Consider the following 55311-nt stretch of genomic DNA (forward strand, 5'->3'; position numbering starts at 1 on the left):
CACCAGGCGCTGCGGGGCTGAGGCCCTTGTCTTCTTCACTTCGCGCCCCAATGAAAAATGCCCCGCTGTTGCGGGGCATCTTGATCTAAGCGGCCGGCTGACTATTTACACAGCCTGCGAAGCGGGTTTTTTCATGGGCGCCGAAGCAGGCTGTTCAGGCTTATTGCTTCTTGGCGGCTGCGTTCTCGGCCGTGCCGGGGATCTTCTCGCCGATGGCGGCGCCGGTGCTGCGCATGCCGTCGGCGGCCTTGTGGCCGGTGTTTTCAACCGCGTCACCGGTCTTCACGGCGGCATTCTTGGTAGCCGTGGTGGCCTTCTTGGTGGTGCGCTTGGTGGCGTTCCAGGCCTTCTTGCTGCCGTTTTCGGTGGCGTTGGCGGCCTTCTTGGTCGTGCGCTTGGTGGCGTCCCAGGCCTTTTCGGCGCCGTTCTCGGTGGCGTTCACGGCCTTCTTGGTCGTGCGCTTGGTGGCGTCGACAGCGTTGCTGCCGGCTTCCTTCACCTTTTCGCCGGTGGTGGGCTCGGCCGTGGCCGGGGTCGCCGCCGCGGGAGCGGTGGTCTGCGCCACGGCCGACACGCCGATGGAGGCGAGCGCCAGTGCGAGGACGACGGGCATGGTGCGAATGAAAGACGTGGTCATGTAAAGGCTCCTGTTTGGATGAAGTTTTTGAAGTGACTGACTTGCCACTGGTCTAAGCAACGAACTTCCGAACCTCGAGGATGACAGCAAATCTGCAGCATCTGCACACACCCGCGCAGGTCGGGGCATTGGCCTACGCGCGGTGCGGCGGGCGTTCCGACAGCGGCGTGAGATTTTTCAGACGCGGCAATGTGTCGAACGCATTCCGGGTGGTGGCTTCGGCCAGTTCGGCGATGCCGATGCCCCGCAGCCCGGCCACCACGGCCGCGATGCGCGGCAACTCGCCAGGGTCGTTACGGCCCTGCGGCTCGCCGGCGTCGCGCTGCGCCTGCGTGCGGTAGAGCCAGTGCGGCTGGATGTCGGGCGCGTCGGTCTCCATCACGATCGATTCGAGCGGCAAGGTGACGGCCAGGCGCCGCAGTTGCAGCGCGCGCTCGAAGGTCACGGCGCCGCCGAAGCCCAGCCTCAGCCCGAGCGCGATGCAGGCCCTGGCCTGCTGCTCGCTGCCGTTGAAGGCATGGGCGATGCCCTGCCATGGCTCGCCGCCCGATGTCTGCCGCAAATGCTTGAGCACCTTGTCGACCGAGCGCCGCACATGGATCAGCACGGGTAACCCATGCTTGCGTGCCAGTTGCAACTGAGTGTGAAAGAAACGCTCCTGCCTGGGGCCGTCGAGGCCTTCCACGAAGTAGTCGAGCCCGATCTCGCCCACGGCCACCAGGTGCGGGTCGCCGCGACGGGCGCCCAGTTCGGCGTCGAGCGCGTCGAGGTCTTCGTCCTTCGCCTCGCCGGTGCACAGCGGGTGGATGCCCAGCGCATAAGCATCGCCCTGCGCGTGGGCCAGCTCGCGCACGGTGGCGAAATTGAAGGCGGCCACCGCCGGAATGACGCACAGGGCCACGCCCCTTTCGGCTGCCCGGGCGCGGATCGCGGGCATCTCCGCACCGAATTCGGGCGCGTCCAGATGGCAGTGGGTATCGACGAAGGTAGCCATCGGGCGATGATGCCCGAAGGGATGCACAGCCACGGAAAGCGTGCTACCGTGAACTCCTTCACGCGATTTTTTTTGCCGGAGGTGCTCCGATGCGCAGGCCCGCTTTCTACAGCCGTTCGCCACGCACGCCGCCACCGGCCGCAGACGAGGCGGCCGATCGGGTGGATGCGCCAGCATCGCCTGTCGCCGCTGGCGCGGCCGATCCCGGCAACGCCGCGCAGGCCGTGCCGGTCAAGAAAACGGCCTGGCAACCCGGACGCCGCAGCTTCGCATTGCTCATCGTGCTGTCGGCCGCGCTGGTCGGCGGTGCCATCTGGGCACCTCGCCCCGGCGCCAAGGCCCTCACCCAGAAAGACATCGACGCGGCCGTGCTGCGCACGCTGCAGACCAACACCCTGCCCTCGCCCGCGGCCAAGGCGGCCGACATCATCCGGCCCTCGGTGGTGCGCGTGGTGAGCTACGGCGAAGAGAAGAACACCCCCGAGGCCAAGACGCAGAAGCGCGGGCGCAACCTGGCCAAGGGCAAGGCACCCGAGGCGCCCAACGACGGCGGTCCGACCGGCGAGGTCGAGCGCGGCGTGGGCACGGGCGTGGTGATCGTCGACAAGGGCGTGATCCTCACCAACCTGCACGTGGTCGCGGGCGCCGACAAGATCAAGGTCACCTTCTTCGACGGCCTCGAAGCCATCGCCACCATCACCGGCGTGCAGCCCGAGAACGACCTGGCGGTGCTGCAGGCGCAGAAGGTGCCCGACGACCTCATTCCCGCCACCATGCGCTCCACCGCCGACCTGCGCCCCGGCGACCAGGTGGCAGCGGTGGGCTTTCCGTTCGGCATCGGGCCGTCGGTGTCGGCCGGCGTGGTGTCGGGCCTGAAGCGCTCGTTCCGCTCGCCCGAGGGCAAGCAGGAGCTGGGCAACCTGATCCAGTTCGACGCGGCCGCCAACCCCGGAAACTCGGGCGGCCCGCTCATCAACATGGACGGCGAGGTGCTGGGCATCGTCACCGCCATCCTCAACCCGACGCAGCAGCGCACCTTCATCGGCATCGCTTTCGCCGTGCCCATCGAGAACGCGGCCTCCGCCGCCGGGTCGCCGCCGTTCTGATTCTTCCGTCACCTCTACGAAAGCCTTTCGCATGAGCACAGAGACTCCCAACCCCACCGCTGCGGGAACCGCCGAACTGATGGAGCAGATCCTCTACGAGGTCAAGCGCGTGGTCGTGGGCCAGGACCGCTTTCTCGAGCGCGTGATGGTCGCCATGCTCGCGGGCGGGCACCTCTTGGTCGAAGGCGTGCCGGGGCTGGCGAAGACGCTCACCATCAAGACGCTGGCCGACACGGTGCGCGGCCATTTCAAGCGCATCCAGTTCACGCCCGACCTGGTGCCGGCCGACCTGGTCGGCACGCGCATCTACAACCAGAAGACGGGCGAGTTCAGCACTTCGCTGGGCCCGGTGTTCGCCAACCTGCTGCTGGCCGACGAAATCAACCGCGCGCCGGCCAAGGTGCAGAGCGCGCTGCTCGAGGTGATGCAGGAGCGCCAGGTCACCATTGCGGGCGAAACGCACAAGGTGCCGCGCCCCTTCCTGGTCATGGCCACGCAGAACCCCATCGAGACCGAAGGCACCTACCCGCTGCCCGAGGCGCAGGTGGACCGCTTCATGATGAAGGTGCTGGTCGACTATCCGACGGACGAAGAAGAGTTCGTGATCGTGCAGCGCGTGATCGGCCCGCCGGTCGAGGTCTCGGCGGTCGCCACCACCGAACAGCTGGCGGCGCTGCAGGCCGAGGCGCGGCGCGTGTACGTCGACCCCTCGCTGATCCAGTACGCCGTGAAGCTGGTGTCGGCCACCCGCACCCCCGAGAAGCACGGCCTGAAGGACCTGCGCCGCTTCATCACCTTCGGGGCCAGCCCGCGCGCCAGCATCAGCCTGACCGAAGGCGCGCGCGCGCTGGCCATGCTGCGCGGGCGCAGCTATGCGCTGCCCGAGGACATGACCGCGCTGGTGCCCGACGTGCTGCGCCACCGCGTGACGCTTTCCTACGAAGGCCTGTCCGAAGGCCTGACGCCCGACAGCCTGATCGAAAAGATTATGCGCGCCGTGCCCGCCCCTGCAAAACCGCTCGAACATGAAAAGCTGGTGGCGTAAGGCCCCCGCGGCCGCGAACGACGAACGACTCGCCGCCGAGGCAGTCGTGGCCGGCGGCGCCGAGCGCGCGCTGCGCCGGCTCGAATGGACCGTGATCCGAAGGCTCGACGGCCTGCTGCAGGGCGACTACCGCACGCTCATGCGCGGTGCCGGCCTCGACCTGGCCGACCTGCGCGAATACCAGCACCACGACGACGTGCGCCACATCGACTGGAACGTCACCGCGCGGCTGCAGACGCCCTACGTGCGCGTGTTCACCGAAGACCGCGAGATGGCCGCCTGGTTCGTGCTGGACCTGAGCCGCTCGGTCGATTTCGGCTCGGGCCTGAAGGCCAAGCGCGAGATGTCCGCCGGCTTCGTCGGCGTGATGGCGCGGCTGCTCACGCGGCACGGCAACCGGGTCGGTGCGCTGGTGTACGGCAACGACCTCGAAGCGGTGATTCCGCCGCGCAGCGGACGCCGCCATGTGCTGCATCTGCTGCATTCGATGGAACGGCGCGCCGACAAGGCCCACGCCATGCCCACGCAAAAAGGCATGACGCGGCTCGACACCCTGCTCAAGTCCGCTGCCAACCTGATGCCGCGCCGCTCTACGGTGTTCGTGGTGTCCGACTTCTTGAGCGAGCCCGGCTGGGAAAAGCCGCTGGGGCAGCTCGTGCAGCGCCATGAGGTGATTGCCGTGCGCCTGTTCGACCCGCTCGAGCTCGAGCTGCCCGACCTCGGCCTGGTGCCGCTGAGCGACGCCGAGACCGGCGAGCAGCTCTGGGTCGACACGCACGACAGCGGCTTTCGCAAGCGCTTCGCGCGCCTGGCGGCCGAGCGCGAGAGCGCCCTGCGCGCCGCGCTGGCCAGGGCCGGCGTCGATGCACTCGAGCTCTCGACCAGCGACGACCTGGTCGAGGCCATCGTTCGTTTTGCCGATCTGCGCAAGCGCCGCACGCGCATCGGCTCCGCAGGCGCGAAGGCGGTGGCAGCATGAACTTTCTCTGGCCTCAATTCCTCTGGCTGCTGGCGGCGTTGCCGCTGCTGGTGCTGCTGTACCTGTGGCTGATCCGCCGCAAGAAGAAGATGGCGCTGCGCTACGCCAGCCTGTCGATCGTGCGCGAGGCGATGGGCCCGGGGCAGAGCCTGCGCCGGCACCTGCCGCCGCTGTTGTTCCTGCTGGCCATGGCCGCGATGTTGATCGCCGCGTCTCGGCCCATGGCGGTGGTGGTGCTGCCGTCGAACCAGCAGACCATCATCCTGGCGATGGACGTGTCCGGCAGCATGCGAGCGGCCGACGTGCTGCCCAACCGGCTGGTGGCGGCGCAAGAGGCGGCCAAGAGCTTCATCAAGGACCTGCCGCGCAGCGTGAAGGTGGGCATCGTCGCCTTCGCCGGCAGCGCGCAGGTGGCGCAGTTGCCCACCACCAACCACGAAGACCTGGTGACGGCCATCGACAGCTTTCAATTGCAGCGCGCCACCGCCACAGGAAACGCCATCGTGGTGTCGCTGGCCACGCTGTTCCCGGACGCTGGCCTCGACGTGGAGCAGTTCAACGCACCGAGCCGCCAGCGCGGCGCGGCCATCGACTCGTCGGAGAAAAAGCTCAAGGACTTCACGCCCGTGGCGCCCGGCTCGTTCACCTCGGCCGCGATCATCATGCTGACCGACGGCCAGCGCACCACCGGCGTCGACCCGCTCGACGCCGCCAAGGCCGCGGCCGACCGCGGCGTGCGCATCTACACGGTGGGCGTGGGCACGGTCGACGGCGAGACCATCGGCTTCGAAGGCTGGTCGATGCGCGTGAGGCTCGACGAAGACACGCTCAAGGCCATCGCCAACAAGACCAATGCCGAATACTTCTACGCGGGCACCGCGAGCGACCTGAAGAAGGTCTACAACACGCTGAGCTCCAAGCTCACCGTGGAGAAGAAGGAAACCGAAATCTCGGCGCTGTTCGCGCTGGGTGCGGCGGTGCTCACGCTGCTGTCGGCGGGGCTGTCGCTGCTGTGGTTCAACCGGATTCTGTAGCCGCGCGCACCGCCTCGGCATTGGCTGCGATGGCCGCATAGTCAGGCAGCTTCACCGCGCCGATGCCGCCCAGGAACAGGTCGGCCACGATCGGCGCAATGGCCGCATGGTCTAGCCGCCCGTTCGGCTTCATCCAGGTGAACATCCAGTTGATCATGCCGAACAGCAGCATGGTCAGCGGCTTGGCGAGGTCGTCGCTCGGCGTGCCGGGGCGCAGGGCCGCCACCGCGCGCGCAAAGCCTGCGACCACCTTGCGCTCCTGGTCGAGCACGCGCTCGCGGTCGGCTTCTTCCAGAAAGCGCACGTCGTCGGTCAGCACGCGGTGCGCGTCCTGCGCGCCGGCATATTCCTCCACGATGCGGTAGATGAAGCGGCGCAGGCGCTCTTCGTCGGTCTGCGTCGACGCTTCTTCCTCGGCCACCAGCGCCGCCAGCTTGGACACGTGCGTCTCGGCGATGCTGATCAGCAGGCTGCTCTTGTCCTTGTAGTAGTGATAGAGCGTGGCCTTCGAGAGCCCGCAGGCTTCGGCCACCTGGTTCATTGACGTGGCCGGATAGCCGCTGCGCGCGAACAGCTGGGCGGCCTGCGCAAGGATCAGTTCACGCTGGTCGTCGTAGGTGGCGGATCTTCCACGCGGCATCGGGTCGGGTTCCTGGGTTGGAAGGTTGAGGGCAACGCGCGATCTTGCACGAAGCGCCGTCGGCCTCAGCCGCCCTCGCCCCGCTTGGTGGCGATGAGCGAGCGCACGTCGGCCTGCGGCAGGCGCGGCCGGCCGGCCTCCACCTGCGCGAGCGGCGCCACCTCGTGCAGGCTCGCGAGGCTGCGCACCGTGAGCGCCTGGTAGGTGAGCGTGCCTTCCAGCTTCCAGGCGATTTCCTCGTCGCTCAGTTCGCGCTTCACCTTGGCCGGAATGCCCGCGACCAGCGAGCGCGGCGGCACTTTCATGCCGGCCGGCACGAAGGCGCAGGCCGCGACGATGGCCTTCTCGCCGATCTCGGCCTCGTCCATCACCACCGCGTTCATGCCCACCAGCGCGTCGCGCCGCACGATGCAGCTGTGCAGGATGGCACCGTGGCCGATGTGGCCGTTGACCTCCACCACCGTGTCGTTCTCCGGAAAGCCGTGGATGCAGCAGTGGTCCTGCACATTGGCGCCTTCCTCCAGCACGATGCGCCCGAAGTCGCCGCGCAGGCTGGCGCAGGGGCCGACATAGCAGCGCGGGCCGACGATGACGTCGCCGATCAGCACGGCCGTGGGGTGCACGTAGGCGCTGGGGTCGACCACGGGAATCACGCCGTCGATGGAATAGCTGGGCATCCGGTCTCCTTGTTTCGTGGGGATGGCACAGGCTTGTGACGCGAGGCCTAGGGTTTGCCCTGAATACCTCGCGCTTGTGCAGTCATCGAGGTCGATCCTAAAATCAACCGAACGGTCGGTCAATAGTGTTTGCACGTCGATCGGCCTCCCACGAAGGATGAAAGAGACACGCATGACCGAGCCTTTGGTACTCATCAGCAACGCCGGCGCGGTGCGCACGCTGCGCCTGAACCGCCCTGCGGCGCTCAACAGCTTTACTACGGAACTGCACGCCGAGTTGCTCGCCGCGCTGGCGTCGGCCGCAGGCGACGCGGGCGTGCGCTGCGTGGTGCTCACCGGCGCCGGCCGCGCCTTCTGCGCCGGGCAGGACCTGGCCGACCCCTCGGTCGCCCCCGACCCCACGCCCGGCGCCGCCCCCAAGGACCTGGGCCATGTCATTTCCACCTACTACGCCCCGCTGGTCGCGCGCCTGCGCTCGATGCCGGTGCCGGTCGTCGCGGCGGTGAACGGCGTGGCCGCGGGCGCGGGCGCCAACCTGGCGCTGTGCTGCGACCTGGTGGTGGCCGGCCGCTCGGCGAGCTTCATCCAGGCCTTCACCAAGATCGGCCTCGTGCCCGACACCGGCGGCACCTGGCTGCTGCCGCGCCTCGTGGGCTCGGCGCGCGCGCTGGGCATCGCGATGCTGGGCGACAAGCTGCCGGCGGAAGAAGCCGCGCGCATCGGCCTGATCTGGCAGTGCGTGGACGACGCGGCACTTTCCGACACCGCGGCAGCGCTCGCGCTGAAGCTGTCCGGCATGCCCACGCGTGCCCTCGTCGCCACGCGCCAGGCCATGGCCGCCGCGCAAGGCATGGACCTGGACACCGCGCTCGCCGAAGAAGCCCGCCTGCAGCGCGACATGGGCAGCGCCGACGACTACCGCGAAGGCGTCGAGGCCTTCCGCGCCAAGCGCGCCCCCGTGTTCAAGGACCGCTGAGCCATGACCGACACGACGCCCGACATCACGCCCGCCACCCGCACGCCGCAGCAGACGGCCGAATACGTCCGCGACGGCATGTTCGCCAACGACAACGCCACCCAGGGCCTGGGCATGCGCATCGTCGAGGTCGGCCCCGGCCAGGCCACCATCGAAATGAAGGTGCGCCCCGACATGCTCAACGGCCACGCCACCTGCCACGGCGGCTTCATGGCCACGCTGGCGGACTCGACCTTCGCCTTTGCGTGCAACTCGTACAACGAGCTGACCGTGGCCTCGGGCTTCTCCATCGACTTCATCGCCCCCGCGCGCGAGGGGGACCTGCTCATCGCGCGCTGCCACGAAGTGTCCAAGGCCGGGCGCACCGGCGTGTACGACACCGAAATCACCAACCAGCGCGGCGAGCGCATCGCGATGTTTCGCGGACGCTCCTACACGGCCAAGGGCCGCCCCGCTGTCGCAGCCTGAGGAAAGCAAAACCCCATGACCGTCAAACGCCCCGCCCCCGGCGACCTCGACCCCATCGAAACCGCCAGCCGCGACGAAATCACCGCGCTGCAGCTCACGCGCCTGCGCGCCACGCTGCAGAACGCCTACGACCATGTGGCGCACTACCGCCAGGCCTTCGACGCCAAGGGCGTGCACCCGAACGACCTGAAGTCGCTGGCCGACCTGTCGAAGTTTCCCTTCACCGTGAAGAGCGACCTGCGCGACAACTACCCCTTCGGCATGTTCGCCGTGCCGCGCGAAAAAGTGGCACGCATCCATGCGTCCTCAGGCACCACCGGCAAGCCGACCGTGGTCGGCTACACGCTGAAGGACATCGACACCTGGGCCGACTTGGTCGCGCGCTCCATCCGCGCGGCGGGCGGGCGGGCCGGCGACATGATTCATGTGTCTTACGGCTACGGCCTGTTCACCGGCGGCCTGGGCGCGCACTACGGCGCGGAGCGCGCGGGCTGCACCGTCATCCCGATGTCGGGCGGGCAGACCGAGAAGCAGGTGCAGCTCATCCAGGACTTCAAACCGAACATCATCATGGTCACGCCCAGCTACATGCAGGTGATCATCGAGCAGTTCGAGCGCCAGGGCCTGAGCGCCAAAGACAGTTCGCTGCAGGTCGGCATTTTCGGCGCCGAGCCGTGGACCGAGGCCATGCGCCGCGACATCGAGGCCAAGGCCGGGCTGGACGCGGTCGACATCTACGGCCTGTCGGAAGTGATGGGCCCGGGCGTGGCCAGCGAATGCGTGGAGAGCAAGGACGGCCCCGTCATCTGGGAAGACCACTTCTACCCCGAGATCATCGACCCCGAGACCGGCGAGCTGAAGGCCGACGGCGAAGAGGGCGAGCTCGTGTTCACGTCGCTGAGCAAGGAGGCCATGCCCATCGTTCGCTACCGCACGCGCGACCTCACGCGCCTCTTGCCGCCCACTTCGCGCGCGTTCCGCCGCATGGGCAAGATCGTCGGGCGCAGCGACGACATGATGATCATCCGCGGCGTGAACGTGTTCCCCACGCAGGTGGAAGAAATCGTGCTCGCGCACCAGGCGCTGTCGGGCCTGTACCAGGTGCACGTGAGCCGCGCTGACAAGCTCGACCAGGTCGAGGTGCACTGCGAGCTCAACCCCGCGGACGCCGCATCGGCCGACCGCGCCGCCATCGGCGAATGGGTGCAGCACCGCGTGAAGACGCTCATCGGCATCTCCACGCGCGTGGTGGTGCATGCGCCCGACGAGATGGAACGCACCCAGACCGGCAAGGCACGCCGCGTGATCGACACGCGCGCGCGCTGAGCTGCCAGAGCCTACGCAAACACCCCAACGAAAGGACACCCGCATGTACACCCAAGCGATGGACACCATGGGCAAGGACGCCGGCAACGACGCCGATGAGGGCAGCAAGAAGAAGGCCTTGCGCTCCGCTGAAGAAATGCAGCTCGAAGCGCGCTTCGATGCGCACATCGATGCAGGAGACTTCATCGAGGCGAAGGACTGGATGCCCGAGCACTACCGCAAGACGCTGGTGCGACAGATCAGCCAGCACGCGCACTCCGAAATCGTCGGCATGCTGCCCGAGGGCAACTGGATCAGCCGCGCGCCCACGTTGAAGCGCAAGGCGATCCTGCTGGCCAAGGTGCAGGACGAAGGCGGCCACGGCCTCTACCTGTACGCCGCGGCCGAAACGCTGGGCACCTCGCGCGACCAGATGTTCGACGCGCTGCACAGCGGCCGCGCCAAGTACAGCTCGATCTTCAACTACCCGACGCTGAGCTGGGCCGACATGGGCACCATCGGCTGGCTGGTGGACGGCGCGGCCATCATGAACCAGGTGCCGATCTGCCGTTGCTCGTATGCGCCGTATGCGCGCGCCATGATCCGCATCTGCCGCGAGGAAAGCTTTCACCAGCGCCAGGGCTACGAGGCCCTGCTGACGATGATGACCCACGGCACCGGCGCGCAGAAGGCGATGGTGCAGGACGCGGTCGACCGCTGGTGGTGGCCGTCGATCATGATGTTCGGCCCGCCGGACGACCAGTCGCCCAACTCGGCGCAGTCGATGCGCTGGGGCATCAAGCGCTTCAGCAACGACGAGCTGCGCCAGAAGTTCATCGACGCCGCCGTCGAGCAGGCCGCCATCCTCGGCGTGACCCTGCCCGACCCCGACCTGAAGTGGAACGAAGAGCGCCAGGCGCACGACTTCGGCACCATCGACTGGAGCGAGTTCTGGCGCGTGATCGGCGGCGACGGGCCCTGCAACCGCGAGCGCCTGCAAGCCCGCGTGGACGCCTGGGAAGACGGCGAATGGGTCCGCGAAGCCGCCATGGCGCATGCCAACAAACAACCGATGAAGGAGGCGGCATGACCGTCGAACAAAAGCAAGAGTGGCCCTTGTGGGAAGTGTTCGTGCGCAGCAAGGCCGGCCTGGACCACAAGCACTGCGGCAGCCTGCATGCGGCGGATTCGAAGATGGCCATCCAGATGGCGCGCGACGTGTACACGCGCCGCCAGGAAGGCAGCAGCATCTGGGTGGTGCGCTCCGAGCAGATCGTGGCGAGCGATCCGGCGGACAAGGACATGTTCTTCGACCCCGCGGAGGACAAGGTGTACCGGCATCCGACCTTCTATGCGCTGCCCAAGTCCGTGGACCACATGTGAGCGGCACGCCATGCAAGCATCGATCGAACTGAACCGAACGCCCGCCGTGCAGTACCTGCTGCGCATCGGCGACACCTGCCTCGTGCTCGCGCAGCGCCTGGGTGAATGGTGTGGCCATGCGCCCGTGCTGGAAGAAGACATCGCGATGGCCAACATCGCACTCGACCTTGTCGGGCAGGCCCGCGCGCTGTTGACGCACGCCGGCAAGCTCGAAGGCGAAGGCCGTGTGCACGACGAAGACCAGCTCGCCTACCTGCGCGATGAACGTGACTACTTCAACCTCACCATCGCCGAACTGCCGCGCGGCGACTTCGCCTTCGCCGTGGTGCGCAACACGATGGTCTCGACCCTGCTCAAGCTGCTGTGGCAGCGCCTGGCCACGTCCAGCGACGCCGAAGTGGCCGCCATCGCCGGCAAGGCCGTGAAAGAAGCGCGCTACCACCAGCAGCACTCCGCCGACTGGGTCGTGCGCCTGGGCGACGGCACCGAGGAATCGCGCCGCCGCACCGAGAAGGCGCTCAAGCAGCTGTGGCTCTACATGCCCGAGCTGTTCGAAAGCGACGCGGTCGATGCGCAAGCCAGCGCCAGCGGCTTCGGCCCGGCCTGGAGCGAACTGCGCGAACCGTGGCTCGCCGAAATGCAGCAGGTGCTCGACGCCGCCGGCCTCGCCTGCCCCAAGGAGGCCGCCTTCCGCAGCACCGGCAAGCAGGGCGTGCACAGCGAGCACATGGGTTTCATCCTGGCCGAGATGCAGCACCTGCAACGCAGCTTCCCCGGGGGCGTGTGGTGACTGCCGGCGCCGTGGCCACGCTCGCGGCCTCGCGCGTCGATGCCGCGTGGGCCGTGCTGCACACCGTGCTCGACCCCGAGGTGCCGGCCGTGTCGGTCTGCGACCTGGGCATCGTGCGCGAGGTGATCGACCACGGCGACGGCCTGGAGATCGTGCTCACGCCCACCTACTCCGGCTGCCCCGCGACCGAGGCCATCGAGCACGACGTGCTGGCCGCCATCGAACAGGCCGGCCTCGGCCACGCCCGCGCCACGCTGCGCCGCGCGCCCGCATGGAGCACCGACTGGATCAGCGACGAAGGCCGCGCCAAGCTCAAGGCCTACGGCATCGCGCCGCCGGCGCACCTCACGCCCGAAGCGGCCGCAAGTACAGCCATGCCGATCAAGCTCTTCGGCCGCATCTCGGGCGAGCGCATCGCGTGCCCGCGCTGCGCCAGCGAGCGCACCGAGCGGCTCTCGGCCTTCGGCTCGACAGCGTGCAAGGCCCTATATCGCTGCATGGCCTGCCGCGAACCCTTCGAACACTTCAAGCCCATATGAAGACCCACCCCCAGGCTTCGCGCACTTCGTGTCGCTTCTCCTTCCCCCTCAAGGGGGCGCTGCCAGTGGCCCGGCAAAGCCGGTTCCACGGCAGCCCTGGAAAAATCCCCGGCAACCTCGAGCATCTCGCATGAGCACCCTTTTCCATCCCCTGCGCGTGAAGGCCGTGGAGCCCGACACGGCCGAGGCCGTCATCGTCTCCTTCGACGTGCCCGGCGACCTGCAGCAGGTCTTCGGCTTCACCCAGGGCCAGTACCTCACGCTGCGCAAGGACATCGACGGCCAGGACCTGCGCCGCTCCTATTCGATCTGCGCCGGCCTGGACGACGGCGAGCTGCGCGTGGGCGTGCGCAAGGTGCGCGGCGGCGTGTTCTCCAACTGGATCAACGCCCACCTGAAGCCCGGCGACGAGGTGCAGGTGATGGCCCCGCAAGGCCGCTTCTTCGTGCCGATCGAACCGCAGGCCGCGCGCCACCACGTCGGCATTGCCGGCGGCAGCGGCATCACACCGATCCTGTCGATCATGAAGACGGTGCTGGCGCGCGAGCCCGCGAGCCGCTTCACGCTGATCTACGGCAACCGGCAGCTGCAGTCCACGATGTTCAAGGAAGAAATCGAGGACCTGAAGAACCGCTACATGACGCGCCTGGTGCTGCAGCATGTGTTCTCCGACGAGCACACCGATTCGCCCCTGGGCTACGGCGTGATGAACCGCGAGAAGATCGGCGAGTTCCTGAAGAGCGTGGTGCCCGCGTCGCGCATCGACCACGTGTACGTGTGCGGCCCATTCCAGATGAACGACGAGGCCGAGGCCGCGTTGCTCGCGGCCGGCGTGCCCGAGGAACGCATTCACATCGAACGCTTCGGCGTCGCGCTGCCCTCGACCACGTCCACCGAGCAGGTGGGCGCGGTGGTGCACGAAGCGCTGCCCGGCGACGCGAAGCAGGCGCGCATCACCATCATTCGCGACGGCCTGCAGCGCGAAATCACCTTCACCGAAGGCCAGCCCAGCATCCTCGACGCGGCGTCGGCGGCCGGGCTCGAAGTGCCGTTCTCTTGTACCTCGGGCGTGTGCGGAACCTGCCGCGCCAAATGCGTGGACGGGGAAGTCCGCATGGAAAGAAACTTCGCGCTCGACAAGAATGAAGTGGCCGCGGGTTTCGTACTGACCTGCCAGGCACACCCACTGACCGAACGCGTCACGCTTTCGTTCGACGAGCGCTGAGATACTTCAGGCCTCAACATTCATTCAACCCGGAGACAAACCACCCATGAAATTCTTCAAGCCCCTGCTGATCGCCGCACTGTGCGCCACCGCCGCCGCGGCCTGGGCCGACGTCAATGTCGGCGTGACGGTCTCGGCCACCGGCCCTGCCGCCTCGCTCGGCATTCCCGAGAAGAACACCATCGCGCTGATGCCCAAGACCATCGGCGGCCAGAAGATCAACTACATCGTGCTGGACGACGCGTCGGACACCACGGCCGCCGTGGCCAACACGCGCAAGCTCATCGCCGAGAACAAGGTCGACATCATCCTGGGCTCCACCACAACGCCCAACTCGCTGGCCATGATCGACGTGGCGAGCGAAGCGAAGACGCCGATGATTTCCATCGCCGCCTCGGCCCGCATCATCGAGCCGATGGACGCCAAGAAGAAGTGGGTGTTCAAGACGCCGCAGAACGACATCATGATGTCGCTGGCCATCGCCGAGCACATGGCCGCCAACGGCGTGAAGACGGTCGCCTTCATCGGCTTCTCCGACGCGTACGGCGAAGGCTGGTCCGAAGAATTCGCCAAGGCCGCCGCGCTGAAGAAGATCACCGTGGTCGCCAACGAGCGCTACTCGCGCACCGACACGTCGGTGACCGGCCAGGCGCTGAAGATCATGTCCGCCAAGCCCGACGCCGTGCTGGTCGCGGGCTCGGGCACCCCGGCCGCGCTGCCGCAGAAGACGCTCAAGGAGCGCGGCTACACCGGCAAGATGTACCAGACGCACGGCGTGGCGAACGCCGACTTCCTGCGCGTGGGCGGCAAGGACGTGGAAGGCACCTTCCTGCCCGCGGGCCCCGTGCTCGTCGCCGCCCAGTTGCCTGCCGACAACCCGGTGAAGAAGTCCGCGCTGGCCTACGTGGCAGCCTATGAAGCGGCCAACGGCAAGGGCACGGTGTCGACCTTCGGCGCGCACGCCTGGGACGCCGGCCTGCTGATGACCGCCGCCGTGCCTGTCGCGCTCAAGAAGGCCCAGCCCGGCACGCCCGAATTCCGTGCGGCGCTGCGCGATGCGCTGGAGCAGACCAAGGACGTGTCGGGCGCGCACGGCGTGTTCAACATGACCGAGAAAGACCACCTCGGGTTGGACCAACGCGCACGCGTGATGGTGAAGGTAGAGAACGGCGCCTGGAAATACCAGCCCTGAGTTTTCCCGCCTTGCGCCCTCCCCCGCTGGGGGAGAGCCGGGGTGGGGGCAAGCGGCTTGTGATGAGGCACTGCGCCGAAAGGGCAACGCCCCCATCCCAGCCTTCCCCCGGAGGGGGAAGGAGCAATGCAATGCAAGGCAGCGCCACCGACGGCGCTTGTGCCTGACACCGATTCGACACACGGGCCGAGCCCGAAGGTTTTCTTATGGATTTGCAGATCGCCCTGCTCCTGGGGCAGGACGGCATCGTGAACGGCGCGGTCTACGGACTGATGGCGCTCGCGCTGGTGCTGGTGTTTTCGGTCACGCGCGTGATCTTCATTCCGCAGGGCGAGTTCGTCGCCTTCGGCGCCCTCTCGATGGCGATGCTGCAGGCCGGCCGCGTGCCGGCCACGCTGTGGCTGCTGCTGGTGCTGGCCGTCGCGGTGCTGGTGGTCGAGCTCTGGCGCTGGAAGCGCGGCGCGGTGGTCGACTGGGCCTCCGCGCTCGCGTGGTGCGTGGTGCTGCCGGCGGCCGCCGCCGCGCTGGTGCTGCTGCTCAAGCCCACCTCCATGGCGGGCCAGACGCTCACCACGCTCGTGCTCATCATGCCGCTCGGTCCCCTGCTCTACCGGCTGGCCTACCGGCCGCTGGCGGACGCCAACGTGCTGATGCTGCTGATCGTGTCGGTCGCGCTGCACGGCGTGCTGGTCGGCCTGGGCCTGCTGTTCTTCGGTGCCGAAGGTTCGCGCACCACGGCGTTCTCGGACGCGCGTTTCGACATCGGCGGCATCCCGGTCAGCGGGCAGTCGCTGGTGGTGGTGGGCGTCACGCTGCTGCTGGTGATTGCGATGTTCCTGTTCTTCGGCCGCTCGATGGTCGGCAAGGCGCTGCGCGCCACCGCCATCAACCGCGTGGGCGCGCGGCTCTCGGGCATTCCGACGGAACTGTCGGGTGACCTGAGCTTTGCGCTCGCGGCGCTCATCGGCGCGGTGTCGGGCTTGCTGATCGCGCCGATCACCACCGTGTACTACGACACCGGCTTCCTGATCGGCCTGAAGGGCTTCGTCGCGGCCATCGTCGGCGGGCTGGCAAGTTATCCGCTGGCGCTCGTGGGTGCGCTGCTCGTCGGGCAGCTCGAAGCCTTCGCCTCTTTCTGGGCCAGCCCGTTCAAGGAAGTGCTGGTCTTCACCCTGATCATTCCCGTGCTGTGGTGGCGGTCGCTGCGCAGCCATCATGTGGAGGACGAGGAATGAGCGCGTCTTCGAACCACCTCGCCGCATCCGCACCGCCCGAAGGCAAGCCGCTGGTCACGCCGCGCCAGCTCACGCTGGTGCTCGTCGTCGCGCTCGCGCTCGCCTGGGGCTTCCTGCCCGAGTTCACCGTGTCCGTGCTCAGCAACATCGGCCTGTACGCGCTGGTCGCGGCCGGCCTGGTCATGCTGACCGGCGTGGGTGGCATGACCTCCTTCGGCCAGGCCGCCTTCGTCGGCATGGGCGCGTATGCCACCGCGTGGATCTGCACCTCGCCCGCGGCCGCAGCGTGGCTGGGCGGCGCGGTGAGCCCGGCGCTGATGCCCTGGGCCGGCCTGTTGCTGGGCCTGCTGTTCACCTTCGCGCTGGCCTGGGCGCTGGGCGCGGTCACGCTCAAGCTGCAGGGCCACTACCTGCCGCTGTGCACCATCGCGTGGGGCCTGAGCCTGTACTACCTGCTGGGCAACATGGACTTCCTGGGCGGGCAGACCGGCATCACCGGCGTGCCGCCGCTGGTCGTCGCGGGCGTGTCGCTCGCCACGCCGCGCGCTCTGGGCGTGGTGATCTGGGCGGTGCTGCTGCTGGCGCTGTGGGCGCTGCACAACCTGCTCGATTCGCGCGAAGGCCGCGCCATTCGCGCGCTCAAGGGCGGGCGGCTCATGGCCGAGTCGATGGGTGTCGACACGGCGCGCCACCGCATCAAGCTCTTCGTGCTGGCCGCGCTGCTGGCGGCGGTGTCGGGCTGGCTCTATGCGCACCTGCAGCGCTTCGTGAACCCGACGCCCTTCAACCTGAACATCGGCATCGAGCTGCTGTTCATGGCGGTGGTCGGCGGCGCGGGCCACCTGTGGGGCGCGGTGCTGGGCGCCACGCTCATCACGCTGCTGAAGGAAAAGCTGCAGGACGTGCTGCCCGCCCTGCTGGGCACCAGCGGCAACTTCGAGGTGATCGTGTTCGGCCTGCTGATGCTCTTCGTGCTGCAGCGCTTCTCCGACGGGTTGTGGCCCACGCTGGCGCGCCTGGTGCGCCGCTGGGTGCGCGAGGACAAGACGGGCAGGGCACCTGCCGCCGCGTCGAAGGCGCCCACGGTACAGCTCGCGCAGCGCACCCTGCCCGCCAGCGGCGAGATGCTGCTGGAGGCCAGCGACGTGAGCAAGCGTTTCGGCGGCCTGGTCGCCAACAACGCGATCTCCATGACGTTGAAGGCCGGCGAGATCCATGCGCTGATCGGCCCCAACGGCGCTGGCAAGAGCACCTTCTTCAACATGATCTCGGGTGTGGACGATCCCAGCTCGGGCGAGGTCAGGCTCTCCGGCCAGTCGATGGCCACGAAGCCCTCGCGTGCCTTCGCCGCGCTGGGCCTGGGCCGCACCTTCCAGCACGTGCGCCTGCTGGGTCAGCGCAGCGTGGTCGAGAACGTCGCGCTGGGCGCCCACTTGCGCGCCAGGCGCGGCTGGCTCGCGGCCATGCTGCGGCTGGACCGCGCCGAAGAAGCCGCGCTGATGGCAGAGGCCCGCCGGCAGATCGAACGCTGCGGCCTCGGCGCGCATGCCGACACGCCCGCCGCATCGCTGTCGCTGGGCCAGCAACGCGTGGTCGAGATTGCACGCGCGTTGGCCGGCCAGCCCTCGGTGCTGCTGCTGGACGAGCCCGCCGCCGGCCTGCGTCACCTGGAAAAGCGCGCCCTGTCGGTGCTGCTGAGCCAGCTGCGCGCCGAAGGCCTGGGCATCCTCGTGGTGGAACACGACATGGAGTTCGTGATGAACCTGGCCGACCGCATCACGGTGCTCGAATTCGGCACCGTCATCGCCACCGGCACGCCCGCCGAAGTGCAGGCCAACCCGCGCGTGCTTGAAGCCTATCTGGGCGGCGCGGACGACGAACTGCTCGAGGACGCACGATGAGCCACCCCCTGCTTCGACTCGACGACTTCTGCGTCGCCTACCGCACCGTGGAAGCGGTGCACAACGTGCGCCTGCAGGTGAACGAGGGCGAGATCGTCACCGTCATCGGCCCCAACGGCGCGGGCAAGACCACGCTGCTGTGCGCGGCCATGGGCCTGCTGCCCTCCACCGGACAGCTTGCGCTGGACGGCGAGCGCATCGCGCGCCCCGGCGTGGAGACCATGGTGGCGCGCGGCGTGGCGCTGGTGCCCGAGCGGCGCGAGCTGTTCGGCGAGATGTCGGTGGAAGACAACCTGCTGCTCGGCGGCTTCTACCAGTGGCGCAAGGGCAAGCGCGACCAGCGTGCGCGCATGGAAGAAGTCTTCGAGATTTTTCCGCGCCTGCGCGAGCGCAAGCCGCAGATGGCCTCCACGCTGTCGGGCGGCGAACGCCAGATGCTGGCCATCGGCCGCGCGCTGATGGCGCGCCCGCGCCTGCTGATGCTCGACGAACCCTCGCTGGGCCTGGCCCCGCTGGTGGTGCGCGAGGTGCTGCGCGTGGTGTCGCAATTGCGCAGCCATGGCGTGTCGGTGCTGCTGGTGGAACAGAACGCCCGCGCCGCGCTGCAGGTGGCCGACCGCGCCTATGTGCTGGAGATGGGCGCCGTGGCGCTCGAAGGCCAGGCGCGCGACCTGCTGCACGACCAGCGGATCATCGATACGTACCTGGGCATCGGCAAGAAGGATTGACCCGGTTTTTCTCCCCTGCCTTGCTCCCTCCCCTCCCGGGGGAGGGCTGGGGTGGGGCACGACGGCACGCGACAAAGCACTGCGCCGAACCCACGCCGCTTGCCCCCATCCCAGCCTTCCCCCGGAAGGGGAAGGAACCATACGAAGCCAAAGGACACGCACCATGACCACCACCCTCCAAAGCTACATCGCCGGCCGCTGGATCGGCAACGAAGCCTCTCAACAGTTGCGCAGCGCCGTCAACGGCCAGCCCGTGGCCGCCACGCATGCCGAGGCCATCGACTTCGCGGAAGCACTGGCCTATGCGCGCCGCACCGGCATTCCAGCGCTGATGGCGCTCGACTTCCAGCAGCGTGCCGAGCGCCTGAAGGCACTGGCCAAGTACATCGCCGCGAACAAGGAAACGCTGTACGCCGTCTCGGCCCACACCGGCGCCACGCGCGCCGACAGCTGGATCGACATCGAAGGCGGCGCGGGCACGCTGAGCGCCTATGCCGGCATCGGCACCAACGAGCTGCCCTCGGGCAACCTGGTGCACGAAGGCCCGGCCTTCCCGCTCGGCAAGAAGGGCGGCTTCGCGGGCACGCACATCCTGGTGCCGCGCGGCGGCGTGGCAGTGCACATCGACGCGTTCAACTTTCCGGTGTGGGGCCTGCTCGAGAAATTCGCGCCCAGCTTCCTCGCGGGCATGCCGTGCATCGGCAAGCCGGCCACGGCCACCAGCTACCTCACCGAAGCCTTGATGCGCCTCATCGTGCAGTCGGGCATCCTGCCCGCGGGCAGCCTGCAACTGGTGATCGGCAGCACGGGCGACCTGCTCGACCGGCTCGAAGGCCCCGACGTGGTCACCTTCACCGGCTCGGCCGACACCGCCGCCAAGCTGCGCGTGAACGCCAACCTCGTGCGCCAGTCGATTCCGTTCAACGCCGAGGCCGACTCGCTCAACTGCGCCATCCTCGCGCCCGACGTCACGCCCGACGACGAGGAGTTCGACCTCTTCGTGAAAGAGGTCGCGCGCGAGATGACCATCAAGGCCGGCCAGAAGTGCACGGCCATCCGCCGCGCGATCGTGCCGCGCCAGCACCTGGACGCGGTGGCCGAACGGCTGCGCGCGCGGCTCGCAAAAATCGTCGTCGGCGACCCCTCGCGCGAAGACGTGCGCATGGGCGCCCTCGCCTCGCGAGACCAGCAGGCCGACGTGGCCGAACGCGTGGCCACGCTGCTGCAGGGCGCCGAGCTGGTGTACGGCGAGCGCGACGGCTTCTCGCCCGTGGGCGACGGCGTGAGCGAAGGCGCCTTCTTCGCGCCCACGCTGCTGCTGAGCCGCAAGCCGCTCGAGCACGACGCCGCGCACGACGTCGAGGCCTTCGGCCCCGTCAGCACGCTGATGCCCTATGACGGCATCGACGAGGCGCTGGCACTCGCTGCCCGCGGCCGCGGCAGCCTCGTGGGCACGCTGGTCACGCGCGACCCGGCCATCGCTGCCAAGGCCATTCCGGTGGCTGCCGCGTGGCACGGCCGCCTGCTGGTGCTGGAGCGCGAAGCCGCCGCCGAATCGACCGGCCACGGCTCGCCGCTGCCGCAGCTCAAGCACGGCGGCCCGGGGCGCGCCGGCGGCGGCGAAGAGCTGGGCGGCCTGCGCGCCGTGAAGCACTACCTGCAACGCGCCGCGCTGCAGGGCTCGCCCACCATGCTGGCCGCCATCACCGGCGAACACGTGCGCGGCGCGGCCGTGCGCGAGAGCGAGGTGCACCCCTTCCGCCGCTACTTCGAAGACCTGCGCGTGGGCGACTCGCTGCTCACGCACCGCCGCACCGTGGGCGAGGCCGACATCGTGGCCTTCGGCGGCATCTCGGGCGACTACTTCTACATGCACTTCGACGAGGTGGCCGCCCAACAGAGTCCGTTCGGCAAGCGCATTGCGCACGGCTACTTCGTGCTGTCGGCGGCGGCCGGCCTGTTCGTGTCGCCCGCGCCCGGCCCGGTGCTGGCCAACTACGGCCTGGACACGCTGCGCTTCACCAAGCCCGTGGGCATCGGCGACACCATCCGCGCGCGCCTGACCTGCAAGCGCAAGACCGACCGCAACAAGAAGGACGCCAGCGGCCAGGGCCAGGGTGTGGTGGCCTGGGACGTGGAGGTGACCAACCAGGACGGCGAGCTGGTGGCCAGCTACGACATCCTGACGCTGGTGTCCAAGAAGCCCGACGCACCGGACGCCTGATGGGCCGCAGGGCGGGCAAGGCCGTGTAGATTCGCCCGTCATGCTCTTCGGGTTCCAGCTCTTCCTTCTCGTCGCCGGCACGGCCGCGCTGCTGTACGTGTCGCGCAGCCCGCTGAGCCAGCCCGGCTCGCACGGCTTCTACCGCTTCTTTGCGTGGGAATGCATGCTGGTGCTGATCGTGGTGAACCTGCCCACCTGGCACGACGACCCGTTCTCGCCGAAGCACATCGTCTCCTCGGTCTTCTTCGTGCTGTCGATCTGGCTGCCCATTCACGCGGTGCGGCTGCTGCGGGCCGTGGGCAAGCCCACCGAGGCGCGCAATGACGACCCCGCGCTCTACGGCTTCGAGAAGACATCGTCCATCGTGAAGACCGGCGCCTTCCGCTACATCCGCCATCCGATGTACACCGCGCTGCTGCTGCTCGCGTGGGGCGCCTTTCTCAAGCAGTTCACCTGGCTCACGCTGGGGCTGGTGCTCGCGGCCACGGTGCTGCTGTTTATTACGGCACTGCGCGACGAGCAGGAGTGCATTGCGCACTTCGGCGACGACTACCGTGCCTACATGCGCGGCACGCGGCGCTTCATTCCCTTCCTGCTGTAACCCGCGCGCCGCGCGACGCGCCGGCAACCTTGCGGGACGCTGACCCGCACGATCAGGTTGCGTTCACACGGGGCTCTTAGCATCCGCGCATGCTGCTCGCACGTGTCCGCCGTTTCGCCGAAGCCCACCGCAAGGCGTGGTGCGTGCTCGGCATGCTGCTGGTTCTGCTGCAGCCTTTCATCGCGGTTCACTTCCGCTGCGACGGCCTGGAAGACGAGCCGATGCTGCGCGTGCGCAGCCTGAGCGACACCGCGCAGTTCGAGGCCGACGACCGCGCCGACCATCCGGCGGACCGCGAGACCACCGTGTTCGCGCAGGCGCCGGCGAGCCTCGACCACCCCGACGCATTCAGCTTCGCGCTCGGCGCCCTGATGGCGCTGGTGCTGGCGATGCTACCGCTGGTGTTGTCGATGGCGCGGCTGGTCGTGCCCATCGTGCGCAAGGTGCCCGAGCACGTACCGCCGCACGGCGGCGCGCCGCCCACCGCGGCGCCCTGGCGGCGCCTGCCGCCCACCACCGCCCCACCTTCCCCGATCTGAGAAGCGATTCGGCGCCGCGTGCGTCGCAACGCCTCGCTGCGCCTCGTCACGCCACAAGGCGTGAAGCCGGAGCCGAGGGCTCTCTTCCTCCTCGAAAGGTCTGACCATGTCCCGCTCTTTCTGGCGTGCGTGCCGCGCCGGGTGCCCTTGCACGCCTGTCTTCCTGTTCCGCATGCGGGGGGTCGCGCCATGAACGCGCTGAACCTCGCCGTCTTCCAATGGCTTTCGGCCGGCAGCCAGCCCACGCCATGGGTGCTTTCCGCGGCCACGGCCTTGGCGCTGTGGGGCAGCTGGCTGAGCGCGGGCATCGTTGCGCTGGCGCTGTGGCGCCACCCTGCCGACCGGGCCTGGCTGTTCGTCGTCGCCGCCGCGGCAGGCCTGACGTCGTTGCTGGCCCATGGCATCGCGATGACGCTCAACGTTCCCAGGCCCTTCGTGCTGGGGCTGGCACCGGCCTACATCGAGCATGCGGGCCGCGGCTCGCTGCCGAGCACGCACGCCGCCGTCATGTTCATGGTGGCGGTGGCCTTCATGCTGCGCCCCAACCTGCGCAGGCTCGGCCTGCCGTTGCTGGCGCTGGCCGCCGCCACCGGATGGGCGCGCGTGTACGTCGGCGTTCACTTTCCGCTCGACATCGTCGCGGGCCTGTTGCTCGGCGCGGTGGTTGCCGGCGCGATCGCCATCGGAAGCTGGTTCGTTCATTTTTTCGTCTTGCGCGCCACGCGCGGTTCGGACAACCCTCAGGCGGCCTCGTCGCCTTGGAGACCTTCATGATTTCGTCGACGACTGCCAGGCATTCACGCGCCGGCGCCGGCATCGATGCCACCGAAACGATGGTCGAGATGCGCGCCGGGACCGATCGCTCGCGTGTGCCGTCGATGCCGCAAGCGCAGGCCCGCAGCATCTCCTGCGTCATCCCCTGCTTCAACGAGGGCGCCAACCTGCGCCACTTGCTGCCGCGGCTCGAGGACATCCTCTGGGCCACGAAGCTGCGCTGGGAAATCATCGTGGTGGACGACGGCAGCACCGACGACACCGCCGCCGTCGCGCAGGCGTGGTGCGAGCTGTCGGGCTTTCGCTGCATCTCGCTGTCGCGCAACTTCGGCAAGGAGGCCGCGATCACCGCGGGCCTGGCCGCAGCCGCCGGCGACGCCGTGGTGCTGCTCGACGGCGACCTGCAGCACTCGCCCGACCTCATCCACCAGATGATCGCGCAGTGGACGGCCGGCGCGGAGGTGGTGTACGCCGTGCGTGAGGAGCGCAGCGACGAAAGCCGCTTCAAGCAGCTCGGCAGCAAGCTCTTCTACCGCCTGGTCAACACGTCGGACCGCTTCGCCGTGCCCAAGGACGCGGGCGACTTCCGCCTGATGGACCGCAGGGTGGTCGACGCGCTCATGAGCCTGCCCGAGCGCAGCCGCTTCATGAAGGGCCTGTACGCCTGGGTGGGCTTTCGCGCGGTGGCCATGCCGTACACGCCCGCGCCGCGCGCGGAAGGCGTGAGCAGCTTCAACGCACGGCGGCTGGTGCGCCTGGCGCTCGACGGCCTCACCGCCTTCACGACCTGGCCGCTGCGCATGGTGAGCGTGGTCGGGCTGCTGTTCGCGGTGCCGGCCTTTGCCTACGGCATCTACGTCGCCATCGACCACTTGCTGTTCGGCAACGCGGTCTCCGGCTGGACCACCATCGTGGTGAGCCTGATGTTCTTCATCGGCGTGCAGATGATCTCCACAGGCATCGTCGGCGAGTACATCGCGCGCATCTACGAAGAAGTGAAGGGCCGCCCGTTGTACGTGGTGCGCCGCGAGGACGGCGCCGGCCTGGAAGCCGGAAAACCATGAGGCAGCCGGGCTCCCGATGGTGGACCGCGCCCCAGCCCCTGTGGCTCATCGCGGCGATCTTCGCCTGGTTGCTGGCCACCGCCTGGGTGCGTCCCCTGATGGCGCCCGACGAGGGCCGCTACGGCGGCGTTGCGCTGGCCATGCTGCGTTCGGGCGACTGGCTGGTGCCGCGGCTCGACGGCCTGCCCTTCTTCCACAAGCCGCCGCTGTTCTACTGGATCGGCGCGGCCGCGATGGCGGTGACCGGCCCGGTGGAATGGGCGGCGCGGCTGCCCTCCGTGCTGGGCGCGGGCGCGGCGGCGGCAGGGCTGTTCCTGTTCCTGCGCCGCTGGTCGACCGTGCGCTTGGCGCTGCTGTCGACCGTGGTGCTGGTGACCACCCCCTTCTTCTTCCTGGGCGCGCAGTTCGCCAACCTCGACATGCTGGTGGCCGGCTGCATCGCGTGCACGGTGCTGCTGGCGGCGGGCGCGGCCCTGGCGAAGGAGCGCGAGGAGCCGTGGCGCGCGCTGCTCGCGGGTGCCTACCTGTTCGCCGCGGGCGGGCTGCTGGCCAAGGGGCTCATCGGGCTGGTGCTGCCCGCGATGGTGATCGCCTTCTGGTGCGCGGCGACGCGCAGGCTCGCGGCGCTGAAGCTCGCGCTGTGGCTGCCCGGCTGGGCCGTGTTGCTGGCCGTGGCCGGCCCGTGGTTCGTGGCCATGCAGATGAAGTACCCCGAGTTCTTCGACTACTTCGTCGTCACGCAGCACTTCAGGCGCTTCGCCTCGTCGGGCTTCAACAACCAGCACGGCTTCTGGTTCTACCTGCCGGTGCTGGCCGGCCTCACGCTGCCGTGGTTCGCCTGGTTCGCCTGGTCGTTGGTGCCGCGCGGCAAGGACGGCGTCACCCGGCCCAGGCGTTCCGACGTGGACGTGCTCATGTGGATCTGGCTCGCGGTGATCGTGGCGTTCTTCTCGATGCCGCGCTCCAAGCTCGTGGGCTATGTGCTGCCGGCGCTGCCGCCGCTGGCGTACCTGATCGCGCAGCGCGTGCTCGCGGGCCGCACGCCGGAGTCGCTGCTGCCCAAGGTGCGCGCCACCACGCTGGCGTCCGCGGCGCTGTGCATGGCCTGCGTGGCGGCCATCACGGTGTATGCGACGCCGCCGGGCGCGCGCCTGCGCCTGCCGGCCGGCCAGTCGGTCGCGCCCGGCGAGCGGGTGCTGATGCTCGACAGCTACTCCTACGAGATTCCGTTCTACTGGAACCTGCGCGAGCCGGTGCTGGTGTCGGACGACTGGCAGGCGGCGGCGCGCGACACGCGCGACAACTGGCGCAAGGAGATCTCCGACGCCGGCCGCTTCGATCCGGCGCGTGCGGCCGCCACGCTGCTCGAGCGCACGCAGCTGGCTTCCACGCTCTGCGTGCCGCGCGCCACCTGGATCGTGGGCGCGAACACCGTGCATCAGGCGAACCCCTGGCTGGCTCGCGCGCAGCTGGTGGCGGTCAACCACGCCCTGGCCGCGTGGCGCTTCGCGGGCAGCGCCACCAGCGACCCGCATTGCCTGGACGCCCCACCCTCCCTGACCCCCATATCCCCCATATCCCCCATATCCCGCGCACCCCCCGTGCTCACCGTCCCCGCCGCATCGCCCGCGGGAGCCAGCGGCGATGACTGACGAGGCCGCCCTGCACCCTTCCACCGCGCGCCGCATCTGCTTCTGCGCGGACGACTTCGGCCTGAGCACGGGCGTGAACGCGGCCGTCGTCGACCTGGCCGAGCGGGGCAAGATCTCCGCCACCGGCGGCATGGTCCGGCGCAGCGCCTGGCTGGCCGGTGCGCAGGCGCTGCGGCGCTTCGCTCCCGCGCGGCTCGATGTCGGGCTGCACCTGGACCTCACGCGGCCGTCGCATGTCGACGGGCCCGAGCCCGGCCTGGCCGGCCTGCTGGCGCAGACCTGCACGCGCACGGTGTTCGCGGCGGGGCTGAAGGCCGACATCCGCGACCAGATGACACGCTTCGAGGACGCCATGGGCCGCGCGCCGGCCTTCATCGACGGGCACCGCCACGTGCACCAGTTCGCGGTGGTGCGCGAGCTGCTGGTGGAGGAGATCGCGCGGCGCTACGCGGCGTCGCCGCCCTGGCTGCGCTGTACCGCGCCGGGCTGGCTGCAGGGGCCCGACCGCTGGAAGGCCAGGCTCATCCATGCGCTGGGCGGTGCACGGCTGGCCGCGCTCGCGGCGCGCCACGGCATTCCCACGAGCCGGCACCTGCTGGGCGTGTACGACTTCTCGGGCGATGCCGGCGACTATGCGCGCCGGCTGGCCGAATGGCTCTCGGCCAGCGGCAGCGGCGATGTGCTCATGTGCCATCCCGCCGCCGGCATCATGCCCAGCGACCCGCACGGACCGGCGCGGCTGCGCGAGTACGCGGTGCTGCGCGAACTGGTGCTGCCGCTGCCCGGCCAGCCGGGGGGCATCTGGCTGTCGCCGCTCTCGCAGCTGTTGCGCATGGGGAAACCGGCGCACCCCTGATCCGCCCGGGCGGTCGCGTAACATCCGCGCCACCGTCCCCCCAGCGCCCGTTCACCGGCGCCCTCCTCATGCCCTCCCCGAAAAGCGCGGCCTTCCCTTCGCCGGCGCAAGCCGCCCTGCTGTTCGTGGCCCTGTTCCTCTGCGAATTCGTCGTGGGTGCCGCACTGCGCGACGCCAACGGCTGGCTCGGCCTGAACCCGATGCAGATCGGCGTGCTCGCGGCCGTGCTGGGCAACGGCTGCGTGTTCGCGGTGGTCATGCACTTCCAGAAGCTCACCTACCGCGAGCTCTTCCATCATTCGCCTTCATCGCCCGGCGCCATGCTGATGCTGGTGGTGCCGCCGGTGCTGCTGCTGGTGCCGGCGCTGCTGCTCGCCATCACCTCCACGCTGCAGTTGCTGATGGCGATCGTGCCGCTGTCGCGCTGGGAGGAGTCGTTCTTCAGCCGCATGGCCGACGGCAGCGTGGCGGCCGTGCTGGCGGTGTGCGTGATGGCGCCGCTGCTGGAGGAGATGCTGTTCCGCGGCATCGTGCTGCGCGGCTTCCTGCAGCGCTATCCGCGCTGGCAGGCCATCTTCATGTCGGCGCTGCTGTTCGGCGCGGCGCACATGAACATCTACCAGTTCGTGGTCGGCTTCGTGATGGGCACCGTGCTCGCCTGGCTGTACGAGCGCACGCGCTCGCTCATTCCATGCATTGCGCTGCACGCCACCTACAACACCACCACCTTGCTGCTGGCCGACCGGCTGGAGGCCGCGTCGCCCTCGCGCCTGCTGTGGGCCGTGCTGCTGGCATTGGCCGCGGCCGTGTGCGGCGTGGTGGTCTTGCGCGCGATGCTGGTACCGCGCGCGGCGCGGGGCAATTCGGCCTGAGCCGATGCCCTGAGAACTAGGCCTTGGGCGGCAGCGGCCGCGCATCGACCGCATCGCCGTCGACGATGAAATGCCCGCCCGCCACGTGGTGCAGCGTGCGCAGGTCGTCGTGGCCGTCGAAGTTCCAGCGCCCGTTGGCGAACACACGCGAATCGGCCTGCGCCACGATCACCTCGCCCAGGAACAGGTCGTAGCGCTCCTGGATGTGCGGCTCGGGCAGCAGCCGGCATTCGAGCCAGGCCGCGCAGCCTTCGAGCAGCGGCGCGCCCGTGGCGGCGCCCGCGAAGGTCTCCAGGCCGTAGGCGGCGAACTTGTCGTGCCCCGACTTCTCGACGATCTCGCGGCCCGAGCTGCTGCCCAGCGCCTCGGTCAGGTCGAGTTGCGCGCGCGTGGGCACCTGCAGCGCGAAGGTGCCCGCGCCTTCGAGCAGCACGCGTGTCCAGGTGCTCTTGTCGAGCACCACGGCCACCTTGGGCGGCGCGAAATCGAGCGGCATGGCCCAGGCCGCGGCCATGATGTTGCGCTGGCCGCCGTGCGCGGCGCTCACGAGCACGGTGGGGCCGTGGTTCATCAGGCGGTAGGCCTTGTCGAGCGGAACGCTCTGGCGGTGCTTTGCGTTGTTCATGGTGCGCAGGTTGGGGTGTCGGGTGCGTCCGCCGGCACCCGGCGCACGGCGACCGGGCGGATGCGCTGGGCATCGACCTCGGTCACGGTGAAATCGTACCCGCCGTCGGAAAGGGCACCTGCAGCGCGCTCCTTGCAAGCAGCGCGAACCAGGGGCTTTTCCGCGCCGGGATTCGGCAAGCTGCGCAGCGATGTGTCGGCGGCGGGCGAGTCCTTCCTGTCGGTCTTCGATCCCGCGACGTTGCAGGCATTGCTGCTCGACACCGGCCTGCGGCTGAAGGAAGATCTGGACGGGCACCGGGCCATCGAGCGCTACGACCCCGCGGGGCTCAACAGCCTGCGGTCCGCAGGGGCCGCGCACATGGCGCATGCCGTCAGCTTCCGGTCCGCCGGCGCCTGATAGCTTGCGGCGGCAACCACCCACTCCTTCATGACCGCAACCACGCCGCCCACGCCGCCCATCCCGCCGACAAGCGCCGCCTCCCGCCGTCCCGGTCTCGCCGACCTCGTGGCGGGCGTGTCCATTGCGGGCCTGCTGCTGCCCGAGGCCGTGGCGTACGCCAGCATCGCGGGCCTGCCGCCCCAAGCCGGCGTGATCGCGCTCTTCGCGGGCCTGCTGGTCTACGGCCTGTTCGGCAGCAGCCGCTTCGCGATCGTCTCGGCCACCTCGTCGTCCGCCGCGGTGCTGTTCGCGGCCACGATGTCGGTGACGGGGGTGGACGCCGTCACGCGGCTCGCGATGGGCGCGGGCATCGTGCTGCTGGCAGGCCTGTTCTTCGTCGTGGCGGGTATCGCGAAGCTCGGCGCGGTGTCCAGCCTGATCGCCAAGCCGGTGCTGCGCGGCTTCGCGCTCGGGCTGGCGTTGACCATCGTGGTGAAGCAGTTGCCCAAGGTGCTGGCGGTGCAACCGGTGCACAGCGACTTCTTCCGGCTCGCCGGCGGGCTCGTGGGCGAATGGCGGCACTGGAACCTGGCCGGCGCGGCCATGGCGCTGGTCGCGCTCGCCTTGCTGCGGGGTCTCGCGCGCTGGCGCGCGGTGCCGGCCGCGCTGCTGGTGATCGCCGGCGGCATCCTGCTCGACGTGAGCGGCCTGTGCCAGGCCTGGGGCGTGGCGGCGGTGGGGCCGATCTCGCTGGACTTCTCGCACCCCGGCGTGCCGCAGCTCGACCGCGCGCAGTGGCAGAACCTGGGCGGACTGGCCTTCGCGATGGCGCTGATCCTCTATGCCGAGTCGTACGGGTCGATCCGCACCTTCGCATTGCGCCATGGCGACAACGTGTCGGCCAACCGCGACCTGCTGGCGCTGGGCGGCGCCAACCTGCTCTCGGCGCTGTTCCAGGGCATGCCGGTGGGCGCGGGTTATTCGGCCACCTCGGCCAACGAGTCCGCCGGGGCGCAGAGCCGCGCGGCGGGCATCGTCGCGGGGCTGGTGGTGCTGGTGGCGGTGCTCACGCTGCTGCCGTGGATCGCGCACACGCCGGAACCGCTGCTGGCCGCCATCGTGATCCATGCGGTGAGCCACACGCTGAACCCGGCCGCGCTGCGGCCCTATTTCCAGTGGCGGCGCGACCGGCTGGTGGCGCTGGTGGCGGTGGCCGCCGTGCTGCTGCTGGGCGTGCTCGACGGGCTGCTGGCCGCCATCGGCGTGAGCCTCTTGCTGCTGCTGCGCGGGTTCTCGCGCACCACGGTGAGCTGGCTCGGCCGGCTGGGCCAGAGCCACGACTACGTCGACACGGCCCGCCACCCCGAGGCCGTGGTGCCGCCGCACACGCTGATCGCGCGGCCCGAGGTGCCGCTGTTCTTCGGCAACGCGGACGCGGTGTTCGCGTCGATCCGCGCGCGTGTCGACGCGGTGCCGGGCCTGCAGCGCATGGTGCTGAGCCTGGAGGAGTCGCCCGACCTCGACGCCACCAGCATCGAGGCGCTGTGCGACTTCGCGGCCTACGTGCGCGTGCGCGGCGCGCGCCTGTCGCTGGCGCGTGTGAAGGACGACGTGCGGGACCTGCTGGCCAAGGTCAATTCGCCCGACCTGCACGCGGACGTGTATGCGCCGTGGAGCGTGGACGACGCGGTGCAGTGAGCGAAAACGAACGGCGCGGCGTTTACCAGAGCTTCCACCAGGGCTTCGGCTTGGCGTCGCCCTTTGTCCGATGCGCACCTTGCGGCATGGAAGCCCGCTGGACGGAAGCCGCTATGGCGGCCGTATCGAAAGAAACGGATGCAGGCGCATGTGTCATCACGATCGACGGCACGGACGTGCGGGTGAAATCGGGTCGAGCTGCCACCGGCATCGGCATCGGCATCGGCATCTGCGCAGCATCGACCGGGGCTTCAGGTTCGACGGCGAAGCCGCCGAGCAGCGCTGCGGAGTTGCGCCGTCGAGCCGCATGGTCCAGCACGCCTCCCGACATGAACTCCTCGTACGCATACGGTGCCTGGTCCTTTTCATAGAACGACAGCAACCTGATGGCCTCGAATGCCGCTTCGCCACCTTCAAAGGCTTTCACGAAAGCAAGCGCCTCTTCATCGGGATCATTGAGCAGAAAAATTTCTGTCGGGTCCATGGCGAGATACGGCAGGGCGAGCCCGCGCAGCGTATCGACGGCAGCTTGCCAATAGTCCTCGACCAGCGCCCGGTCTCCGACGAACGCATCCAGCAGCGCGCGGGCCGCGACCAGGTTGCGCACCGCGTGCTCGACGGGTGCGCATGGCAGAAGAATCTGTCGGTGAACGACGCCAGCCCCATGCCCGAAGCTGAGGGTGGCGGGAATCAGGTCTTCCTTGCGGAAGCAGAAGAACCAGATTGCCGGAATCTGATTGGCACCTTGGGCCACTTCCGCACAAGGCGATCCGTCGCGCGCAGATGCCTCATGCAGGTGGATGCGATTGCAGACAGGTACAGAGGTGTTGAACAGGTATGCGCGGTTGGCCATGTCCAAGAATGCCACACCGGCCGTCGCCGCAACCCCGCCCGCCGCCCTCAGCGCACCGCCGCCTGCCGCCTGAACTCGCTCGGGCTGCCGCCCGTGTGCTCGCGGAACACGCGGCTGAAATGCGAGAGGTTGCCGAAGCCCGCGGCCAGCGCGATGTCGGTGATGGAACGCCCCGCGTTCGCCGGGTCGATCAGGTCGCGAATGCTCGCGGCCAGCCGCTGGTGCTGGATGTAGCCGTTCAGCGTTTCGTCATCGTCCGCAAAGGCGCTGTGCAGCAGCCGCTTGCTGCAGCGCAAGGCCAGCGCCGTGCTGTCGATCGACAGCGCCGGGTCGCGCAGGTGCTGGGCCACGTGGCGGCGGATGCGGTCTTTCAGGGCCTCGCGCTGGGTCTGCGGTGTTTCCTGCCCGGCCAGTTCCATCAGCGACAGCCGCACCAGCTGGATCAGCAGTTCGCCCGCGCCGCGCGCCGCCGCCTCGCTCATGAAGGGCAGCTCCAGGTAGGTGCTGCGCATGGCCTCCAGCGCCACGCGCGAGATGCCGCTGGCCCCGCCGATGCGCCGCGCCACCAGGTCGTTGAGCGGCAGCGCGGGCGAGGCGAGCTGGTCCTTCGGCAGCATCACGATGAGGTGGTCGCTGCGCTCGGGGTTGGCCACGGTGTAGTCGGCCGTGGTGTCGTAGAGCGTCCAGCCACCCGAGCGCACGGCGGCCGCGCGCCCGCGCTGCGTGACCTCGGCCGAGCCCTGCCAGGGCGCGACGATCTTCAGGTACGGCACGTCGCTCAGGCGCGCCATCTGCGTGGTCTTGAGCACGCGGTGGCGGTTGGCCTCCAGCCGCGTGAGGATCACGTCGCCCGCGTGCGAGGCCGCCAGGTGGCCGTCGAACTCGGTGTCGTCGTACAGGTCGGAGCCCAGGCCGCCGAAGTGGCGCCACACCCACTCGCACCACAGCGGCCCGCGCTCCTTCGGCGGAATCTCGTCGGTGGACAGGCGCAGGGACGTGGTCATGCAGTGAAAGGGTTGAAGGCCGAGAAGCGAACGCGAAAGGTAGCAGGCCGGGCCCGGAACGCCGCGCATTGTGGGGCGATTCGAATGGCCTTTTCATCGCGGGTTAACCACTAGTCGCGTGCACGCTGCGTCAAGTGCTTTGTGCGCGGCGTGCACAGCGCGCGAGGGCTCCCGTTTCTACGATTGCAGGGAGCGGGCGCACTCCGACGCCCGGCAGGAGACCTCATGCAACACCACCCCAATCGCCGCCGCTGGATCCAGGGCACCGCCACCGCGCTGGGCGCGGCCGCCGTCGCACCGCGCCTATTCGCGCAAAGCGGCCCCGTGAAGATCGGCTACGCCATTTCGCGCACCGGCCCCTGGGCCGCGGGCGCGCAGGTGAGCCAGGAACCCAACTACCTGCTGTGGGCCGAACAGGTGAACGCGGCGGGCGGGCTGTCGGTGAAGGGTGCGAAGCGCCCCATCGAGCTCATCGGCTACGACGACCGCAGCGAGACCGAGACCTGCGTGCGCACCTTCGAGAAGCTCATGGGCAGCGACAAGGTCGACCTGGTGCTGCCGCCCTGGGGGTCGGGCGCCAACTTCGCGGTGGCCCCGCTGGCCAACCGCTTCGGCTACCCGCTGCTGGCGCCCACGGCCCTGTCGCGCAAGCTGATCGACATGCGCCTGCCCTTCTTCTTTTCGCTGCTGCAGCAGCCCGACAAGATGATGGGCGCGCTGGTCGACATGCTGGTGGCGAACAACGTGAAGACCATCGCCATCGTCTACATGGACGACCTGTTCGGGCTGGAGAACTTCGCCGCGCTGAATGCCGCGCTGAAGAAGACCAGCATCCAGGTGGTGGAGCGCAAGAGCTACCCGCTGGGCGTGAAAGACCTGGCCCCGGTGCTGCGCGCCATGAAGGACCTGAACCCCGACGCCTTCATCGGCATCACCTACCCGCCCGACACCATCCTGGCGAGCCGGCAGGCGCGCGAGGTGGGCTTCAACCCGAAGTACTTCTACGCGTCGGTGGGCACGGCCTTCCAGCTGTACAAGAACGTGATGGCGGCCGACACCGAAGGCGTGATCGGCATGGGCTCGTGGAACGGCAAGACCAGCCCCGAGGCCAGGGCCTACTTCGACGCGCACACCAAGAAGTTCGGCAAGGAGCCCGACCGCTGGGCCAGCGGCCACGCATGGGCCGGCCTGCAGATCCTGCAACAGGCGGTGGAGAAGGTGGGCCTGGACCGCAAGGCGCTGCGCGAGCAGATCGCCAGGAACGAGTTCAAGACCATCCTGGGGCCGATCCGCTTCGAGGGCAGCGAGAACGCGTCCATTCCGGGCACGGTGTCGCAATGGCAGGGCAACGATTTCGAAGTGGTCTGGCCCAAAGACCGCGCCACGGCGCAACTCAGCCCCAAGCCGGCCTGGAAGTAAGCACGTGTCTTTTTCTGGATGGGCCGAGCTCCTGGCCGGCGGACTGATCACGGGCGGCATCTACGCACTGGTGGCCATCGGGCTGAACCTGCAGTACGGGCTGATGCGCATCATGAACATCTCGCACGGCGAGTTCCTGATGCTGGGCGCCTTCGTCACGTGGTGGGCGCACACCGCCTGGGGCATTTCGCCGCTGGTGTTCATGCCGGTGGCGTTCGCGCTGCTGATGGCGCTGGGCATGGCGGTGCACTGGCTGTGCTTCCGGCAGGTGGCCGCGCGCGCGCCCAACGTCGACGTGTTCGAGGCGCGCAGCCTGATGGTGGGCTTCGGCCTGATGTTCCTGGTGCAGAACACCGCCCTGCTGGTGTGGGGCGGCGACCTGCGCGGCTACGACTACCTGGCCGACCCGGTGCAGGTGGGCGAGATGCGCTTCACCGCCAACAAGCTGGTGCTGTTCGGCGTGGCGCTGGCGCTGAGCCTGGCGCTCATCGCGCTGCTCAAGCTCACGCTGCTGGGCAAGGCGGTGCGCGCGCTGATGCAGTCGCCCACCGGCGCGCAGCTGGTGGGCATCAACACGAAGCGGCTGCATCCGCTGATGTTCGGCATCGGCCTGGGCCTGTCGGGCGTGGCCGGTGCGCTGCTGTCGATGACCTACGAAATTTCACCTTCCATGGGCGAGCCCTACACCGTGACCGCGCTGATCGTCATCACCCTCGGCGGCTTCGGCAGCATCGCGGGCAGCCTGGTCGGCGGCCTGCTGCTGGGCGTGGTGGAAGCGCTGGGCATGTACTACACGAGCCCCTCGCTCAAGATGCTGCTGTCGTACGCCGTGTTCATCGGCGTGCTGATCTGGCGGCCCAACGGACTGTTCTCCAGAAGATGATTTCCCTTTTTCATAACAAGCCGTGGTGGGTGCTGTGCATCGGCCTCGCGCTGGCGGCCGCCGTGCCGTGGGTGGCGTCGGAGTTCGCGGCCTCGGTCGCGCTCGGCTGCCTGATGTACATCGCGCTGGCCACGAGCTGGTCGTTGTTCTGCGGCGCCACGCGCTACCTGTCGCTCGCCACCTCGGCCTTCTTCGGCCTGGGTGCGTATGCGAGCGCGACGCTGCTCGACGTGCTGCCGTGGCCGCTGGTCATCTTGAGCGGCGCGGCCATTGCGAGCGCGGTGGCGGTGCTGATGGGCGCGGCCGTGCTGCACCTGCGCGGCACCTACTTCGCGGTGCTGACCTTCGGCATGACGGAGCTCATCCGCCATGCCGTGACCTTCGTCGAGAAGCAGGTGTCGGGCACGGTCGGGCGCGTGCTCACGGTGGTGCCGTCGAACGAGACGGTGTACCTCACGGTGCTGGCGATCGCAGGTGCTGCCATTGCAACCGCGCTGCTGGTCAAGCGCAGCCGCTTCGGGCTGGCGCTGGCCGGCATCGGCGCGGACGAGCAGCGCGCGCAGACGCTGGGCGTGGACACGCGCCGCGTGAAGGTGATGGGCTTTGCGCTCACCGCCGCCTTTGCCGGCGCGGTCGGCGCGGCCATGGCGGTGCGCTGGACCTACATCGACCCGCCGGCGGTGTTCAGCCCCTTCATCGGCTTCCAGACGGTGCTGATCGCGATGATCGGCGGGGCCTCCAGCATCGGCGGGCCGGTGGCCGCGGCCATCGTGTTCAGCCTGCTGTCGGAAACGCTGCGGCTGCAGTTGCCCTACGGCTACATGATGGTGCTGGGGCTGCTGCTCATCTTGTGCGTGATGTACCTGCCCAACGGCCTCGCGTCGCTGTGGCAGCGCAAGGCGGCGGTTCTGCGGAGACACGGCCATGAGTAAGGCGCCGCTTCTGGAAGCACGCCAACTCACGGTGCGCTTCGGCGGCCTGACCGCGGTCGATGCGGTCAGCGCCACGCTGCACGCGGGCGAGCTGGTCGGCATCATCGGGCCGAACGGCGCGGGCAAGACGACCTTCTTCAACGCCATCTCGGGCGTGGTCATGCCGACCTCGGGGCAACTGCTGGTGGAAGGCCACGTCGACCTCACGCGGCGCGGCCCGCACCTGTATGCCGCGCACGGCATTGCGCGCACATTCCAGACGCCGCGCGTGATGGCCGACATGACACTCGAAGACAACGTGCGCTTCGGCATGCAGTTCGCCGGGCGGCATCGCACGCCCATCGCGGGGCTGGGCAGCACGGGCGAAATTCTCGACATGCTGGGCCTGGGCGCACTCGCGAAGAACATCGCGGCCGACGTGACGCCCTCGCAGCAGCGCCTGCTCGAAATAGGCATGGCGCTGGGCACGCGCCCGCGCGTGCTGCTGCTCGACGAAGTGGCCGCGGGCCTGACCGAGGTGGAGGTCGACGCGATGGCGCGGCGCATTCGCCGGCTGCGCGACGAGCACGGCCTCACGGTGGTGTGGATCGAGCATGCGGTGGCCACGCTGCTGAAGTACGTCGAGCGCGTGCTGGTGCTGCACCAGGGCCGCAAGATCGCCGACGGCACACCGGCCGAGGTGGTGCGCAATGCCGAGGTGGTCGAGGCCTACCTGGGCGACGAGATGGAGGCCACGGCATGAACGACACGCGCGCAAGCACGCTCGCCGTGCGCAGTCTCTCGGCGGGCTATCACGGCTTCCAGGTGATCCAGGGCATGAGCCTGGACGTGACGCCCGGCATCACCGTCGTGCTGGGGCCCAACGGCGCGGGCAAGACCACGCTGCTGAAGGCGCTGGCCGGCCTGCTGCCGCGCACGGGCGAAGCCTTGCTCGACGGCGCGGCCCTGCCCTGCAGCGACGCCACGGCCTGCGTGCGCCGCGGGCTGGCGCTGGTTGCCGAGGGCCGCCAGCTGTTCCCGCAGATGACCGTGACCGAGAACCTCGAGCTCGGCGGCTGGCTGGTGCCCGCGCGCCTGCGCGCCGAACGCCTCGTGCGCGCCTTCGACGACTTTCCACGCCTGAAGGAGCGCGCCTCGCAGCTCGCCGGCACCATGAGCGGCGGCGAGCAGCAGATGGTGGCGGTGGCGCGCGCCATGATGAGCGGACCGCGCCTGCTGATGCTCGACGAGCCCTCGCTCGGCCTGGCGCCGCGCATGGTGGACGAGCTGCTGGCCATCGTGCGGCGCATCGCATCGCAGGGCGTGACCGTGCTCATGGTCGAGCAGAACGTGCGCAAGGCGCTGCAGGCCGCCGACCGCGGCTATGTGCTCGAACGCGGCCGTGTGGTCGCCTCGGGCGAGGCGCAGGCACTGCTGCATTCCGACGCGGTGCGCCAGGCCTACCTGGGCGTTGCCTGACACACCCCTTCGATTTCGTCTTTCCTCTTTTCTGCAAGGACACCCCATGACCGACATTTCCATGTTCATCGACGGCGAACTCCGCACTGCCGCGGGCGACGCGCGCTTCGAGCGCCGCAACCCGCTGGACGGCAGCGTGGCCACCCGCGCCCCCGCCGGCACGCCGGCCGACGCGGTGCGCGCCGTGGAGGCCGCGCACCGCGCCTTCGCCACCTGGTCGAAGACGGGGCCCAACGAACGCCGCACACTGCTGCTGAAGGCAGCGCACGCGCTCGAAGCCCGGGCCGACGCCTTCGTGCAGGCCATGGCGCGCGAGACCGGCGCCTCGGCGCTGTGGGCCGGCTTCAACGTGCACCTGGCGGCTGGCATCCTCACCGAGGCTGCATCGCTCACCACGCAGATCGCGGGCGAGGTGATTCCGTCCGATGTGCCCGGCAGCCTGGCCATGGGTGTGCGGCAGGCCGCGGGCGTGGTGGTCGGCATCGCGCCGTGGAACGCGCCCGTGATTTTGGCCACGCGCGCCATCGCAACGCCGCTGGCCTGCGGCAACACCGTGGTGCTCAAGGGCTCGGAGCTGTGCCCCGAGACGCACGCGCTCATCGTCGAAGCGCTGAACGAAGCCAGCCTGCCCAAGGGCGTGGTGAATTTCGTGACCAACGCGCCCGCCGATGCAGGCGCCGTGGTCGAAGCCATGGTCGCGCACCCGGCGGTGCGCCGCGTCAACTTCACCGGCTCCACGCGCGTGGGCCGGCTCATTGCGCAGACCTGCGCCAAGTACCTGAAGCCGGCCGTGCTCGAGCTCGGCGGCAAGGCGCCCTTCGTGGTGCTGGACGACGCCGACATCGACGCCGCGGTGAACGCGGCCATCTTCGGCTCGTTCGCCAACTCGGGGCAGATCTGCATGTCGACCGAGCGCATCGTGGTGGACAACGCCGTGGCCGACGCGTTCGTCGCCAAGTTCGCGGCCCGCGCGCAGGCGCTGCCCCTGGGCGATCCGCGCGAAGGCCCGGTGGTGCTGGGCTCGGTGGTCGACATGGCCACGGTGATGCGCTGCAACGCGCTGATCGACGACGCGCTCGCCAAGGGCGCGACGCTGGTCTGTGGCGGCAAGGCGGGCAACACGCTGATGCCCGCGACCGTGCTCGACCATGTGACACCCGCCATGGACATCTACCGCGAAGAATCCTTCGGCCCCGTGAAGGCGGTCGTGCGTGTCAGCGGTGTGGAAGAAGCCGTGGCCGTGGCCAACGACAACGAGTTCGGCCTGTCGTCCGCCGTGTTCGGCCGCGACGTGGCGCGCGCGTGGAATGTGGCGCGCCGCATCGACGCCGGCATCTGCCACGTCAACGGACCGACCGTGCACGATGAAGCGCAGATGCCCTTCGGCGGCGTGAAGTCCTCAGGCTACGGGCGCTTCGGCGGTCGGGCCGGGGTCGAAGCCTTCACCGAACTGCGCTGGATCACGGTCCAGACGACGCCCCGGCACTACCCGTTCTAGGCGTCGGGCATCAGCCGGCCAGAAAGTCCGGCTGGCGAAACTTCTTCTCCAGGAACTGCCCGTTGGCCACCAGCGCGGCGGCATCGCTGGACGCCACGTTGGCCACGATCTCGCGCAGCTTGCCGTCGAGCAGACCGAGTTGCTCGCCGAGCAGCTGCCGCGCCGTCTTGCCGTCCTTCACCGCATGGGTCATGCGGAAGGCCGGCGGCAGCGCCACGTAGTTGGCGAGCGTTTCGGGCAGGTAGCGCAGCACGGTCTCGCGCACGGTGAACAGGTCGTCGCCATTCGAGCGCGCGCCCACCAGGCGGGGCAGCACCTCGCCGACCGAGCCGCGCACGTTGTCCAGGCTCTTGCGCATGTCGTCGGTGAGGTGCGGCTGCGCTTGCGCGACCACGCGGTCCAGGTGCTCCAGCGTCTCGTCCACGCTCAGCGTGTCTTCGATCCGGCGTTCGAGTTCGGGGGCCTTGCGGCCCAGCAGCCAGCCGGCGACATACAGGCCCGCGGTGATCGGCAACCAGCCCCGGTCGATGACGCCGGCGAACAGCAGCGCGGGCCCCGCAAGCGCCAGCGCGCAGCCCAGGATGTTGGCGTTGCCGTAGAGAAACAGCAGCGCCCGCAGCTTCAGCGAACGCTCCGGCATCACTGGTAGCCCCGGATTTCCTTGAACACCTGGCCGAGCTGCAACTTGCGGCCGTCGAACTCGCGGCCGCCCGAGAGCTGCGCGATCTGCTGCATCTCCGACGCATTGGCCTCGCCGAACAGGATCGGGAAGATGCGCGCCGGCAGGCCGTTCGCCGCATAGCGGTCGCGGAACTCATGGACCTTGAGGCCTGAATTGTTCTCGCCGTCGGTCAGCAGCACGATGCTCACGAAGCGGTCGGGCTCGCGCTGCTGCTCCTGGCGCGCGAGGTCTTCGGCGGCGGCCAGCGCGGAGTAGATCGCCGTGCCGCCGTCGGCCGTCATCGCGTCGGCCAGGCGGCGCAGCTCGGCGCGCGCCGCGGCAATGCCGTCGCCTTCGAAGCGCACCCACACGGGTGGCGACACCTGGCTTGCGAAGGTGATCAGCACCACGCGCTCGCGGCTCTGGAAGGCGCTGTAGCGCGCGCTCGCGGTGCTGGCCGCATCGGCGCCGGAGAGCAGCTTCAGGGCCTCGCGCATCGAGGCCAGGCGCTTGCCCTGCATCGAGCCGCTGAGGTCGAGCACGAAGATCGAGGTGGCGGGCTTGCGCCATTGCGACTGGTAGGTGCCGAGCACCGCATCGATCACGTCCAGCCGGTTGGGAAAACCCAGCTCTGCCACGGCGGCGGTGGGCAATTGCGCCGATGCGGCCACTTCGGGGTTGGCCGGGCGCAGGAAGGCGGCCGACAGCGCATCGCGCTGGAAGGGTGCGGCCTTGAGCGTGCCCACCAGCTGGGTGTAGGCCTCGCGCTTGTCGGCGTTGAGCAGCATCAGCGGGTAGTCGGCCGAGATCATGCCGTCGCGCGGGTAGATCAGCTGGAGCTGGTCGGCCGCGGGCAGCTTCTCGTTGGCGCGCAGGATCACGGCCTCGTAGTTCACCATGGCGTCGATGGCGGACGGGTCCTTGATGTACGCCTCGGCGAGCCAGCCCGAGCTCCCTGCGGTGAGCTTCTGGCCCGAGAGGAAGGCCTTGAGCGTTGTCTCGTCCACGTCCTGCGCGCTCAGGTCTTCGGTCTTGCCGGCCAGCGCCGAGGCCACCGCGAACAGCGCGCTCATGCCGGTGTTGGAGCTGGTGGCGTTGGTCATGCCGTAGCGCAGTTGCCCGGTGCCGGCGGCCTTGGCAATCTCGGCCCAGCCGGGCGGGCGCTTGTTCCAGCCGAGCTGGGCGGCCTTGGCCTTCTTCACGCCGAGCGCAATGCGCGAATAGAAGAGCTTGTCGCGCGCGAGCGGCCTGGCCTGCAGCGCGAGCGCGGGGTACGCGCCGTTGGGCGGCAGGATGGCATCGAAGCGCTCGCCGGCGTTGATGCGCTCGACGATGTCCAGCGTGCCCGCATACGAGAGCCTGACCTCCACGCCGGCGGCCCTGGCGGCATCGACGATGGGGCCTTCGAGGTCCTTCAGCTCCGAGCCCGCGAGGATGGTGAAGGCAGCGTCCGGCATGGCCGCCGGCACGTTCCTGGCGGCCTGCGAGTCGTCGTCGCCACAGGCCGCCAGGCCCGCGGCCAGTGCAAGGAGCACAAGGAGCGCCAGCAGCCAACGCACACGCGAAAGGATCACAGCGAAACCTCTCCGCGCGGCTGCTGCAGCGCCTCGGTGGTTTCCTGGCGGCGCACGCGGTCCAGGTAGGTGCGGCTCCTGGCGACTTCGTGGGTCAGCGTGTCCACCGTGGTCTGCATGGAATCGAGCGCACGGCTCTTGAAGTCGGCGATGGTGTCCATCGTCTGGTAGATGTTGGCAAAGGCCTGCTGCAGCTTGGCGATCTCGATGGTGCTCGAGGCGGCCTGCTGGTGGATGGCGCTGCTCTGGTCGCGCAGCATCTCGCTGGTGCCGGCGATCAGGTTGCCGGTGGTGGCGTTGAGCGCGCTGATCTGGTCGAGCACCAGCTTCTGGTTGGACAACGCCTGCGCCACGATCACCGCCGTGCGCAGCGCGGCCACCGTGGTGGTGGTGGCGCGGTCCACGCCTTTCATCAGCTCCAGGTTGTTCTTGCGGATCATGTCCAGCGCGAGATAGCCCTGGATGTTCACCGCGAGCTGGGTCAGAAGGTCGGTGACTTTCTGGCGCGAATAGAACAGCATTTCTTCCCGTACCACGCGGGCCTTCTCGGGGTCGCTGGTCTCCAGCGCGCGCGCCTTGGCATCGAGCTGGCCGTCGAGCGCCTTGCCGATGTGCACGTATTTCTCGAGCCGCTCCATCAGCGTCCAGAGATTGACTTTTTCCTGCTCGATGGCGGTGTTGTCGCGCAGCAGTTCGTCCTTGCCGCGCTTGAGCGATTCGATGATCGCGTTCAGGTGCGTCTGCGACGACTGGTAGCGCTCGAAGTAGGCCAGCAGCTTGTTGCCCAGCGGAATGATGCCCAGCAGCTTGCGCGCCGAGAACAGGTCGCCCTGCTTCGAAGGGTCGAGGTCTTCGACCTGGTGGCGCAGGTCGATCAGCGACTGGCCGATCTGCGCGCCCTTGTCGAACAGGCCGTTGCGCAGCGACCCCACGGGCCGGTCGAGCATGCGGTTGGAGACGGAGGCCGAGGCCTCGATGTCCTTGTTGCCCATCGAATGGATGCGCTCCACCGCCTCCTTGAACTGGGGGTGCTGGCTGTCGTGCGCGGTGATGTCGTCGATGAAGCGCGCCACCTGCGCGTCGAGCTCGGCCACGTCCTCGGGCTTCAGACGCACCTTGCCGCTGGCGGACTCCACCGGCACCGGCGCCACGGCGGCGGGCGGCTCCAGGGTGAAGGCCTGCGGCGGCAGGAGTTCTACCGGCGCTGGCGCCGTCGTGGTGGTGGTTGCGGTGACAGGCGCGTTCATGGGAAGTGTTCCTTGGTTCATTACTTGAAGCGGGCCTCGATGGCCGTGATCATTCGTTCGAGCCATTCGAAGCTGGGCGGATCGATCACGTCGACCAGCACGTCGGGCACCTTCACGCCGCGCGAGGCCCAGGTCTCGGGACCCTTGGTGTCGCCACCGGTGCGGTAGCCGTATTCGTGTGCCAGCTCGCGCAGCACCGGGTCGTTCTCCAGCGCCGCGCCCAGCCGCACGCCGCCGGGCGTGTAGGGCACCAGCACGTGCTTGGAGAAGACGGTGGGCTTGGGGTAGAGCAGCACCATGTCGCTCTTGAGGCGGTCGGGGTTCTTCAGCCAGAACTCGACCATCTGCGATTCGTAGGCCACCAGCAGCGGCGCCTTGCCCATGCCCAGCGCGAGGTAGTCCTCGAACGGCCCGGAGGACGACTGCTCCTGGAAACCCTGCCGCAGGAACAGCGGCGCAACGACGGGCAGCACCCGGGCCACGTCTTCCTGGCTCTGCACGATCTGCTGGCTGTTGGCCAGGTAGCTCGCGAGCGCCAGGTACATCGCCGCCGAGTTGGAGGTGCGCACGTCGGTCGAATTGATCAGCAGCGACTTGCTGGTGGAGAAGGCGCTGCTGGCCTTGAGCTCCTTCCAGCGCGTGCCTTTCTCGATCATGGCCATCAGCCCCGGCAGGTCGACCACGTAGTAGAAGTCGCCCTGCTTCGCGGCGATGCCGTTGGCCACCAGGATCTCGGCAATGGGCCGCCAGCTGGCCAGCACGATGGGGGTGTAGAACGGGTTGAAGACGTTCGGCGCCTTGGCCAGCGTCTTGAGCTGCTGCGCCGCAGGCGCGCCCGAGGGAAAACCGAAGTCGAGCTTGCTCGCGTCGTAGCGGTTCGCGATGGCCCGCGATCCGGCCTTCTCGACCGTGACGGTGATGCCCTGCGCGGCCAGTGCCTTCTGCACGCGCGGGTCGGCGAAGAAGGTTTCTTTCTCGGAGCCGATCAGGCCGCGCAGCGTGACCTGCTTGTCCTGCTCGATGCGCGCCGCCGCCGCGGTGGCCGACTCATCGTGCAGCCGGGTGTTCGAATACCAGACCCCGGACCCGACCGCGGCCAGCAGGACCACGGCCAGCACCGGCGCGATCAGTTTTCGAATTTCCAAGTCTCATGCTCCTCTGACCCTCTGTAGCGGGGCTGAGAAACATCCTACTGACGCAATATGACAGTGCTGTCACACCACGGTCGCAATCTCCTGCGTGACCTCGAGGAAGCGTTCCACATCGGCCATCGAATGGCAGTGCAGCGGCGACACGCGCACCGTGCCCGCAAGCCCGAAGGACTCGAGCATCCGCTTCGAGTAGATGCTGGTCGCCACGCGTTCGTACACCGTGACGCCGCGCTTGCCGTACTCGACCACGGCCTGCGTGCAGTCGATGTGGTCGAAGCCGATGCCCAGGATCAGGTCGCGCCGGGTCAGGTCCTCGTGGTCGAGGAACACTTCGACGCCCCGCATCTCGCGCAGCCCGGTCGCGTTGCCGGTGCCGTCGAGCAGCGCGGCCAGCAGCGCGCGCTCGTGCAGCTCGATGCGCCCGATGCCCTCGACGAACAGCGCGCGGCGTTCCGTGGCATCGGTGAACTGGCCGCCGAGCCAGCAGACGTAGTCCACGATCTGCGTGAGCGCCGCAAACTGCCACGGCGCGGAACTGCCCAGGTCCCAGAAGTCCGGCTTCTTGCCCGCGAGCTTGTGGTGCGGCAACACGGCCGCGCGGTCGGACACCCACGAGAGCCCCGAGCCGCGGCAGCCGAAGAACTTGTAGGGCGCGAGGTTGATGCCGTCGACCGGCGTCTTGTGCAGGTCGATGAGGCCGTGCGGCGCATGCTGCACCGCGTCCACGAGGATGTAGAGGTCGGGCTTGATGGCGCGCGCGCGGCGCACGATTTCCGCCATGTCGAGCTTGGCGCCCGAGATGTTCGAGGCGTAGATCACGTTGAGAAGGCAGGTGTCCTTGTCGACGAGGCGCACGATCTCCTCGACGTCGACACCGCCCGTGACGGGGTTGCTCTTCGCCACGCGCAGCTCTCGGCCGAGCCGGCTTGCATAGAGGCTCATCGCATCGAAGGCCGAGGGATGCTCGAGCACGGTCGTGACCATGTTCGTTCCGGCCACGTTCTCGGCCACCGCGCGCACCATGTCGAACATCGCCCCCGAGGCGGTGAGCGAGGCATACACGCTGCCGCCCTGCGCGTTGAGGATGGTGCGCAGATCGTCGCCCGCCTTCGCCTGGATCTGCTGCAGCTCGACCGCGGTGGCGTGGATGCGCTCCGCGTTGTCGGGAATCGCATCGACCAACGCGAAGCGCTCGACCGCGGCCTTGAGCCGGAACGAGCCGCCCGCGTTGTCGAAATAGAGGCGTTCGCGCCCGTGGTGGTCGCGGTCGACGAGCAGGAAGCGCTCCTTCACCTCGCGCATCAGCGCATCGGAAAAAGCCAGGCCCCGGGGGTGGTTGTCGGGTGTGGTTGCCATGTGCTCAGACGCCCTTGTTGTTGGGGTTCTTGTAGATGTCGCGCACCGCGTCAGACATCGGAAAGTTCAGGTTCACGTTCTTCGGCGGAATCGGCGACATGAACCACTTGGTGTAGAGCTGGTCGATGGCACCCGACTTCATGAGGCCGGACACGGTTTCGTCCACCAGCGCCTTGAACTGCGGGTCGTCCTTGCGCAGCATGATGCCGTAGGGCTCCTGGCGCAGCGACTCCTTCAGCAGCTTGTATTCGCCCGGGTTGGTGGCGCTGGCGACCATGCCGGCGAGCTGCACGTCGTCCAGCACATAGGCATCGGCGCGACCGGTGGACAGCAGCAGGAAGCCGTCGGAGGTGTCCTTGCCGGCGATCTCGTTCACTTCGATGGTGCCGCTCTTGCGCGCGCCGCGCAGCAGCTGGATCGAGGTGCTGCCCGACACGGTGGCCACGTTCTTGCCGTTCAGGTCGGCCAGCGCATTGATGCCCGAGGCCTTCTTCACCGCGGCGGTGATGTTGGTCACGAAGTGGCTGGGCGCGAAGTCGACCTGTGCCTGGCGCTGCGTGGTGTTGGTGGTGGTGGCGCAGTCGAGGTCGACGGTGCCGTTCTGCAGCAGCGGAATGCGGTTGGTCGAGTTGAGCATGGTGTAGCGCACCTCGAGCTTGGGCAGGCCCAGCTTCGCCTTGATGGCGTCGACGATCTTCAGGCAGATGTCGTTGGTGAAGCCGATGGGCGCGGCGTCGGCGCTGAGCTTGTACGAGAACGGAATCTGGCTGTCGCGCGCGCCGATCTGGACCGTGCCGCTCTCCTTGATCTTCTGCAGCGTGCCGCCGTCCTGGGCGCTGGCTGCGCCACTGGCAAAAGCGAGAACCAGGCAGAGCGCGAGGGGCAGTTTCTTGAAGTTCATCGGAGGTTCCTTGAAGGGTCGAAGAAGCGTGGACAGGAGGGACGTGGGCGCATCTTCTGCTTCCGGATGAATTTCCAAAAGCGATTTTTTGTGATCGAATCACATGACTAAAAGCGTTCTTTTTGCCGGAGTGCCGCACCGTGATGACCTTCAAGCAACTCGAAGCCCTCTACTGGATCGGCCAGCTCGGCGGCTTTGCGCAGGCGGCGAACCAGCTGCACACCTCGCAGTCCGCCGTGTCCAAGCGGGTGCACGAGCTGGAGCTGCTGTTCGACACCGCCCTGTTCGACCGCAGCCAGCGCACCGCGCGCCTCACCGAAAAGGGCGAGGAGATGTTCGTGCTCGCCAAGCAGTTGCTGGCGCAGCGCGATGCCGCGGTCGAGCAGTTCGGCAAGCCCGGCGTGGTGGAGCGGCGCATCCGCATCGGCGTGACCGAGCTCACCGCCATGACCTGGCTGCCGCGGCTGGTGGGCCTGATCCAGCAGCACTACCCCAAAGTGATCCTGGAGCCCGACGTGGACGACAGCCTGCAGCTGCGCGACAAGCTGCTGGCCGACGAGCTCGACGTGGTTGTCGTGCCCGACTCCTTCGCCGACGCGCGCATGCAGAGCAAGGTCATCGGCCGCGTGCAGAGCGCATGGATGTGCAAGCCCGGCGTGCTGCCCGGCGTGTCGGCCACCGGCACCGTGCGCCTGCACGACCTGGCGCGCCACCGCATGCTGGTGCAGGGCAACAACTCGGGCACCGGCCGCGCCTACGACGCATGGATGAAGGACCAGGGCGTGCAGCCCGCGAACGTGATCGTGGTGAGCAACCTCGTGGCGCTCACGGGGCTCACCGTGTCGGGCCTGGGCGTGAGCTACCTGCCGCGCGAATGCCTGTCGCCGATGGTCGACGCGGGCATGCTCGCGGTGATCGAGGTGACGCCTGCCCTGCCCGTGGTGCGGTACGTGGCCATGCACAAGGGCGAGCACCGCAGCGCGCTGACCTCGTCCATCGTGATGCTCGCGCAGGAATGCTGCGACTTCTCGCGGATGTTCCAGGCGCAGGGGGAAGAGGAGGCCGAGCGCAGTTGATCGCCGGCAGCGCAGCGATCGACCAGCACCGCGCTTACTTCACCGCCAGCGACGCCCGGTAGCTCAACGCATACGCCAGCTTGCCCGGCTTCGCAGCCGTCACCGGCGTGTTGAGGTCGGCGAACGCGTCGCTGGCGGGCTTGTCGAAGCTCGCGCGCTTGCCCATCTCCTTGGCGGTCAGGCCGGAGGAGCCGATCGGCGTGGCGTCGGGCGTTGCGATCATCAGGTTCGACGCGGTCTGGATGGCCTGCAGGTAGCTCGCGGCGTCGGTCAGCGTGTAGGCCGAGAGCTGCAGGTTCTGCGGCGCGGCGCGCAGCCATTCGGACCAGTAGAACTCCAGGAACTCGGTGCTGTTGGCGGGCTGCGCGTAGCCGATGTCGCGCGTGAAATACAGCAGCGCACGGTACGGGTCGTCCTGCAATCCGTTGCTCAGGCCCAGTTGCTGCGGCAGGTCGGGCGGCGTGATGGCGCGGCCGTCGGGCAGCTTGAGCCACACCGTCTTGCTCGCACGCATGCCGCGCCAGAAGGTGGCGTTGTTCTGGTCCATGAAGTTGCCCTTCATCACCACCGGCACCTTCACCTCGGCACCGCCGCCGTTGGGCGCCTCCCAGAAGCTGGTGAGTGTGTGGTGGCCGTCCGTGAGGTACAGCACGCCGCGCGGGCCCACCACGGCCGACTTCAGCACGCTCGCGTCGAACGCGTTCTTGGTCGAGCAGGTGAAGCTGGCGGGGTCGGTGAGCAGCGAGGTGCCGGCGATGACCGTCCCGCCCTTGGCGCCGTCGGTGAGGCCCCTGGCTTCGCAGTAGTCGTCGAACTCTTTCTTCCACTGCGTCGAGCCGTTGGCGTTGTTGCGGTAGCGCTGCTGCTTGTAATAGACCTGGTCATAGCCGATGGCCGGCTGCGTGGGGCGCGCGTCCCCGATGCGGATGTCCATGACGGCGGTGCCGGTGGTGGGCGCGGCGGCATAGGTGTTGATCACGACCTGCGCCGGCAGCATGCGGCACACGCCCGAGAAGTTGGTGGACGCAGCGGCGTCCCTGCCGGTGCCGATGTAGTACGCGGTCTGCTTGCCCACGGGCAGCAGCACGCGCGCGAGCTTCTGGCTGTCGGCCCACTGGCCCGCGAAAAGGCCGTTCACGGCGTTGGTGCCGAGCTTCACGTCGGTGTCGACGGTGTCGGTCTGCAGCAGGCCCGCGCCCACCGACACGAAGTTGCGCTGCGTGCGGCCGGTGGCCGCGCCGGTGGTGGCGTCGAGCGCCGGCTGGCTGCACAGCCATTCGCCGTCGAGCGCGGTGGCGGACAAGGCGGTCGACGCACTCTGCAGCACCCAGGTGCCGGTGCGGAAGCTGCCGTCGGCAGCGGTGGTGAATTCGTCGGCCAGCAGCGTGGCCGCGCCCGATTGCGCATTGACCATGACGCGGCCGATGCGCTGGCCGTCCAGCGTCAGGGCGAGTGCGCCCGGGTAGGTCTGCTGGTCGGTCTCGGCTGCGAGCGTGCCGGTGTGGCCGTCGGCGCAGTTGTCGGCATAGGCCCCGCCCAGGCAGGCCCGCACGGTGCCGTCGGCCTTCAGGTTCAGCTGTCCGAACGCGGACGCGGGCGCGCCCTGCAGCACACCCTTGGCGCTGTAGCCGGACGTGAGCTTGACGAAGCTGTACACGCCGGCCAGGCGGGCCACGTCGGCCACCCCCTGGTTCGACGCGGCAATCTCGCCTTGCAGCAGCGAGCCGTCGGCCGCCTTGAGGTTGGGCACCTGGGCCAGCGAACCGCTGAGCAGGCCGCCGTCGAGCTGGAAGCGCAGGCTGAGCCGGGGCAGTGCGGCAGCGAGCGCATCGGGCACGCCGCTGCCCGCAACCACTGCGAAGGTGCCGGCCAGCAGCGAGCCGTCGGGCTGCGCGGTGTAGCTGGCGCTGACGGCGCCGGCCAGTCCGAAGCGCGAATCGACGAAGCGCAGCGTGAGCTTGCCGGCCGCGGGCTGGTCGAGGGTGATGGACACGGTGTCACCGAAACTGGCGGTGCCCGTGTACTGCGATCCGCCCGCCAGCGGCTGCAGCGCCACGACGGAGGTGTCGGGGCTGCCGGCAGCGGCACTGCCGACCGGCACGAAGCCGCTGTTGCCCCCACCGCCGCCGCCGCAGGCCGCCAGAGACAAGGCCGCAAGGCCGGCCGACACCGCGGCGCGCGCGCAGGTCCATTGAAAGTTGTGATGCATGAAAGTCCACGGAAAAGGGGCTGGGCACGTCGGCGCAGGCGCGGTGCGCCATGGCCGGAAGCGGCCCGATTCTGTGAACCCGAGGTGACAGACCCGTGACTGTGCGCCGCCGGATCGCGGGCCCCGATAGCAAATTCATCGGGCCGCAGGCAAATCTATCCGCAAATAAATGGAAAGCGGCTAGCGAAAGCGCTTGGTGAACTCGCGCACGACGCCGATCACGGTGGCGCTGCCCAGCAGCTTGATGGGGTAGCGCGTGTTGAGCGGCTTGAGGTAGAGGTCGCCGCCGTCGCGGATGAGCTGCTTGAACGTGGTTTCGTTGACGTGGTTCAGGGCAATCACGTAGTCGCCCGGCAGGGCGGCCATCTCGGGCTCGACGATGACCAGCGAGCCGTCTGGGAACGAGTCGCCGGACTCGCTCACCATGCTGTCGCCGTGCACGCGCAGCGCATAGGTGTGGCGCTTGACCGGCACCGTGACGGGCACGGTTTCGAACCGGCCCTTGGGCTTGAAGTTGTCAATGACGGTGTAGTTGCCGGCCTCGACTTCGGACACCAGCGGCACTTCAGCGCGCATGTCGAAGCCCGGGCTGATGTTGGTGCCGCCGGAGACCAGTTCGGCCAGTGAGACGCCGAGCAGTTCGGCCACACGCGGCTGGTTGCTTCGCTTGGGAGCGGTTCCGCCGGGCTTTTCCCATTGTTGTACGGCACCACGGCTCACTCCGACGGCGTCAGCAAATTGCTGCTCGCTCATCCCGAGACGTTTTCGACCTTCGCGAATAAGTTGATGAATGCTCACAGCCAAGAGGCTATGCCCTCATCGAGATAGAAATTCAATCGACGATAGCGATTCTGTCTGAACCGCTCCAGCAGGCGAAACATTTAATTCACACTGCTGACGTTCTGTACCGGGTACAGACGCCGCAGCGCCAAGGAAAGGGCAACGGCCTGCTCACGCGCGCCTGGCTCGTCGCGCGCCAATGCGGCGAGCGCCGCCTCGTAGTCGTCCGTGAGTTTCTGCCACAGCTCGAAGTCGGCTCCGAGGCTGTTCGCGTCCTTGTCCATGGTCGCTCCTGTCACGTGTTTGCCTGCCCTGGCTTCCCAGTGTGACGGATTTTCTATCCGAATGTGAGTACTTTCAGATAGCTTAGGCCTGTCGCTCGACCGACAGGGGCAGCAACCAGTCCGGCATCGCGGTCTTTCAGGTGCCGCGCGTCAGCATTCGCCCTGCACGCGCGAGCACGCGCGCTTCGATCTCGCCCCCCCGGTAGGCCAGCACGCCGTTCACGAACACCCGCTCCACGCCCTGGCTCACGCCGTGCGGCCGGTCGTAGGTGGCGGTGTCGGCGATGGTCTCGGGGTCGAACACCACCACGTCGGCCATGGCGTTGGCACGCAGCAGGCCCCGGTCGGCGATGCGCAGGTTGCGCGCGGTCATGCCGGTCATCTTGTGCACGGCCTGTTCCAGCGTAAAGAGACGGCGTTGGCGCCAGTAGCGCGCCAGAACACGCGGAAAGGCGCCCCACAGGCGCGGGTGCGGGTGGCGGTCGTGCGGCAGGCCGTCGCTGCCGATCATGGTGAGCGGGTGCGCGATGACGCGCTCCACGTCTTCTTCCTGCATCTGGAAATAACAGGCGCCGCCCGGCTTCAGGCGCTGGCAGGCCTCCTGTTCGTTGGTGCCCCACTCGCGCGCGATGTCGGAAACGAGGCGCCCGGTCATCTCCGGGTGCGGGTCGGACCAGGTCAGCAGCACGTCGATCACGCCGTCCACCAGGTCCTCGCGCAGCACCGTGGAGCCGGCCACGTAAGGGTAAACATCCATCGCGATCTGCTGGCGCCGCGCCAGTGCTTCTATCAGGGGCAGCGTTTCCTTGGTGCGGCCCCAGTTGGCGGGGCCGGCGCACTTGTGGTGAGAAATGACGAGCGGCACGCCAGCCGCGAAAGCCGAGTCGCCGGCCTCGTGCAGCGCCTCGATGATCTGCTGCATCTCGCTGCGCAGGTGCGTGGCGTACACGCCGCCATGGCGCGCCACGACGCGGGCCAGCGCGGTGACCTCTTCCGCCGGCGCCGCAAAGGCTTCTTCGTAGAACAGGCCCGAGGACATGCCATGCGCGCCGTCGGTCATGCAGTTGTCGAGCAGTGCCTCCATGCGCGCGAGCTCGTCGGCGCTGGCCGGGCGGTCGAGCGCCTGCATGGTCGCGAACCGCAGCGTGGTGTGGCCGACGAGCGCGGCCACGTTGAGCGCGGGCCGTGTCGCATCGACGGCCGCGCGGTACTCGGCCATGGTCGCGTGCTGGAACGATTCCGCGCCCAGCAGCGTGAGCGGCGGCTTCGACTGCGGCGTGCGGTACGGCGCCAGCGAAATGCCGCAGTTGCCCGTCACCACCGTGGTGATGCCCTGGGACACCTTGGGGCAACACAGCGGGTCGCGCAGCACGATGGCGTCGTCGTGCGTGTGGGCGTCGATGAAGCCGGGCGCGATCACCTTGGCGCGGCAGTCGACCACGTCAACGTCTTCCAGCCTCAAACCCTCGGGCAGCCGCCCGCGCAGGCCTTCGCCCAGCGCGACGATGCGGTCGCCCCGCAGCAGCACGTCGCCGGGCCACGAAGGACCGCCCGAGCCGTCGACCACGAGGCCCGCTTCGAGCAGGATGGCTTGGCTTGTCTTCTCGCTCACGGTGCCGCCTTCTTGCTGTTGATGCCGCCGCCGTCCCAGCTTTGCAGCGGGTGCGTGGTGGCGTCGATGCCGTGGCGCTGGAACGCCTCGCGTGCGCGCTGCAGGCGCTGCACCGCGGGCTCGCCGCGGCGTTGCGCCACCAGCACCGTGAGGATCTCGATGGCCGTGAGGTGCGTCAGGTAGGCGTCGATGCCCACGTGCATCACCGCGTCGTCGGGCACCGACAGGCCGAGCAGAAAATCGGCCTTGGCCGCGAGCGCCGTGCCCGGCCGCGTGAGGGCGACCACCTTGGCGCCTTGCCCGCGCGCGATGTCCACCGCGTCGAGCAGCGACGGCATGCCGCCCACGTGCGAGATGGCGATGACCACGCCGCCCGGGCGCTGCGCCGCGCCCGCCACCTGCTGCAGGTGGTAGTCCGCCCAGGCATTGGCCGACAGGCCGAGCCGGAACAGGCGCGCCTGCAGGTCGTTGGCCATGAACCACGAGGTGGCGCCCGCGCCGTAGATGTCCACGTGCGGCGCCGCCGCAATGGCCGACACGGCACCTTCGAGCACCTGCATGTCGAGCTGCCCGCGCACGCCCGAGACGGACGCCGCCGCGCTGCGCGCGATCTTGCCCACCACTTCGTCGGCCGCGTCCTCGATGTTCACGCGCCGGTGCAGCGGCGAGCCGCCCAGCGCCAGCTCCTGCGCCAGCGCGAGCTTGAACTCGCGCAGCCCGGCAAAGCCCAGGTCGCGGCAGGTGCGCATGATGGTGGGCACCGAGCTGCGCGAGCGCTCGGCCAGCTGCTCGAAGCTTTCTTCGAGCACGCGGTCGGGGTCTTCGAGGATCAGGTCCAGAATCGCGCGCCGCGTGGCCGGGGCACCGCTGCGGATGTCGGCGATTTTCTTGAGCAGGGAGGGCGTCATCGGTGCGCGTTCAGAAGTGCATGGCCACCGCGTCGCTCACGCGGTAGTCCTGTTCGACCACCGGCATCCAGTGCCATTTGTCGAAGGTGGTGCAGGGGTGCGAAATGCCCAGGCCGACGCGCTCGCCGACCACGGGCGCTTGCGCCTCCTCGCCCGCGTCCCAGCGCAGGTAGGCATGCTGGTCGTTCAGCGCGGTGATCTTCCATCCGGTGGGCACGCTCTGCGGCGTGAGCACGCCGCGGGCCGCGCGCGCGATGGGCACGGGCAGCGACAGGTCGAAGGAGATGTCGCGCTTGCCGACCGCAAGAATCGCCAGGCCTGGCTCGGGGCGCGACTGCACCGTGGCCCACACTTCCATCGCAGGCACCAGGCTTTCGCCGCAGTCGCACCCCAGGCGCTCGTCGACCACGTTCACCATGCGCTTGTAGAAACCGTGGTCGTGCGTGACGTAGCAGCCCGAGCGCAGCAGGCCGCGCACCGGTGCGCCCAGCGCCGGCTTCAGGCGCCCGGCCACCAGGTCGAAGATGGCCGAGCCGCCGGCGGAGACCAGCACCTCGTCGGCCTCGAAGAGCCGGTGCACGTCGCAATGGCGCGCCACGGCTTCCACGCGGTCCATCAGCGTCTTCGCATAGGCCGCGTCGGGCTCGCTGGCGCCGGTGGCGCCCTGCCCTTCGTAGGTCTCGATGCCGACGAGCTTTGCAGCCGTGCTGGCGCGCAGCCGCGTGGCGAGCGCAACGGCTTCTTCGTGCGTGCGGCAGCCGGTGCGCGCGCCTTCGACGCCGATCTCCAGCATCACCTCGAAGGGCACGCTGCCGGCATGGCGCGTCGTCCAGTCCTCGATCAACGCGAGTTGCGCGAGCGAATCGACCAGGAACACGATGCGCAGGCCGGCGTTGGCGCGCAGCAGCAGCTGGATGCCGCCCAGGTCTTCGTCGCTCACCACCTGGTTGGCGATGAGCGTGCGGCGCGCGCCGGCGGCCACGCCCACGGCCAGCTGCGTGACGGTGGCGAAGGTCAGGCCCCAGGCGCCCGCGTCGAGCTGGCGCTGGAACAGTTGCGGCGACATGGTCGTCTTGCCGTGAGGCGCCAGGTCGATGCCCCATTCGCGCACGCGCGCCTGCATCCACGCCAGGTTGTGCTCGAGCGCCTCGCGCTTGAGCACGGCCAGCGGCAGCGGCAGGTCACCGGCCAGCACGTTCCAGCCGGCGGCGCCGACTTCGCTGCGGCGGCGCGGTGCCTGGGTGCGCGGGTAGCCCTTGAAGCGGTCGCTGAGGAGCGGGTCGGTGAAGTCGGAGGCCGAGGTGGCGGCGTTGGTGTTGGCGGCGGCTGTGTCGGTCATGGTCATGCGGCGATGTTGGAGAGCAGGTCCTTGCGGATGCAGGCGCTGTAGTGTCCGGTGGAAATTTCGTCGAGCGGCGGCACGGTCTGCGCGCAGGCCTCGATGGCATGCGGGCAGCGCGTGCGGAACACGCAGCCCGAGGGCGGCGAAATGGGGCTGGGAATGTCGCCCTTCAGCGCGATGCGCTCGGTCGCCACCTCGGGGTCGGGCTTCGGGCTGGCGGCCAGCAAGGCCTGCGTGTAGGGGTGCGACGGGCGCGCGAACAGCTCGTCGGTGGCGGCGACTTCCATCACCTTGCCCAGGTACAGCACGACCACGCGGTCGCACAGGTACTCGACCACGTCGAGGTCGTGCGAGATGAAGAGCATCGTCAGGCCCAGCCGCTCGCGCAGGTCGGCCAGCAGGTTGATGACCTGCGACTGGATGGACACGTCGAGCGCCGACAGCGGCTCGTCGGCCACGATGAATTCGGGCTCCACGGCCAGCGCGCGCGCCACGCCGATGCGCTGGCGCTGACCGCCCGAGAACTCGTGCGGGAAGCGGCTGGCGTGCTCGGCGCGCAGGCCCACGGTTTCGAGCAGCTCGGCGATGCGCTTGTCGCGCGCGGCCGCGCCCTTGTGCAGGCCGTGCGTGGACAGCGCCTCGCCGAGGATGGCGCTGATGCGCATCTTCGGGTTCAGGCTGGCGTACGGGTCCTGAAAAATGATCTGCAGCTTGCTGCGCAGCTTGCGCATGCGCTCGCCGGAGAGCGCGCCGATGTCTTCGCCGCGGTACAGCACCTGGCCGCTGGTGCGTTCGAGCAGGCGCAGCACGGTGCGCCCGATGGTGCTCTTGCCCGAGCCCGATTCGCCGACCAGGCCCAGCGTTTCGCCGGGCTGGATGGCGAACGACACGTCGTCGACCGCGCGCACCGGGCGCTCGCCGCTGCCGAAGTATTTCTTGAGTCCGCGGACTTCGATGAGGGGGGCGGCGGTGGTCATCGTGGGTGTTGGCTGTTGGGTATTGGCCCCCTCCCCTTCCGGGGGAGGGTTGGGGTGGGGGCGCGACGGCGCTGGATGAAGCACTGCGCCGAATGAACGCCGCTTGCCCCCATCCCAGCCTTCCCCCGGAAGGGGAAGGAGCAAGACCGGAACACGGCGCGGGTCATGCGGCTCTCGGCAGCGCTTGCACCGCCTGCACGCGCACGCAGCGCGCCTCGCGGCCATGGTGCGTTTCGATCAGCGGCGGCATCGCCGCGCTGCACTCGGGCAGCGCCAGGTCGCAGCGCGGCTCGAAGGCGCAGCCCGGCGGCGGCGACAGCGGGCTCGACACCTGCCCGCGAATCGCGAACAGGCGCCTGGGGCGGGGCTGCCCCGGCAGGCGCGCCTTGCCCGGCAGGCAGGCCAGCAGGCCCTGCGTATACGGATGCTCGGGCTGCGCGAACAGCGGCCGCACCGGCGCGCTCTCGACCACGCGGCCCGCGTACAGCACCACCACGTCGTCCGCATGGTGCGCGACCACGCCGAGGTTGTGCGTGATGAACAGGATGCTCATGCCCGTCTCGGCCTGCAGCCGGCGCATCAGCGCCAAAATCTGCGCCTGGATGGTCACGTCCAGCGCGGTGGTGGGCTCGTCGGCGATCAGCAGCGTCGGCTCGCAGGCCATGGCCAGCGCGATCATCACGCGCTGGCGCATGCCGCCCGACAGCTGGTGCGGGTACTCGCGAATGCGTTGCGCGGCGGCCGGAATCTCCACCAGCTCCAGCATGCGCAGCGCATGCGCCATCGCCGCCTTGCGGTCGAGCCCCTTGTGCAGGCGCACGCTTTCCGCGATCTGCTCGCCGATGGTGAACACCGGGTTCAGGCTGGTCATCGGCTCCTGGAAGATCATCGACAGCTGGTTGCCGCGCAGCGACCGCATCTCGCGTTCGCCGATCTGCAGCAGGTCGAGCGTCTTGCCCTCGCGCGTCACGAACGAAGCGCTGCCGCTGACCTGCGCGTTCGCGGTCTTGGGCAGCAGGCGCATCAGCGTGAGGCTGGTGACCGAC

Annotated in this window: 54 protein-coding genes (1 of these 54 only partly in view); 33 read left to right on the forward strand and 21 right to left on the reverse strand. The window is 68.8% G+C overall.

Annotated features, from left to right (window positions below):
- Positions 1-160 precede the first annotated feature (160 nt).
- Together ACSFA5_RS14645 and ACSFA5_RS14650 are read right to left on the reverse strand one after the other, a co-directional pair.
- Positions 161-637 carry a hypothetical protein gene (locus ACSFA5_RS14645; RefSeq protein ID WP_435444772.1) on the reverse strand — a complete coding sequence of 159 codons (477 nt, stop codon included), beginning with the start codon at positions 635-637 and terminating at the stop codon, positions 161-163.
- 133 nt (positions 638-770) lie between these two features.
- On the reverse strand, positions 771-1631 hold the full coding sequence (locus ACSFA5_RS14650; protein WP_435444773.1) for a TatD family hydrolase: 861 nt from the start codon (positions 1629-1631) through the stop codon (positions 771-773).
- Between the two features lie 89 nt (positions 1632-1720).
- Between ACSFA5_RS14650 and ACSFA5_RS14655 the strand changes: the two genes are divergently transcribed.
- The 4 genes from ACSFA5_RS14655 to ACSFA5_RS14670 are packed head-to-tail and all read left to right on the forward strand — an operon-like array spanning position 1721 to position 5795.
- A complete protein-coding gene (locus ACSFA5_RS14655; RefSeq protein WP_435444774.1) occupies positions 1721-2737 on the forward strand; it encodes a S1C family serine protease in 1017 nt (338 codons plus the stop codon).
- Positions 2738-2768: 31 nt separating this feature from the next.
- Entirely contained in the window at positions 2769-3782 is a 1014-nt protein-coding gene (locus ACSFA5_RS14660) for an AAA family ATPase (RefSeq protein WP_435444775.1), read from the forward strand.
- Positions 3763-4761 carry a DUF58 domain-containing protein gene (locus ACSFA5_RS14665; RefSeq protein ID WP_435444776.1) on the forward strand — a complete coding sequence of 333 codons (999 nt, stop codon included), beginning with the start codon at positions 3763-3765 and terminating at the stop codon, positions 4759-4761. Before ACSFA5_RS14660 ends, ACSFA5_RS14665 begins: the two co-directional genes overlap by 20 nt.
- Complete coding sequence (locus ACSFA5_RS14670; protein WP_435444777.1) at positions 4758-5795, forward strand: VWA domain-containing protein; 1038 nt, start codon at positions 4758-4760, stop codon at positions 5793-5795. The genes ACSFA5_RS14665 and ACSFA5_RS14670 overlap by 4 nt, the downstream gene beginning before the upstream one ends.
- On the opposite strand, the gene ACSFA5_RS14675 is transcribed toward ACSFA5_RS14670, so the two are convergent.
- Together ACSFA5_RS14675 and ACSFA5_RS14680 are read right to left on the reverse strand one after the other, a co-directional pair.
- Complete coding sequence (locus ACSFA5_RS14675) at positions 5779-6435, reverse strand: TetR/AcrR family transcriptional regulator (protein WP_435444778.1); 657 nt, start codon at positions 6433-6435, stop codon at positions 5779-5781. The genes ACSFA5_RS14670 and ACSFA5_RS14675 overlap by 17 nt on opposite strands.
- 65 nt (positions 6436-6500) lie before the next feature.
- Entirely contained in the window at positions 6501-7112 is a 612-nt protein-coding gene (locus ACSFA5_RS14680; RefSeq protein WP_435444779.1) for a phenylacetic acid degradation protein PaaY, read from the reverse strand.
- A gap of 172 nt (positions 7113-7284) precedes the next feature.
- Between ACSFA5_RS14680 and ACSFA5_RS14685 the strand changes: the two genes are divergently transcribed.
- From ACSFA5_RS14685 to ACSFA5_RS14780, 20 genes are all read left to right on the forward strand, one after another.
- Positions 7285-8088 carry an enoyl-CoA hydratase-related protein gene (locus ACSFA5_RS14685; RefSeq protein WP_435444780.1) on the forward strand — a complete coding sequence of 268 codons (804 nt, stop codon included), beginning with the start codon at positions 7285-7287 and terminating at the stop codon, positions 8086-8088.
- Between the two features lie 3 nt (positions 8089-8091).
- Positions 8092-8556, forward strand: coding sequence for a hydroxyphenylacetyl-CoA thioesterase PaaI (gene paaI, locus ACSFA5_RS14690; RefSeq protein WP_435444781.1), 465 nt, complete (start codon positions 8092-8094; stop codon positions 8554-8556).
- A 15-nt stretch (positions 8557-8571) separates the two neighbouring features.
- Entirely contained in the window at positions 8572-9882 is a 1311-nt protein-coding gene (gene paaK, locus ACSFA5_RS14695; RefSeq protein ID WP_435444782.1) for a phenylacetate--CoA ligase PaaK, read from the forward strand.
- A gap of 43 nt (positions 9883-9925) precedes the next feature.
- Positions 9926-10951, forward strand: coding sequence for a 1,2-phenylacetyl-CoA epoxidase subunit PaaA (gene paaA / locus ACSFA5_RS14700; RefSeq protein WP_435444783.1), 1026 nt, complete (start codon positions 9926-9928; stop codon positions 10949-10951).
- Positions 10948-11244, forward strand: coding sequence for a 1,2-phenylacetyl-CoA epoxidase subunit PaaB (paaB, locus tag ACSFA5_RS14705; RefSeq protein WP_435444784.1), 297 nt, complete (start codon positions 10948-10950; stop codon positions 11242-11244). Before paaA ends, paaB begins: the two co-directional genes overlap by 4 nt.
- Before the next feature lie 10 nt (positions 11245-11254).
- Positions 11255-12034, forward strand: a complete 780-nt coding sequence (paaC, locus tag ACSFA5_RS14710; RefSeq protein WP_435444785.1) for a 1,2-phenylacetyl-CoA epoxidase subunit PaaC — start codon at positions 11255-11257, stop codon at positions 12032-12034.
- A complete protein-coding gene (paaD, locus tag ACSFA5_RS14715; protein ID WP_435444786.1) occupies positions 12031-12573 on the forward strand; it encodes a 1,2-phenylacetyl-CoA epoxidase subunit PaaD in 543 nt (180 codons plus the stop codon). The genes paaC and paaD overlap by 4 nt, the downstream gene beginning before the upstream one ends.
- A gap of 130 nt (positions 12574-12703) precedes the next feature.
- A complete protein-coding gene (gene paaE, locus ACSFA5_RS14720; RefSeq protein WP_435444787.1) occupies positions 12704-13798 on the forward strand; it encodes a 1,2-phenylacetyl-CoA epoxidase subunit PaaE in 1095 nt (364 codons plus the stop codon).
- A 46-nt stretch (positions 13799-13844) separates the two neighbouring features.
- Positions 13845-14990: an ABC transporter substrate-binding protein gene (locus ACSFA5_RS14725; RefSeq protein WP_435444788.1), complete on the forward strand. Its 1146-nt coding sequence runs from the start codon at positions 13845-13847 to the stop codon at positions 14988-14990.
- Between the two features lie 206 nt (positions 14991-15196).
- Complete coding sequence (locus ACSFA5_RS14730; protein ID WP_435444789.1) at positions 15197-16225, forward strand: branched-chain amino acid ABC transporter permease; 1029 nt, start codon at positions 15197-15199, stop codon at positions 16223-16225.
- Positions 16222-18126, forward strand: coding sequence for a branched-chain amino acid ABC transporter ATP-binding protein/permease (locus ACSFA5_RS14735; RefSeq protein ID WP_435444790.1), 1905 nt, complete (start codon positions 16222-16224; stop codon positions 18124-18126). Before ACSFA5_RS14730 ends, ACSFA5_RS14735 begins: the two co-directional genes overlap by 4 nt.
- Positions 18123-18854 (forward strand): ABC transporter ATP-binding protein, encoded by a 732-nt coding sequence (locus tag ACSFA5_RS14740; RefSeq protein ID WP_435444791.1) that lies wholly within the window; start codon positions 18123-18125, stop codon positions 18852-18854. Before ACSFA5_RS14735 ends, ACSFA5_RS14740 begins: the two co-directional genes overlap by 4 nt.
- 163 nt (positions 18855-19017) lie before the next feature.
- Positions 19018-21078 (forward strand): phenylacetic acid degradation bifunctional protein PaaZ, encoded by a 2061-nt coding sequence (gene paaZ, locus ACSFA5_RS14745; RefSeq protein WP_435444792.1) that lies wholly within the window; start codon positions 19018-19020, stop codon positions 21076-21078.
- A 40-nt stretch (positions 21079-21118) separates the two neighbouring features.
- The gene (locus ACSFA5_RS14750; RefSeq protein WP_435444793.1) at positions 21119-21679 is read left to right on the forward strand and encodes a methyltransferase family protein; all 561 of its coding nucleotides are present in this window, start codon (positions 21119-21121) and stop codon (positions 21677-21679) included.
- Positions 21680-21768: 89 nt separating this feature from the next.
- On the forward strand, positions 21769-22218 hold the full coding sequence (locus tag ACSFA5_RS14755) for a hypothetical protein (RefSeq protein ID WP_435444794.1): 450 nt from the start codon (positions 21769-21771) through the stop codon (positions 22216-22218).
- A gap of 189 nt (positions 22219-22407) precedes the next feature.
- Positions 22408-22992: a phosphatase PAP2 family protein gene (locus ACSFA5_RS14760; RefSeq protein WP_435444795.1), complete on the forward strand. Its 585-nt coding sequence runs from the start codon at positions 22408-22410 to the stop codon at positions 22990-22992.
- The gene (locus ACSFA5_RS14765; RefSeq protein WP_435444796.1) at positions 22989-24056 is read left to right on the forward strand and encodes a glycosyltransferase family 2 protein; all 1068 of its coding nucleotides are present in this window, start codon (positions 22989-22991) and stop codon (positions 24054-24056) included. Before ACSFA5_RS14760 ends, ACSFA5_RS14765 begins: the two co-directional genes overlap by 4 nt.
- Positions 24053-25708, forward strand: a complete 1656-nt coding sequence (locus tag ACSFA5_RS14770) for an ArnT family glycosyltransferase (RefSeq protein ID WP_435444797.1) — start codon at positions 24053-24055, stop codon at positions 25706-25708. The genes ACSFA5_RS14765 and ACSFA5_RS14770 overlap by 4 nt, the downstream gene beginning before the upstream one ends.
- Positions 25701-26564 (forward strand): ChbG/HpnK family deacetylase, encoded by an 864-nt coding sequence (locus ACSFA5_RS14775; protein ID WP_435444798.1) that lies wholly within the window; start codon positions 25701-25703, stop codon positions 26562-26564. Before ACSFA5_RS14770 ends, ACSFA5_RS14775 begins: the two co-directional genes overlap by 8 nt.
- 68 nt (positions 26565-26632) lie before the next feature.
- Positions 26633-27436 (forward strand): CPBP family intramembrane glutamic endopeptidase, encoded by an 804-nt coding sequence (locus ACSFA5_RS14780; protein WP_435444799.1) that lies wholly within the window; start codon positions 26633-26635, stop codon positions 27434-27436.
- Positions 27437-27452: 16 nt separating this feature from the next.
- Here the strand turns inward: ACSFA5_RS14780 and ACSFA5_RS14785 are convergent, their stop codons facing one another.
- The gene (locus tag ACSFA5_RS14785; protein WP_435444800.1) at positions 27453-28061 is read right to left on the reverse strand and encodes a flavin reductase family protein; all 609 of its coding nucleotides are present in this window, start codon (positions 28059-28061) and stop codon (positions 27453-27455) included.
- A 132-nt stretch (positions 28062-28193) separates the two neighbouring features.
- Between ACSFA5_RS14785 and ACSFA5_RS14790 the strand changes: the two genes are divergently transcribed.
- Positions 28194-28460 carry a hypothetical protein gene (locus ACSFA5_RS14790; protein WP_435444801.1) on the forward strand — a complete coding sequence of 89 codons (267 nt, stop codon included), beginning with the start codon at positions 28194-28196 and terminating at the stop codon, positions 28458-28460.
- A 30-nt stretch (positions 28461-28490) separates the two neighbouring features.
- On the forward strand, positions 28491-30140 hold the full coding sequence (locus tag ACSFA5_RS14795) for a SulP family inorganic anion transporter (protein WP_435444802.1): 1650 nt from the start codon (positions 28491-28493) through the stop codon (positions 30138-30140).
- A 22-nt stretch (positions 30141-30162) separates the two neighbouring features.
- On the opposite strand, the gene ACSFA5_RS14800 is transcribed toward ACSFA5_RS14795, so the two are convergent.
- Positions 30163-30999 carry a hypothetical protein gene (locus ACSFA5_RS14800; RefSeq protein WP_435444803.1) on the reverse strand — a complete coding sequence of 279 codons (837 nt, stop codon included), beginning with the start codon at positions 30997-30999 and terminating at the stop codon, positions 30163-30165.
- Positions 31000-31040: 41 nt separating this feature from the next.
- Positions 31041-31997 carry a helix-turn-helix domain-containing protein gene (locus tag ACSFA5_RS14805; protein WP_435444804.1) on the reverse strand — a complete coding sequence of 319 codons (957 nt, stop codon included), beginning with the start codon at positions 31995-31997 and terminating at the stop codon, positions 31041-31043.
- A 225-nt stretch (positions 31998-32222) separates the two neighbouring features.
- On the opposite strand from ACSFA5_RS14805, the gene ACSFA5_RS14810 reads away from it, so the two are divergent.
- The 6 genes from ACSFA5_RS14810 to ACSFA5_RS14835 are packed head-to-tail and all read left to right on the forward strand — an operon-like array spanning position 32223 to position 38187.
- Complete coding sequence (locus ACSFA5_RS14810; protein ID WP_435444805.1) at positions 32223-33416, forward strand: amino acid ABC transporter substrate-binding protein; 1194 nt, start codon at positions 32223-32225, stop codon at positions 33414-33416.
- Positions 33417-33420: 4 nt separating this feature from the next.
- Positions 33421-34299 carry a branched-chain amino acid ABC transporter permease gene (locus ACSFA5_RS14815; protein ID WP_435444806.1) on the forward strand — a complete coding sequence of 293 codons (879 nt, stop codon included), beginning with the start codon at positions 33421-33423 and terminating at the stop codon, positions 34297-34299.
- Positions 34296-35231 carry a branched-chain amino acid ABC transporter permease gene (locus tag ACSFA5_RS14820; protein WP_435444807.1) on the forward strand — a complete coding sequence of 312 codons (936 nt, stop codon included), beginning with the start codon at positions 34296-34298 and terminating at the stop codon, positions 35229-35231. The genes ACSFA5_RS14815 and ACSFA5_RS14820 overlap by 4 nt, the downstream gene beginning before the upstream one ends.
- Complete coding sequence (locus ACSFA5_RS14825) at positions 35224-35973, forward strand: ABC transporter ATP-binding protein (RefSeq protein WP_435444808.1); 750 nt, start codon at positions 35224-35226, stop codon at positions 35971-35973. Before ACSFA5_RS14820 ends, ACSFA5_RS14825 begins: the two co-directional genes overlap by 8 nt.
- Positions 35970-36689, forward strand: a complete 720-nt coding sequence (locus ACSFA5_RS14830; protein ID WP_435444809.1) for an ABC transporter ATP-binding protein — start codon at positions 35970-35972, stop codon at positions 36687-36689. Before ACSFA5_RS14825 ends, ACSFA5_RS14830 begins: the two co-directional genes overlap by 4 nt.
- A 46-nt stretch (positions 36690-36735) precedes the next feature.
- On the forward strand, positions 36736-38187 hold the full coding sequence (locus tag ACSFA5_RS14835) for an aldehyde dehydrogenase (RefSeq protein ID WP_435444810.1): 1452 nt from the start codon (positions 36736-36738) through the stop codon (positions 38185-38187).
- Between the two features lie 10 nt (positions 38188-38197).
- On the opposite strand, the gene ACSFA5_RS14840 is transcribed toward ACSFA5_RS14835, so the two are convergent.
- From ACSFA5_RS14840 to ACSFA5_RS14865, 6 genes are all read right to left on the reverse strand, one after another.
- Positions 38198-38827: a hypothetical protein gene (locus ACSFA5_RS14840; RefSeq protein WP_435444811.1), complete on the reverse strand. Its 630-nt coding sequence runs from the start codon at positions 38825-38827 to the stop codon at positions 38198-38200.
- Positions 38827-40422: a vWA domain-containing protein gene (locus tag ACSFA5_RS14845; protein WP_435444812.1), complete on the reverse strand. Its 1596-nt coding sequence runs from the start codon at positions 40420-40422 to the stop codon at positions 38827-38829. Before ACSFA5_RS14845 ends, ACSFA5_RS14840 begins: the two co-directional genes overlap by 1 nt.
- Positions 40419-41669, reverse strand: a complete 1251-nt coding sequence (locus ACSFA5_RS14850; protein ID WP_435444813.1) for a toxic anion resistance protein — start codon at positions 41667-41669, stop codon at positions 40419-40421. Before ACSFA5_RS14850 ends, ACSFA5_RS14845 begins: the two co-directional genes overlap by 4 nt.
- Positions 41670-41689: 20 nt before the next feature.
- Positions 41690-42814 (reverse strand): hypothetical protein, encoded by a 1125-nt coding sequence (locus ACSFA5_RS14855; RefSeq protein ID WP_435444814.1) that lies wholly within the window; start codon positions 42812-42814, stop codon positions 41690-41692.
- 69 nt (positions 42815-42883) lie between these two features.
- A complete protein-coding gene (locus tag ACSFA5_RS14860; RefSeq protein ID WP_435444815.1) occupies positions 42884-44176 on the reverse strand; it encodes an aminotransferase class V-fold PLP-dependent enzyme in 1293 nt (430 codons plus the stop codon).
- A 4-nt stretch (positions 44177-44180) separates the two neighbouring features.
- Positions 44181-45077 carry a transporter substrate-binding domain-containing protein gene (locus tag ACSFA5_RS14865; protein ID WP_435444816.1) on the reverse strand — a complete coding sequence of 299 codons (897 nt, stop codon included), beginning with the start codon at positions 45075-45077 and terminating at the stop codon, positions 44181-44183.
- Between the two features lie 143 nt (positions 45078-45220).
- On the opposite strand from ACSFA5_RS14865, the gene ACSFA5_RS14870 reads away from it, so the two are divergent.
- The gene (locus tag ACSFA5_RS14870) at positions 45221-46153 is read left to right on the forward strand and encodes a LysR family transcriptional regulator (RefSeq protein ID WP_435445347.1); all 933 of its coding nucleotides are present in this window, start codon (positions 45221-45223) and stop codon (positions 46151-46153) included.
- Between the two features lie 34 nt (positions 46154-46187).
- Here the strand turns inward: ACSFA5_RS14870 and ACSFA5_RS14875 are convergent, their stop codons facing one another.
- The 8 genes from ACSFA5_RS14875 to ACSFA5_RS14910 form a co-directional block, all read right to left on the reverse strand.
- Positions 46188-48362: a ParB/Srx family N-terminal domain-containing protein gene (locus tag ACSFA5_RS14875; RefSeq protein ID WP_435444817.1), complete on the reverse strand. Its 2175-nt coding sequence runs from the start codon at positions 48360-48362 to the stop codon at positions 46188-46190.
- A 180-nt stretch (positions 48363-48542) separates the two neighbouring features.
- A complete protein-coding gene (locus ACSFA5_RS14880) occupies positions 48543-49160 on the reverse strand; it encodes a LexA family protein (RefSeq protein ID WP_435444818.1) in 618 nt (205 codons plus the stop codon).
- An 83-nt stretch (positions 49161-49243) separates the two neighbouring features.
- Complete coding sequence (locus ACSFA5_RS14885) at positions 49244-49426, reverse strand: hypothetical protein (protein ID WP_435444819.1); 183 nt, start codon at positions 49424-49426, stop codon at positions 49244-49246.
- Positions 49427-49562: 136 nt separating this feature from the next.
- The gene (locus tag ACSFA5_RS14890; RefSeq protein ID WP_435444820.1) at positions 49563-51038 is read right to left on the reverse strand and encodes an N-acyl-D-amino-acid deacylase family protein; all 1476 of its coding nucleotides are present in this window, start codon (positions 51036-51038) and stop codon (positions 49563-49565) included.
- Positions 51035-51946 (reverse strand): MurR/RpiR family transcriptional regulator, encoded by a 912-nt coding sequence (locus tag ACSFA5_RS14895; RefSeq protein WP_435444821.1) that lies wholly within the window; start codon positions 51944-51946, stop codon positions 51035-51037. Before ACSFA5_RS14895 ends, ACSFA5_RS14890 begins: the two co-directional genes overlap by 4 nt.
- A gap of 10 nt (positions 51947-51956) precedes the next feature.
- Complete coding sequence (locus tag ACSFA5_RS14900) at positions 51957-53291, reverse strand: amino acid deaminase (protein WP_435444822.1); 1335 nt, start codon at positions 53289-53291, stop codon at positions 51957-51959.
- The gene (locus ACSFA5_RS14905; RefSeq protein WP_435444823.1) at positions 53288-54265 is read right to left on the reverse strand and encodes an ABC transporter ATP-binding protein; all 978 of its coding nucleotides are present in this window, start codon (positions 54263-54265) and stop codon (positions 53288-53290) included. The genes ACSFA5_RS14900 and ACSFA5_RS14905 overlap by 4 nt, the downstream gene beginning before the upstream one ends.
- A gap of 163 nt (positions 54266-54428) precedes the next feature.
- Positions 54429-55311 carry the 3' portion of an ABC transporter ATP-binding protein gene (locus ACSFA5_RS14910; protein ID WP_435444824.1) on the reverse strand. The gene runs 149 nt beyond the window's last position, so only the last 883 of its 1032 coding nucleotides appear in the window; its start codon lies off the right edge, out of view; its stop codon occupies positions 54429-54431.

Source organism: Variovorax monticola, assembly GCF_051216855.1.
In the GTDB taxonomy this organism is placed as follows: Bacteria; Pseudomonadota; Gammaproteobacteria; order Burkholderiales; family Burkholderiaceae_C; genus Variovorax.

Bases quoted from the DNA above. Each gene is read 5' to 3' on its own strand.
- ACSFA5_RS14750 (WP_435444793.1), top strand. From the start codon at position 21,119: ATGCTCTTCGGGTTCCAGCTCTTCCTTCTCGTCGCCGGCACGGCCGCG.
- ACSFA5_RS14725 (WP_435444788.1), top strand. From the start codon at position 13,845: ATGAAATTCTTCAAGCCCCTGCTGATCGCCGCACTGTGCGCCACCGCC.
- ACSFA5_RS14820 (WP_435444807.1), top strand. From the start codon at position 34,296: ATGATTTCCCTTTTTCATAACAAGCCGTGGTGGGTGCTGTGCATCGGC.
- ACSFA5_RS14645 (WP_435444772.1), bottom strand. From the start codon at position 637: ATGACCACGTCTTTCATTCGCACCATGCCCGTCGTCCTCGCACTGGCG.
- ACSFA5_RS14660 (WP_435444775.1), top strand. From the start codon at position 2,769: ATGAGCACAGAGACTCCCAACCCCACCGCTGCGGGAACCGCCGAACTG.
- ACSFA5_RS14840 (WP_435444811.1), bottom strand. From the start codon at position 38,827: ATGCCGGAGCGTTCGCTGAAGCTGCGGGCGCTGCTGTTTCTCTACGGC.
- ACSFA5_RS14850 (WP_435444813.1), bottom strand. From the start codon at position 41,669: ATGAACGCGCCTGTCACCGCAACCACCACCACGACGGCGCCAGCGCCG.
- ACSFA5_RS14650 (WP_435444773.1), bottom strand. From the start codon at position 1,631: ATGGCTACCTTCGTCGATACCCACTGCCATCTGGACGCGCCCGAATTC.
- ACSFA5_RS14680 (WP_435444779.1), bottom strand. From the start codon at position 7,112: ATGCCCAGCTATTCCATCGACGGCGTGATTCCCGTGGTCGACCCCAGC.
- ACSFA5_RS14780 (WP_435444799.1), top strand. From the start codon at position 26,633: ATGCCCTCCCCGAAAAGCGCGGCCTTCCCTTCGCCGGCGCAAGCCGCC.
- paaZ (WP_435444792.1), top strand. From the start codon at position 19,018: ATGACCACCACCCTCCAAAGCTACATCGCCGGCCGCTGGATCGGCAAC.
- ACSFA5_RS14730 (WP_435444789.1), top strand. From the start codon at position 15,197: ATGGATTTGCAGATCGCCCTGCTCCTGGGGCAGGACGGCATCGTGAAC.
- ACSFA5_RS14830 (WP_435444809.1), top strand. From the start codon at position 35,970: ATGAACGACACGCGCGCAAGCACGCTCGCCGTGCGCAGTCTCTCGGCG.
- ACSFA5_RS14665 (WP_435444776.1), top strand. From the start codon at position 3,763: ATGAAAAGCTGGTGGCGTAAGGCCCCCGCGGCCGCGAACGACGAACGA.
- ACSFA5_RS14775 (WP_435444798.1), top strand. From the start codon at position 25,701: ATGACTGACGAGGCCGCCCTGCACCCTTCCACCGCGCGCCGCATCTGC.
- ACSFA5_RS14885 (WP_435444819.1), bottom strand. From the start codon at position 49,426: ATGGACAAGGACGCGAACAGCCTCGGAGCCGACTTCGAGCTGTGGCAG.
- ACSFA5_RS14765 (WP_435444796.1), top strand. From the start codon at position 22,989: ATGATTTCGTCGACGACTGCCAGGCATTCACGCGCCGGCGCCGGCATC.
- ACSFA5_RS14865 (WP_435444816.1), bottom strand. From the start codon at position 45,077: ATGAACTTCAAGAAACTGCCCCTCGCGCTCTGCCTGGTTCTCGCTTTT.
- paaC (WP_435444785.1), top strand. From the start codon at position 11,255: ATGCAAGCATCGATCGAACTGAACCGAACGCCCGCCGTGCAGTACCTG.
- ACSFA5_RS14795 (WP_435444802.1), top strand. From the start codon at position 28,491: ATGACCGCAACCACGCCGCCCACGCCGCCCATCCCGCCGACAAGCGCC.
- ACSFA5_RS14675 (WP_435444778.1), bottom strand. From the start codon at position 6,435: ATGCCGCGTGGAAGATCCGCCACCTACGACGACCAGCGTGAACTGATC.
- ACSFA5_RS14770 (WP_435444797.1), top strand. From the start codon at position 24,053: ATGAGGCAGCCGGGCTCCCGATGGTGGACCGCGCCCCAGCCCCTGTGG.
- paaI (WP_435444781.1), top strand. From the start codon at position 8,092: ATGACCGACACGACGCCCGACATCACGCCCGCCACCCGCACGCCGCAG.
- ACSFA5_RS14905 (WP_435444823.1), bottom strand. From the start codon at position 54,265: ATGACCACCGCCGCCCCCCTCATCGAAGTCCGCGGACTCAAGAAATAC.
- paaB (WP_435444784.1), top strand. From the start codon at position 10,948: ATGACCGTCGAACAAAAGCAAGAGTGGCCCTTGTGGGAAGTGTTCGTG.
- ACSFA5_RS14740 (WP_435444791.1), top strand. From the start codon at position 18,123: ATGAGCCACCCCCTGCTTCGACTCGACGACTTCTGCGTCGCCTACCGC.
- ACSFA5_RS14870 (WP_435445347.1), top strand. From the start codon at position 45,221: ATGACCTTCAAGCAACTCGAAGCCCTCTACTGGATCGGCCAGCTCGGC.
- ACSFA5_RS14760 (WP_435444795.1), top strand. From the start codon at position 22,408: ATGAACGCGCTGAACCTCGCCGTCTTCCAATGGCTTTCGGCCGGCAGC.
- ACSFA5_RS14655 (WP_435444774.1), top strand. From the start codon at position 1,721: ATGCGCAGGCCCGCTTTCTACAGCCGTTCGCCACGCACGCCGCCACCG.
- ACSFA5_RS14755 (WP_435444794.1), top strand. From the start codon at position 21,769: ATGCTGCTCGCACGTGTCCGCCGTTTCGCCGAAGCCCACCGCAAGGCG.
- ACSFA5_RS14895 (WP_435444821.1), bottom strand. From the start codon at position 51,946: ATGACGCCCTCCCTGCTCAAGAAAATCGCCGACATCCGCAGCGGTGCC.
- paaK (WP_435444782.1), top strand. From the start codon at position 8,572: ATGACCGTCAAACGCCCCGCCCCCGGCGACCTCGACCCCATCGAAACC.
- ACSFA5_RS14735 (WP_435444790.1), top strand. From the start codon at position 16,222: ATGAGCGCGTCTTCGAACCACCTCGCCGCATCCGCACCGCCCGAAGGC.
- ACSFA5_RS14670 (WP_435444777.1), top strand. From the start codon at position 4,758: ATGAACTTTCTCTGGCCTCAATTCCTCTGGCTGCTGGCGGCGTTGCCG.
- ACSFA5_RS14835 (WP_435444810.1), top strand. From the start codon at position 36,736: ATGACCGACATTTCCATGTTCATCGACGGCGAACTCCGCACTGCCGCG.
- ACSFA5_RS14810 (WP_435444805.1), top strand. From the start codon at position 32,223: ATGCAACACCACCCCAATCGCCGCCGCTGGATCCAGGGCACCGCCACC.
- ACSFA5_RS14785 (WP_435444800.1), bottom strand. From the start codon at position 28,061: ATGAACAACGCAAAGCACCGCCAGAGCGTTCCGCTCGACAAGGCCTAC.
- paaA (WP_435444783.1), top strand. From the start codon at position 9,926: ATGTACACCCAAGCGATGGACACCATGGGCAAGGACGCCGGCAACGAC.
- ACSFA5_RS14860 (WP_435444815.1), bottom strand. From the start codon at position 44,176: ATGGCAACCACACCCGACAACCACCCCCGGGGCCTGGCTTTTTCCGAT.
- ACSFA5_RS14805 (WP_435444804.1), bottom strand. From the start codon at position 31,997: ATGACCACGTCCCTGCGCCTGTCCACCGACGAGATTCCGCCGAAGGAG.
- ACSFA5_RS14900 (WP_435444822.1), bottom strand. From the start codon at position 53,291: ATGACCATGACCGACACAGCCGCCGCCAACACCAACGCCGCCACCTCG.
- paaE (WP_435444787.1), top strand. From the start codon at position 12,704: ATGAGCACCCTTTTCCATCCCCTGCGCGTGAAGGCCGTGGAGCCCGAC.
- ACSFA5_RS14825 (WP_435444808.1), top strand. From the start codon at position 35,224: ATGAGTAAGGCGCCGCTTCTGGAAGCACGCCAACTCACGGTGCGCTTC.
- ACSFA5_RS14875 (WP_435444817.1), bottom strand. From the start codon at position 48,362: ATGCATCACAACTTTCAATGGACCTGCGCGCGCGCCGCGGTGTCGGCC.
- ACSFA5_RS14685 (WP_435444780.1), top strand. From the start codon at position 7,285: ATGACCGAGCCTTTGGTACTCATCAGCAACGCCGGCGCGGTGCGCACG.